This is a genomic window from Nocardioides sp. Arc9.136, assembly GCF_030506255.1.
Taxonomy (GTDB): Bacteria; Actinomycetota; Actinomycetes; order Propionibacteriales; family Nocardioidaceae; genus Nocardioides.
The window spans coordinates 1,750,655-1,808,325 of record NZ_CP113431.1 but is presented as its reverse complement, the minus strand read 5'-3'; the positions used below and the strand labels follow the sequence as shown (position 1 = coordinate 1,808,325).

General features: G+C 74.4%; 49 protein-coding genes and 1 pseudogene (2 of these 50 running past the window's edge). 22 read left to right on the top strand and 28 right to left on the bottom strand.

What is annotated here, in order from left to right; all coding sequences use genetic code 11:
• Positions 1–436: the end of a septation protein SepH gene (gene sepH / locus OSR43_RS08730; protein ID WP_302270913.1), read on the top strand. Its footprint begins 569 nt before the window's first position; only the last 436 of its 1,005 coding nucleotides appear in the window; its start codon lies beyond the left edge, outside the window; the stop codon is at positions 434–436.
• A 20-nt stretch (positions 437–456) separates the two neighbouring features.
• Positions 457–2,454, top strand: coding sequence for an SDR family oxidoreductase (locus OSR43_RS08725; protein WP_302270911.1), 1,998 nt, complete (start codon positions 457–459; stop codon positions 2,452–2,454).
• Here OSR43_RS08725 and OSR43_RS08720 read toward each other — a convergent pair.
• Positions 2,435–3,283 carry a sulfurtransferase gene (locus tag OSR43_RS08720; RefSeq protein ID WP_302270910.1) on the bottom strand — a complete coding sequence of 283 codons (849 nt, stop codon included), beginning with the start codon at positions 3,281–3,283 and terminating at the stop codon, positions 2,435–2,437. The genes OSR43_RS08725 and OSR43_RS08720 overlap by 20 nt on opposite strands.
• A gap of 41 nt (positions 3,284–3,324) precedes the next feature.
• On the opposite strand from OSR43_RS08720, the gene OSR43_RS08715 reads away from it, so the two are divergent.
• Together OSR43_RS08715 and OSR43_RS08710 are read left to right on the top strand one after the other, a co-directional pair.
• Complete coding sequence (locus OSR43_RS08715) at positions 3,325–3,978, top strand: thymidine kinase (RefSeq protein WP_302270909.1); 654 nt, start codon at positions 3,325–3,327, stop codon at positions 3,976–3,978.
• A gap of 75 nt (positions 3,979–4,053) precedes the next feature.
• A complete protein-coding gene (locus OSR43_RS08710; RefSeq protein ID WP_302270907.1) occupies positions 4,054–5,721 on the top strand; it encodes an AMP-binding protein in 1,668 nt (555 codons plus the stop codon).
• Positions 5,722–5,763: 42 nt separating this feature from the next.
• Here the strand turns inward: OSR43_RS08710 and OSR43_RS08705 are convergent, their stop codons facing one another.
• The 3 genes from OSR43_RS08705 to OSR43_RS08695 form a co-directional block, all read right to left on the bottom strand.
• Positions 5,764–6,903: an alkaline phosphatase family protein gene (locus OSR43_RS08705; protein ID WP_302270906.1), complete on the bottom strand. Its 1,140-nt coding sequence runs from the start codon at positions 6,901–6,903 to the stop codon at positions 5,764–5,766.
• Between the two features lie 11 nt (positions 6,904–6,914).
• The gene (locus OSR43_RS08700; RefSeq protein WP_302270904.1) at positions 6,915–7,499 is read right to left on the bottom strand and encodes a DUF5998 family protein; all 585 of its coding nucleotides are present in this window, start codon (positions 7,497–7,499) and stop codon (positions 6,915–6,917) included.
• Between the two features lie 74 nt (positions 7,500–7,573).
• On the bottom strand, positions 7,574–10,270 hold the full coding sequence (locus OSR43_RS08695; protein ID WP_302270903.1) for a bifunctional GNAT family N-acetyltransferase/acetate--CoA ligase family protein: 2,697 nt from the start codon (positions 10,268–10,270) through the stop codon (positions 7,574–7,576).
• 68 nt (positions 10,271–10,338) lie between these two features.
• Here OSR43_RS08695 and OSR43_RS08690 point away from each other — a divergent pair, with 68 nt between their 5' ends.
• From OSR43_RS08690 to OSR43_RS08675, 4 genes are read left to right on the top strand one after another with little or no spacing between them, the layout of a single operon-like run.
• Positions 10,339–12,831, top strand: a complete 2,493-nt coding sequence (locus OSR43_RS08690; protein WP_302270902.1) for a DNA topoisomerase (ATP-hydrolyzing) subunit A — start codon at positions 10,339–10,341, stop codon at positions 12,829–12,831.
• Between the two features lie 5 nt (positions 12,832–12,836).
• A complete protein-coding gene (locus tag OSR43_RS08685; protein WP_302270901.1) occupies positions 12,837–13,580 on the top strand; it encodes an LppX_LprAFG lipoprotein in 744 nt (247 codons plus the stop codon).
• 7 nt (positions 13,581–13,587) lie between these two features.
• Positions 13,588–15,357: an MFS transporter gene (locus OSR43_RS08680; protein ID WP_302270900.1), complete on the top strand. Its 1,770-nt coding sequence runs from the start codon at positions 13,588–13,590 to the stop codon at positions 15,355–15,357.
• A 22-nt stretch (positions 15,358–15,379) separates the two neighbouring features.
• Positions 15,380–15,880, top strand: a complete 501-nt coding sequence (locus OSR43_RS08675) for a carbonic anhydrase (protein ID WP_302270899.1) — start codon at positions 15,380–15,382, stop codon at positions 15,878–15,880.
• Positions 15,881–15,966: 86 nt separating this feature from the next.
• Here OSR43_RS08675 and OSR43_RS08670 read toward each other — a convergent pair whose 3' ends face one another.
• From OSR43_RS08670 to OSR43_RS08660, 3 genes are read right to left on the bottom strand one after another with little or no spacing between them, the layout of a single operon-like run.
• Positions 15,967–17,688, bottom strand: coding sequence for a glycoside hydrolase family 3 protein (locus OSR43_RS08670; protein ID WP_302270898.1), 1,722 nt, complete (start codon positions 17,686–17,688; stop codon positions 15,967–15,969).
• 59 nt (positions 17,689–17,747) lie between these two features.
• Positions 17,748–17,972 carry a hypothetical protein gene (locus OSR43_RS08665; protein WP_302270897.1) on the bottom strand — a complete coding sequence of 75 codons (225 nt, stop codon included), beginning with the start codon at positions 17,970–17,972 and terminating at the stop codon, positions 17,748–17,750.
• 29 nt (positions 17,973–18,001) lie between these two features.
• Positions 18,002–20,068 carry a type IIA DNA topoisomerase subunit B gene (locus tag OSR43_RS08660; RefSeq protein WP_302271642.1) on the bottom strand — a complete coding sequence of 689 codons (2,067 nt, stop codon included), beginning with the start codon at positions 20,066–20,068 and terminating at the stop codon, positions 18,002–18,004.
• A 442-nt stretch (positions 20,069–20,510) separates the two neighbouring features.
• Between OSR43_RS08660 and OSR43_RS08655 the strand changes: the two genes are divergently transcribed.
• From OSR43_RS08655 to OSR43_RS08645, 3 genes are all read left to right on the top strand, one after another.
• Positions 20,511–20,738: a hypothetical protein gene (locus OSR43_RS08655; protein ID WP_302270896.1), complete on the top strand. Its 228-nt coding sequence runs from the start codon at positions 20,511–20,513 to the stop codon at positions 20,736–20,738.
• A gap of 103 nt (positions 20,739–20,841) precedes the next feature.
• Positions 20,842–21,318: a DUF456 domain-containing protein gene (locus tag OSR43_RS08650; protein WP_302270895.1), complete on the top strand. Its 477-nt coding sequence runs from the start codon at positions 20,842–20,844 to the stop codon at positions 21,316–21,318.
• 10 nt (positions 21,319–21,328) lie between these two features.
• Positions 21,329–22,168 (top strand): EamA family transporter, encoded by an 840-nt coding sequence (locus OSR43_RS08645; protein WP_302270894.1) that lies wholly within the window; start codon positions 21,329–21,331, stop codon positions 22,166–22,168.
• An 83-nt stretch (positions 22,169–22,251) separates the two neighbouring features.
• Here OSR43_RS08645 and OSR43_RS08640 read toward each other — a convergent pair.
• From OSR43_RS08640 to OSR43_RS08630, 3 genes and pseudogenes are all read right to left on the bottom strand, one after another.
• Positions 22,252–23,322 (bottom strand): annotated as a pseudogene (locus OSR43_RS08640) (RNA polymerase sigma factor); the annotation flags it as partial.
• A gap of 692 nt (positions 23,323–24,014) precedes the next feature.
• Positions 24,015–24,581: an HhH-GPD-type base excision DNA repair protein gene (locus OSR43_RS08635; RefSeq protein ID WP_302270892.1), complete on the bottom strand. Its 567-nt coding sequence runs from the start codon at positions 24,579–24,581 to the stop codon at positions 24,015–24,017.
• Positions 24,582–24,668: 87 nt separating this feature from the next.
• Positions 24,669–25,013 carry a cupin domain-containing protein gene (locus OSR43_RS08630; protein WP_302270891.1) on the bottom strand — a complete coding sequence of 115 codons (345 nt, stop codon included), beginning with the start codon at positions 25,011–25,013 and terminating at the stop codon, positions 24,669–24,671.
• A gap of 119 nt (positions 25,014–25,132) precedes the next feature.
• Here OSR43_RS08630 and OSR43_RS08625 point away from each other — a divergent pair, with 119 nt between their 5' ends.
• A complete protein-coding gene (locus tag OSR43_RS08625) occupies positions 25,133–26,698 on the top strand; it encodes a peptide chain release factor 3 (protein WP_302270890.1) in 1,566 nt (521 codons plus the stop codon).
• Positions 26,699–26,825: 127 nt separating this feature from the next.
• Here the strand turns inward: OSR43_RS08625 and OSR43_RS08620 are convergent, their stop codons facing one another.
• Complete coding sequence (locus tag OSR43_RS08620) at positions 26,826–27,230, bottom strand: universal stress protein (RefSeq protein WP_302270888.1); 405 nt, start codon at positions 27,228–27,230, stop codon at positions 26,826–26,828.
• A 109-nt stretch (positions 27,231–27,339) separates the two neighbouring features.
• Between OSR43_RS08620 and OSR43_RS08615 the strand changes: the two genes are divergently transcribed.
• Positions 27,340–27,759 carry a hypothetical protein gene (locus tag OSR43_RS08615; RefSeq protein ID WP_302270887.1) on the top strand — a complete coding sequence of 140 codons (420 nt, stop codon included), beginning with the start codon at positions 27,340–27,342 and terminating at the stop codon, positions 27,757–27,759.
• A 33-nt stretch (positions 27,760–27,792) separates the two neighbouring features.
• On the opposite strand, the gene OSR43_RS08610 is transcribed toward OSR43_RS08615, so the two are convergent.
• From OSR43_RS08610 to OSR43_RS08600, 3 genes are all read right to left on the bottom strand, one after another.
• Entirely contained in the window at positions 27,793–29,256 is a 1,464-nt protein-coding gene (locus OSR43_RS08610; RefSeq protein WP_302270886.1) for a glutamate--cysteine ligase, read from the bottom strand.
• A gap of 3 nt (positions 29,257–29,259) precedes the next feature.
• Positions 29,260–30,438, bottom strand: a complete 1,179-nt coding sequence (locus tag OSR43_RS08605) for a glutamate--cysteine ligase (protein WP_302270885.1) — start codon at positions 30,436–30,438, stop codon at positions 29,260–29,262.
• Between the two features lie 80 nt (positions 30,439–30,518).
• Positions 30,519–31,481 (bottom strand): DUF4192 domain-containing protein, encoded by a 963-nt coding sequence (locus tag OSR43_RS08600; protein WP_302270884.1) that lies wholly within the window; start codon positions 31,479–31,481, stop codon positions 30,519–30,521.
• 207 nt (positions 31,482–31,688) lie between these two features.
• On the opposite strand from OSR43_RS08600, the gene OSR43_RS08595 reads away from it, so the two are divergent.
• Positions 31,689–33,005 carry a DNA polymerase IV gene (locus OSR43_RS08595; RefSeq protein WP_302270883.1) on the top strand — a complete coding sequence of 439 codons (1,317 nt, stop codon included), beginning with the start codon at positions 31,689–31,691 and terminating at the stop codon, positions 33,003–33,005.
• On the opposite strand, the gene OSR43_RS08590 is transcribed toward OSR43_RS08595, so the two are convergent.
• Genes OSR43_RS08590 through OSR43_RS08580 form a run of 3 tightly spaced genes read right to left on the bottom strand, consistent with a single transcriptional unit; the run spans position 32,962 to position 35,127 of the window.
• Entirely contained in the window at positions 32,962–33,834 is an 873-nt protein-coding gene (locus OSR43_RS08590) for a biotin-dependent carboxyltransferase family protein (protein WP_302270882.1), read from the bottom strand. The genes OSR43_RS08595 and OSR43_RS08590 overlap by 44 nt on opposite strands.
• Positions 33,831–34,433, bottom strand: coding sequence for an allophanate hydrolase subunit 1 (locus OSR43_RS08585; protein WP_302270881.1), 603 nt, complete (start codon positions 34,431–34,433; stop codon positions 33,831–33,833). Before OSR43_RS08585 ends, OSR43_RS08590 begins: the two co-directional genes overlap by 4 nt.
• Position 34,434: 1 nt before the next feature.
• Complete coding sequence (locus OSR43_RS08580) at positions 34,435–35,127, bottom strand: 5-oxoprolinase subunit PxpA (RefSeq protein ID WP_302270880.1); 693 nt, start codon at positions 35,125–35,127, stop codon at positions 34,435–34,437.
• A 24-nt stretch (positions 35,128–35,151) separates the two neighbouring features.
• Here OSR43_RS08580 and OSR43_RS08575 point away from each other — a divergent pair, with 24 nt between their 5' ends.
• Positions 35,152–37,347 carry a S9 family peptidase gene (locus OSR43_RS08575; RefSeq protein ID WP_302270878.1) on the top strand — a complete coding sequence of 732 codons (2,196 nt, stop codon included), beginning with the start codon at positions 35,152–35,154 and terminating at the stop codon, positions 37,345–37,347.
• Positions 37,348–37,589: 242 nt separating this feature from the next.
• Complete coding sequence (locus tag OSR43_RS08570; protein ID WP_302270876.1) at positions 37,590–38,546, top strand: RNA polymerase sigma factor RpoD/SigA; 957 nt, start codon at positions 37,590–37,592, stop codon at positions 38,544–38,546.
• 34 nt (positions 38,547–38,580) lie between these two features.
• On the opposite strand, the gene OSR43_RS08565 is transcribed toward OSR43_RS08570, so the two are convergent.
• The 9 genes from OSR43_RS08565 to OSR43_RS08525 all read right to left on the bottom strand — a co-directional run bounded on the left by OSR43_RS08565 (position 38,581) and on the right by OSR43_RS08525 (position 47,434).
• Positions 38,581–39,876: a glycoside hydrolase family 3 N-terminal domain-containing protein gene (locus tag OSR43_RS08565; RefSeq protein ID WP_302270875.1), complete on the bottom strand. Its 1,296-nt coding sequence runs from the start codon at positions 39,874–39,876 to the stop codon at positions 38,581–38,583.
• Positions 39,873–40,466, bottom strand: a complete 594-nt coding sequence (gene coaE / locus OSR43_RS08560; protein ID WP_302270874.1) for a dephospho-CoA kinase — start codon at positions 40,464–40,466, stop codon at positions 39,873–39,875. The genes OSR43_RS08565 and coaE overlap by 4 nt, the downstream gene beginning before the upstream one ends.
• Positions 40,467–40,534: 68 nt before the next feature.
• A complete protein-coding gene (locus OSR43_RS08555) occupies positions 40,535–41,632 on the bottom strand; it encodes a zinc-binding alcohol dehydrogenase (RefSeq protein WP_302270873.1) in 1,098 nt (365 codons plus the stop codon).
• Entirely contained in the window at positions 41,629–42,633 is a 1,005-nt protein-coding gene (locus OSR43_RS08550) for a Gfo/Idh/MocA family protein (RefSeq protein WP_302270872.1), read from the bottom strand. The genes OSR43_RS08555 and OSR43_RS08550 overlap by 4 nt, the downstream gene beginning before the upstream one ends.
• Complete coding sequence (locus OSR43_RS08545) at positions 42,630–43,772, bottom strand: glycosyltransferase (protein ID WP_302270871.1); 1,143 nt, start codon at positions 43,770–43,772, stop codon at positions 42,630–42,632. The genes OSR43_RS08550 and OSR43_RS08545 overlap by 4 nt, the downstream gene beginning before the upstream one ends.
• Positions 43,769–44,749 (bottom strand): glucosyl-3-phosphoglycerate synthase, encoded by a 981-nt coding sequence (locus OSR43_RS08540; RefSeq protein WP_302270870.1) that lies wholly within the window; start codon positions 44,747–44,749, stop codon positions 43,769–43,771. The genes OSR43_RS08545 and OSR43_RS08540 overlap by 4 nt, the downstream gene beginning before the upstream one ends.
• Positions 44,750–45,433: a 2'-5' RNA ligase family protein gene (locus OSR43_RS08535; RefSeq protein WP_302270869.1), complete on the bottom strand. Its 684-nt coding sequence runs from the start codon at positions 45,431–45,433 to the stop codon at positions 44,750–44,752. It lies immediately after the preceding gene.
• 152 nt (positions 45,434–45,585) lie between these two features.
• Positions 45,586–46,443 carry a sulfotransferase gene (locus OSR43_RS08530; protein WP_302270868.1) on the bottom strand — a complete coding sequence of 286 codons (858 nt, stop codon included), beginning with the start codon at positions 46,441–46,443 and terminating at the stop codon, positions 45,586–45,588.
• A gap of 7 nt (positions 46,444–46,450) precedes the next feature.
• Complete coding sequence (locus OSR43_RS08525; RefSeq protein ID WP_302270866.1) at positions 46,451–47,434, bottom strand: GlxA family transcriptional regulator; 984 nt, start codon at positions 47,432–47,434, stop codon at positions 46,451–46,453.
• Between the two features lie 94 nt (positions 47,435–47,528).
• Here OSR43_RS08525 and OSR43_RS08520 point away from each other — a divergent pair, with 94 nt between their 5' ends.
• A complete protein-coding gene (locus OSR43_RS08520) occupies positions 47,529–47,675 on the top strand; it encodes a hypothetical protein (protein ID WP_302270865.1) in 147 nt (48 codons plus the stop codon).
• A gap of 99 nt (positions 47,676–47,774) precedes the next feature.
• On the opposite strand, the gene rpsA is transcribed toward OSR43_RS08520, so the two are convergent.
• Positions 47,775–49,247, bottom strand: a complete 1,473-nt coding sequence (rpsA, locus tag OSR43_RS08515) for a 30S ribosomal protein S1 (protein WP_302270864.1) — start codon at positions 49,245–49,247, stop codon at positions 47,775–47,777.
• A gap of 443 nt (positions 49,248–49,690) precedes the next feature.
• Between rpsA and OSR43_RS08510 the strand changes: the two genes are divergently transcribed.
• The 3 genes from OSR43_RS08510 (at position 49,691) to OSR43_RS08500 (ending at position 54,059) form a co-directional block, all read left to right on the top strand.
• On the top strand, positions 49,691–52,363 hold the full coding sequence (locus tag OSR43_RS08510) for a hypothetical protein (protein WP_302270863.1): 2,673 nt from the start codon (positions 49,691–49,693) through the stop codon (positions 52,361–52,363).
• Between the two features lie 104 nt (positions 52,364–52,467).
• Positions 52,468–53,217: a hypothetical protein gene (locus OSR43_RS08505; RefSeq protein ID WP_302270862.1), complete on the top strand. Its 750-nt coding sequence runs from the start codon at positions 52,468–52,470 to the stop codon at positions 53,215–53,217.
• The gene (locus OSR43_RS08500; protein WP_302270861.1) at positions 53,214–54,059 is read left to right on the top strand and encodes a class I SAM-dependent methyltransferase; all 846 of its coding nucleotides are present in this window, start codon (positions 53,214–53,216) and stop codon (positions 54,057–54,059) included. Before OSR43_RS08505 ends, OSR43_RS08500 begins: the two co-directional genes overlap by 4 nt.
• Before the next feature lie 48 nt (positions 54,060–54,107).
• Here OSR43_RS08500 and OSR43_RS08495 read toward each other — a convergent pair whose 3' ends face one another.
• A complete protein-coding gene (locus OSR43_RS08495) occupies positions 54,108–55,004 on the bottom strand; it encodes a DUF3068 domain-containing protein (protein ID WP_302270860.1) in 897 nt (298 codons plus the stop codon).
• A 126-nt stretch (positions 55,005–55,130) separates the two neighbouring features.
• On the opposite strand from OSR43_RS08495, the gene OSR43_RS08490 reads away from it, so the two are divergent.
• Both OSR43_RS08490 and OSR43_RS08485 read left to right on the top strand, forming a co-directional pair.
• On the top strand, positions 55,131–56,981 hold the full coding sequence (locus OSR43_RS08490) for a hypothetical protein (protein ID WP_302270859.1): 1,851 nt from the start codon (positions 55,131–55,133) through the stop codon (positions 56,979–56,981).
• On the top strand, positions 56,978–57,671 hold the 5' portion of the coding sequence (locus OSR43_RS08485) for an acyltransferase (RefSeq protein ID WP_302270858.1). Its footprint extends 536 nt past the window's final position; 694 of the gene's 1,230 nt are visible here — the first part of the coding sequence; its start codon is at positions 56,978–56,980; its stop codon lies beyond the right edge, outside the window. The genes OSR43_RS08490 and OSR43_RS08485 overlap by 4 nt, the downstream gene beginning before the upstream one ends.

The following is a 57,671-nucleotide window of genomic DNA, read 5'->3' as shown; positions in this document are numbered from 1 at the left end:
CCTGCCCGAGCCCGAGCCGGCGCGCGACGACCTCCAGCAGGCCCGCCAGCGCCGGCTCACCACCGTCGACCTCGTGGACCAGGAGCTGCCGCTCGGCGGCGAGCCGGGCGACGAGCTGGGCGACGACGCCATCCAGCTGGTCAACGACGACCAGCCGGTCGAGGCGTTCCTGGACACCGCCCCCGCCACCGAGCCGGGCGCCGCCGAGCAGGAGCGCGCGCTGGCCGAGGAGGCCGCCGACGCGGCCGCGCTCGACCGCGGGTCCGCCGACGCCGAGGCACCGACCACGGAGCAGCCAGCCGTGCGCGACGAGCCCGAGCCGGACCCCGAGCCCGCCGAGCAGCCGCCGCCACGGCGAGCGGTCCGCAAGAAGGGCGGCCGCGCCTCGGTCCCCAGCTGGGACGAGATCATGTTCGGCGGCGGCAAGCAGGAGTGATCCGGGAGTAGCCTCCCGCCATGTCGTACTTCGTGACCGGCGCCACAGGCTTCATCGGCCGCCGGCTGGTCCAGGAGCTGCTGGACCACCGCGAGGGCGACGTGCACGTGCTGTGCCGGGCGGCCTCGCTGCCCCGGCTGGAGGCACTGCGCCAACGCTGGCGCAGCGACCGGGTCGTCCCCGTGGTCGGGGACCTCACCGAGCCACGGCTCGGCGTCGACCCGACGTGGGTGAGCGAGCACGCCGGGAGCGTCGAGCACTTCTTCCACCTCGCCGCGGTCTACGACATGACCGCCGACGACGCCGCCAACGAGGCGATGAACGTCGAGGGCACCCGGCACGCCCTCGAGCTCGCCGAGGCGCTCGGCGCGGGCCGCCTGCACCACGTCAGCTCGGTGGCGGTGGCCGGCGACTTCGTGGGCCGCTTCGACGAGACGATGTTCGACGAGGGCCAGCGGCTGCCCTCGGCGTACCACCGCACCAAGCACGAGGCCGAGCGGATCGTCCGGGCCGAGGCGGCGGTCCCCTGGCGGGTCTACCGGCCCGCGATCGTCGTCGGGGACTCCGCGACCGGCGAGATGGACAAGGTCGACGGGCCCTACTACTTCTTCCCGCTCCTCAAGACCCTGCGCGACACGCTGCCCGCCTGGCTGCCGATGGTCGGCCTCGACCTCGGCGCGACCAACGTGGTGCCGGTCGACTACGTGGCCTCCGCGCTGGACCACCTCGCCCACCTGCCCGGGCACGACGGCGAGGCCTTCCACCTGGTCGACCCCGAGCCGCGACCGGTGCTCGAGGCCGTCAACGCCTTCTGCGCCGCCGCGGGGGCTCCCCGCTTCGTGACCTCGGTCGACGGACCCGGGCTGCTCCCGCGCGTGCTGCGACCGGCCGCGCTGCTCTCCGGCGTCGTGGGCAACCCCGCCGTGCAGCGGCTCCTGGACCCGGTGACCAGCCGGGTGGGCATCCCGGCCGAGGTGCTCGCCCACACCTCGTTCACGGCCGTCCTCGACTCCCGGCGCACCGAGCGAGCGCTCGCGGGCTCGGGGATCAGCGTGCCCGACCTCGAGGGGTACGCCCGCACCCTGTGGACCTACTGGGAGGACCACCTGGACACCTCCACGGCGCGCGACCCGCGCATCCGGGACGCGCTGCGGGGCAAGCACGTCGTGATCACCGGCGCCTCGTCCGGGATCGGCCAGGTGACCGCGCTCAAGGTGGCCCAGGCCGGCGGCGTCCCCGTCCTGGTCGCACGTGGCAAGGACAAGCTGGAGGACCTGAGGTCGGTCATCGAGCTGCGCGGGGGCACCGCCCACGTGCACCCCTGCGACCTCTCCGACCTCGACGCGATCGACGACCTCTGCGCGGCCCTGCTGAGCGACCTGCCGTCGGTCGACGTCGTCGTCAACAACGCCGGCCGCTCGATCCGACGCTCGCTGAGGCTGTCCGAGGACCGGTTCCACGACTTCGAGCGCACGATGCAGCTCAACTACTTCGGCGCGATCCGCCTGGTGACCGGGCTGCTCCCGGCGATGCGGCAGCAGCAGGACGGCCACGTCGTCAACGTCAGCTCGATCGGGGTGCAGACGAACCCGCCGCGCTTCTCGGCGTACGTCGCCTCCAAGTCGGCCCTGGACTCCTGGAGCGACGTGGTGGCCAGCGAGCTGGTCGGCGACGGCATCACCTTCACCACCATCCACATGCCGCTGGTCCGGACGCCGATGATCGCGCCGACCAGGCTCTACGACCGGTTCCCCGCGATCTCCCCCGCCCAGGCCGCCGACCTCGTGCTGGAGGCGATCGTCGAGCGGCCGCACCGGATCGGCACGCTGCTCGGCACCGCCGGCGCGATCGCCCACACCGTGGCGCCGCGGACGACGTTCCGCGTGCTGAACCTCGCCTACCAGGTGTTCCCGGACTCGACCGCCGCCGCGGCCGGCACCGGGGGTGACGGGTGCGCGGCGACGCGCGGGTCCGAGCAGATGGTGCTGGCCCGGGTGCTCAAGGGCGTCCACTGGTAGCGCCGGTCGCCACCGGACGCCCCGGCTCGGCCACCCACTCGCTCCAGCTCCCCGGCCACAGCGCGGCCCGCACACCGGCCACCTCCATCGTCAGCACGTCGTGCGCCGCGGTCACGCCCGAGCCGCAGTACGCCGCCACGTCGGCCCCCGGCGTGGCGCCGACCGCTGCGTAGACCTCGCGCAGCGATGTCGCGTCGCGGAAGCGCCCGTCGGCGGCGAGGTTGCTCGACGTCGGGACGTTGACCGCGCCGGGCACGTGGCCGGCGACCGGGTCGACGGGCTCGACGTCGCCCCGGTACCGCTCCGGCGCCCGGGCGTCCACGAGCACCTCGACGCCGGGCACCCCCTCGACGTCGACCACCGGCATGCCGCCGGGCCGTGCGGTGAAGTCGCCGGCCGGCACCGTCGTCGGGCCCTGCTCGACCGGCCCGCCGGCGGCGAGCCAGGCCGGCCAGGCGCCGTCGAGCACGCGCACGTCCGTGTGGCCGTGGAAGCGCAGCAGCCACCACGCCCGCGCCGCCGCGTGCCCGGACCAGTCGTCGAGGACGACGACCGGGCGGCCGTCGGACACCCCGGCCGCCCGCATCGCCCGCTGCAGGTCCTCGGTCCGCGGCAGCGGGTGGCGGCCCCGCGGGCCGGCCGGCCCGGCGAGGTCGCGGTCGAGGTCGACGTACGCCGCACCCGGGACGTGACCGCGCCGGAACTCCTCGGCACCGGGCGGTCCGCCGAGCCGGTAGCGGACGTCGAGCACCGTGACCCCCGCGACTTCCTCGGCGAGGAGCACCTGCAGCGCCTGGGCAGTGATGAGCGGTCCGGTCACGGGACCCATCCTGCCGCGTGCCGGCCCACGACACGTGGGAGGATCCGCCGGTGGCGGAACTGCACTTCTTCACCGGGACGATGGACTCCGGCAAGTCGACCCTGGCGCTCCAGACGAACCACAACCACGCGGCCCGCGGCCGCGCCGGCCGGATCTTCACCACCCACGACCGGGCCGGCGAGGCACTGATCTCCAGCCGGCTCGGGCTGACCCACGACGCGATCGAGGTCGGCCCGGACTTCGACTTCTGGCGCTACGTCGTGGAGTCGCTGACCCACGGCGGCCGGATCGACTACCTGATCTGCGACGAGGCGCAGTTCTACACGCGCGAGCAGGTCGACCAGCTCGCCAAGGTCGTCGACGAGTTGCAGATCGACGTCTTCGCCTTCGGCATCCTCACCGACTTCCGGACCGCGCTGTTCCCCGGGTCACAGCGCCTGGTCGAGATCGCCGACCGGATGAACGTGCTCCAGGTCGAGGCGCTGTGCTGGTGCGGCAAGCGCGCCACGCACAACGCGCGCACCGAGAACGGCGCGATGGTCGTCGAGGGCGAGGTCATCGTCGTCGGCGACGTGGACGAGGCGGGCGTCGTGCCGGCCGACGTCGCCTACGAGGTGCTGTGCCGCCAGCACCACCGCCGCCGCCTCACCGCGGCCCGGGCGAAGGCGGTCTCCCTGGCGCCCGAGCCGCTGCCCTTCGGGTAGCCCCCCTCGTCGCGTCGTCCCGGTCTGCGGGATCGGCCCTCGCGCCGGCCCATGCCCACCGGGTGCAATGCCGACGTGACCGACGCCACCATGCCCGTCCTGCCCCACGCCACGATGGCCGAGCTGTTCCTCGCCCGCGCGGGGGACGACGGCACCGGGCTGGTCTTCGAGGGCCGCCGGTGGACCTGGCGCGAGGTGCTGGCCGAGGCGGCCGTGCGGTCCGCGGTGCTCCAGGAGCTGCGCCCGGCCGACGCCCCCTGGCACGTCGGCGTGCTGCTCGAGAACACCCCGGAGTACCTCTTCCTCGTGGCCGGCGCCGCCCTCGCCGGCGCCACGGTCGTCGGCGTCAACCCGACCCGGCGCGGGGCCGAGCTCGCCTCCGACGTACGCCGGACCGACTGCGCGGTGATCCTCACCTCCGCCCCGCACGACGCGCTGCTCGAGGGCCTCGACCACGGCGCGGGGACGGTGCTCGACGTCGAGGGCGAGGAGTACGCCGCGCTGCTGGCGCGCCACGCCGGCGCCCCGGTCGAGGCGACGCCCGAGGGGCTCGACCCGCGCAGCGTGCTGCTGCTGCTCTTCACCTCCGGCTCCACCGGCGCGCCCAAGGCGGTCATCTGCTCGACCGGTCGCTGGGCGACGGTCTGCCAGCTGACCCCGATCCCGGTCGGGCCCGAGGACGTGGCGTACAACGCGATGCCGCTCTTCCACGGCAACGCGCTGATGGCCGCCTGGGGCCCGTGCATCAACCACGGCGCGGCGTTCGCCCTGCGGCGCCGGTTCTCGGCGTCCGGCTTCCTCGCCGACGTCCTCGAGACCGGCGCCACCTTCTTCAACTACGTCGGCCGCTCGCTGGCCTACGTGCTGGCCCAGCCCGAGAGCCCCGACGAGGGCCGCACGAAGCTGCGCTTCGGCTTCGGCACCGAGGCGTCGACGCGCGACCGCGAGGAGTTCCTCCGGCGCTACGGCGTGGCCGTCTCGGAGTCCTACGGCTCCTCGGAGGGCACGTGCTACATCATCCGGACCCCGGAGACGCCCGGCGCGGCCCTGGGCCTGCCCCAGGTCGGCTTCACCATCGACGTCGTCGGCGAGGACGGCCGGCCGTGCCCGCCGGCGCGCTTCTCCCCCGACGGTGAGCTGCTCAACGCCGCGGAGGCGACCGGCGAGATCGTCTCCCGCGGTGCCGCGGCGCGGTTCGAGGGCTACTACAAGAACCCCGAGGCGAGCGCCGAGAAGTTGCGCGACGGCGACTTCTGGACCGGTGACCTCGGCTACCGCGACGAGGACGGCTTCTTCTACTTCGCCGGCCGCACCGCCGACTGGCTGCGCGTGGACTCCGAGAACTTCGCGGCCGCGCCGGTCGAGCGGATCCTGTCCCGCTTCCCCGGCGTCGCCGTCGCGGCGGTCTACCCCGTCCCCGACCCGCGGACCGGCGACCTGGTGATGGCCACGCTGCAGGTCACCGACCCCGCCGCCGTGGACGGCTCCGACCTCGCGGCGTTCCTCGACGAGCAGGCCGACCTCGGCACCAAGTGGGCGCCCCGGCTCGTGCGGCTGACCAGCGACCTGCCGGTCACCGCGACCCGCAAGGTGGACAAGCCCTCCCTGCGCCGCCTGCTGTGGCGCGGTGAGGACCCGGTCTTCGAGCGCGTCGACGGCGCCTACCGGCCGCTCACGGCCGAGCGGGTCGCCGACCTCGAGGCGGAGTACGCCGAGCACGGTCGGCTCGCGCTGCTCGGCTGAGCGCCTCCCGGTCCGCCCCGGCGGCGCGAGTGCCCGCCGTGGTCAGTCGACCAGGACCGGGATCAGCATCTCCTCGGGCGTGAGCGACCCGTGCAGGCCCACGAGCGTCTTCTCGTAGGAGAAGTCGGTCGTCGAGAACACACCGTGGTCGCCGGTCGAGGCGACGACGACGTCGCCCAGCCGCGGCAGCACCGAGGCGTCCACCGGCCCGAACCACCCGCGCCGGACCGCCTGCTCGCGGGTGAGCACCTCCGCCCGCTCCCCCAGCACCGACGACCACGCCGCGGCCACGTCGTCGACCGCGCCGCGGTCGACGTAGAGGTGGCGGAAGCGCGCCTCGCCGCCGAGCAGCCGCACGCCGTCGCGGAGCTCGGGGTGGTCGTCGACGTCGAGGCGGTGCTCGGGCGGGCAGTCGACCATCCCGTGGTCGGCCACGACGACGAGCCGCACGTCGGCCGGGAGCACCTCGCGCAGCTGCTCGGCCTCGGAGTCGATGCTCGAGAGCTGCTGGAGCCACTGGCTGGAAGAGACGCCGTACCGGTGGCCCGTCCAGTCCAGGTCGCTGTCGTAGAGGTAGGTCAGCGACGGCCGCTCGACGCAGGCGGCGACCGCCGCCGCGACCCGCTCGCCCACCTTGTCGGCGGCGACGTACTCGGCACCGCGGGAGCCGGCCAGCGTCAGCCCGCTGCTGGCGAACTCCCGCTTGTTCACGACCCGGACCGAGACGCCGGCCGAGCCGAGCCGCGCGAACGCGGTCGGGTGCGGCTGCCACTCGAGCGGGTCGACGTCCTTGGACCAGGCCAGCGCGTTGAGCAGCCGGTCGGTGCCCGGCACCCGCGTGGTGAACCCGACCAGGCCGTGCACGCCCGGCACGAGGCCGGTGCCCAGCGAGGTGAGGCTGGTCGCGGTGGTCGACGGCACGCCGGCGGTGGCGGGCGCCTGCCCCAGCAGCGAGGAGAGGTACGGCGCGGCGTGGCCGTGCCGCTCCAGCAGCCGGTGCCCGAGGCCGTCGACCAGGAACAGCACGTACGACGAGGCCGGCGGCAGCTCGAGGCCGGTCGGGGTCGGCCCGCCGAGGTCGACGCCCAGCGCGACCGCGACGGCGGGCACGACGTCGGAGAGCGAGCGCTGGCCGTAGGCCGGCTCGTGGAAGTCCACCGGCGAGGGGCTCGAGGAGGACACGGTCGTCGGCGTCAGGCGTGGGTGGCGGCCGAGAGCGACTCGGCGAAGGACAGCAGCCCGTGGACCGCGTCGGCCCCGTCGGCGGCGGCGGAGACCCGCAGGGAGAAGTCGTCGGAGGACAGCACGCCGGTGTAGCCGTGGTCGGCCTCGCAGCTGGGGTCCGAGCAGCCGGCCGGCTCCAGGTCGATCCGGGCGACCCCGCCCCAGCCGATGGTCATGACGACCTCGGCGGGCCGCGAGGGACCGGAGGTCGGGTTGGCGATGTTGCGGGTGACGACCACGGACTTGACCGCCGAGAGGCTGACCGCCTCGGTCGAGGTCGAGGTGTAGGGCTCCGGCAGCAGGTCGTCGCCGGGGTGCTCGTCGGTGTGCGCGAGCACCAGCCGGCTGGGGGTCAGCACCACGACGCTGAGGTGGCGACGTACCTCGTCACGCTCGAAGGTCGGCTCGTGGTGGACGAAGAACGACAGGACCTGCTCGCCCGCGACCGCCGCCGCCACGCCGTCCCCGACGACCTCGGGGTAGTAGCCGGTGCGGTCGATGGCGTGCCGGAGCTCGGTGGCCCGGTCCCGGTCGTCGGTGGTGCGGCTGCGCATGCGCGCAGTGTGTCACGCACCTCCCCCACCGGCTCAGTCCGGCCGGGACCGGTCCGCCCGCGCCCGGGCCCGCCTCAGCTCGGGAGCGTGTCCCCCGGCAGCGACGGCAGCCGGCGCACGAACCAGTCCGAGCGCGGGTCGGTCACCGGCTCGACCCGCCCGGCCGCGGTCAGCACGCTGGCGCCGTGCGCACCGGCCAGGACCAGGGAGAGCTCGAGGGAGCGCACCTGGGGCAGGTCGTTCTGCAGCTGGGAGACCCGCAGGATCAGCCGCTCGACCTCGGCCACGTCGACCACCTCGCTGCCGCGGTAGCCGAAGAGCATCGGCGCGGCCTTGATCTCGCGCACCATCGCCGCCGCGTCGCGCTCGCTGAGCGGCGGGATCCGGTAGGAGCGGTCGGTCAGCAGGTCGGTGATCGGACCCGAGATGCCGAAGGACACGACCGGGCCGAAGAGCGGGTCCTCGATCGAGCGGATCGAGACCGGCACGCCGGGCTGCGCCACCTTCTGGACCACGAAGCCCGCGCCGGCGGGGTCGCCGATGACCGAGGACAGCGAGTCCCAGGCGTCGGTCATCTCCTCGGGATCGTCGATGTTGCGCCAGACGTGGGCCAGGTCCGGCCGCTCGCGGAGGTGGTCGGCGGTCGCCTTGAGCACCACGTCCCACCCGAGCGACTCCCCGGCCGCGCGGGCCTCCTCGAGACTGGCGACGCGGTGCACCGGCCACAGCTCCACGCCGTACGCCGCGAGCAGCTCGGCCAGGGTCTCCTGGCTCAGCTCGACGCCCTCGGGGTGCTGGGTGAGCACCCGGTTGACGACGGCCTTCGCGGTGCGCGGGTCGACCGTGTCGCCGACGCGGGGCGGGGCGTCGGGGGTGCGCAGCCACACGGCGTACTCCACGACGCGGGCGAGCGCGCGCACGGCGTACTCCACGGCGGGGTACGACGGCACCGAGCCGCGACCGGCGGTCGAGCCGGCCACGTCGGGCACGCGCAGCAGCTCGGGCACGCCCTCGGCGCCGAGGAAGGAGGAGACCAGCGGCTTGTCGGACTGCTCGCCGACGGCCGCCAGGACGTTCGCGACGTCCTCGCCGGAGACGTTGAGCGGCGGGATGTAGACCGCGACGACCGAGTCGATCTCGGGGTCGTCGATGGCGGCGTCGAGGGCGTCCTCGAAGTCCTCGGCCGTCGCCTCGGCGCCGAGCGCGACGGACTTGTTGACCACCAGGCCCACGGCCGCGGCGGCGTCGGCGGCGAGCAGGCCGAGCGCGTCGGAGTTGCCCACGATCGCGACCCGGCGCCCGCGCGGCAGCGGCTGGTGGGCCAGCAGCTGGGCGACGTCGAACATCTCCTCGAGCGTGTCGACCTGGATCACCCCGGCCTGGCGGAACATCGCGTCGACCGCCTGCGGAGGGGCGGAGATCCGGCGCACCGCGTGGCCCATCGGCACGCCCTGGGTGGTGCGCCCCGAGCGCACCGCGATGATCGGCTTGCGCAGCGAGACCCGGCGCGCGATGCGGGAGAACTTGCGCGGGTTGCCGATGGACTCCAGGTAGAGCAGGACGACCTCGGTGGAGTCGTCCTCCTCCCAGTACTGCAGCAGGTCGTTGCCCGAGACGTCGGCGCGGTTGCCCGCGCTGACGAAGGTGGACAGGCCGAGGCCGCGGTTCTGGACCTTCTCCAGGATCGCGGAGCCGAGCGCGCCGGACTGGCAGAAGAACCCGGCACGACCGCGCGGCGGCATCACCGAGGACAGCGAGGCGTTGATCGAGACGGAGGGGTCGGTGTTGATGATCCCCAGGCAGTTCGGGCCGATCAGGCGCAGGCCGTAGGAGCGGGAGAGCCCCACCAGCCGGCGCTGGCGCTGGCGGCCCTCCTCGCCGGTCTCGGCGAAGCCCGAGGAGATCACGACGAGGCCGTGGACGCCCTTCGCGGCGCAGTCGAGCACGACGTCCTGCACCGACTCCGCCGGCACCGCCACGATCGCCACGTCGACCTCGTCGGGGATGTCGCCGACGGTCTTGTACGCCGGCATGCCCGAGACCGCGGCGGCGGTCGGGTTCACGACGTACACCCGCCCGGTGAAGTCGCCGGTGACCAGGTGGCGCACGAGCGCCTGGCCGATGGTGTCCTGCCGCCGGGAGGCGCCGATGACGGCGACCGAGCGGGGGTTGAAGAACCGCTCGATCGAGGCGGCCTCGGCCTTGTGCTCCCGGCCCTGCATCAGCCCGATCGCGGTGTCGGTGGGGGTGATCGGGAACTCCAGGACCAGCACGCCGTCCTCGTACTCGCTGGCCACGTGGTAGCCGGCGTCGCGGAAGGTCTGGATCATCCGGGTGTTGTCGGGCAGCACCTCGGCGACGAACCGCTCCACCCCGCGCTCGCGGCCGGCCTGGGCGAGGTGCTCGAGCAGCAGCTGGGCGATGCCCCGGCCCTGGTGCCTGTCCTCGACGAGGAAGGCGACCTCCGCCTCGCCGGGCCGGACGACGTCGTAGCGACCGACGGCGATCATCTGCCCGCTGAGGGTGAGCACGAACGCCACGCGGTCGCGGTGGTCGACCTGGGTGAACCGCTTGACGTCGCGGTCGGAGAGGCGCGGCATCGGCGAGAAGAACCGGTAGTACTTCGAGGTGTCGGAGACCCGGGCGTAGAACTCCACCAGCAGGTCGGCGTCCGCAGGGCCGATCGGCCGGATGTGGGCGGTGCGTCCGTCCCGGAGCAGGACGTCGGCCTCCCAGTGCCGGGGGGCGGTGGGGACGTCCTGCTCGGTCACGGGAGGAATCTAGCCGGTCCCGGTGTGCCCCCGACCCCCGCGACCACCCCGCCGGGGAGAATGTCGCCATGGCACGACGTACGACTCCCCCGCCGCCCGAGGACTTCGAGGAGCACATCCTCGACACCGACATCAAGCAGGAGATGGAGTCGTCGTTCCTGGAGTACGCCTACTCCGTCATCTACTCCCGGGCGCTCCCCGACGCACGCGACGGCCTCAAGCCGGTCCAGCGCCGGATCCTCTACACGATGAACGACATGGGCCTGCGCCCCGACCGCGGCCACGTCAAGAGCGCGCGCGTCGTCGGCGAGGTCATGGGCCGGCTGCACCCCCACGGCGACGGCGCCATCTACGACGCGATGGTGCGGATGGCGCAGCCGTGGTCGATGCGGCTGCCGTTCATCGACGGCCACGGCAACTTCGGCTCGCCCGACGACTCCCCCGCCGCGATGCGCTACACCGAGGCCCGGATGGCGCCGGCCGCGGTCGCGATGACCGCCTCGATCGACGAGGACACCGTCGACTTCCGGCCCAACTACGACAGCCGCGAGCTCGAGCCGTCGGTGCTGCCTGCGGCCATCCCGAACCTCGTGGTCAACGGCACCACCGGGATCGCGGTGGGCATGGCGACCAACTGCGCCCCGCACAACCTGGTCGAGGTGGTCCAGGCGCTGCGCCACCTGGTCAAGGACCCCCGCGCGAGCCTCGACGACCTGATGCGGTTCATCCCCGGGCCGGACCTGCCCACCGGCGGCAAGATCGTCGGCCTTGACGGCATCCGCGACGCCTACGAGACCGGCCGCGGCACGTTCAAGATGCGCGCCAGCGCCCGCATCGAGAACATCACCAACCGCCGCAAGGGCATCGTCGTCACCGAGCTCCCCTACGGCGTGGGCACCGAGAAGGTCATCGAGCGGATCAAGACCCTCGTGCAGGTCAAGAAGCTGCAGGGCATCTCGGACATGAAGGACCTCACCGACCGCGAGCACGGCCTGCGGCTGGTGATCGAGATCAAGAACGGCTTCGTCCCCGAGGCGCTGCTCGAGCAGCTCTACCGGCTCACGCCGATGGAGGACAGCTTCGGCATCAACAACGTCGCCCTGGTCGACGGCCAGCCCCGCACGCTGGGCCTCAAGGAGATGCTCGAGGTCTTCCTCGCGCACCGCTACGACGTGGTCCGCCGCCGCTCGACCTTCCGACGCGGCAAGGCCGCCGACCGGCTGCACCTGGTCGAGGGACTCCTCGTCGCGATCCTCGACATCGACGAGGTCATCCAGCTGATCCGCTCCAGCGACAACGCCGAGCAGGCGCGCGGGCGGCTGATGGACGTCTTCGAGCTGACCGAGCCGCAGGCGACGTACATCCTCGAGATGCAGCTGCGCCGGCTCACGAAGTTCTCCCGGATCGAGCTGGAGAAGGAGCAGTCCGAGCTGCAGCAGACCATCGACGAGCTCGACGCGATCCTCGGCGACGAGAAGCTGCTGCGGCAGGTGGTCTCCGACGAGCTCGCCGAGGTCGCCACGACGTACGGCACGCCGCGCCGGACCGTGCTGCTGGAGTCCGCCGGCTCGCCGGTGAGCAGCGCCGTGCCGCTCGAGGTCGCCGACGACCCCTGCTTCGTCTACCTCTCCTCCTCCGGCCTGCTGGCGCGCACCGCGACCGACGAGCCCCCCGGCCAGGGCGGCGGCCGCGCCAACCACGACGTGGTCGTCTCCGCGGTCCGCGGCACCGCCCGCGGCGAGGTCGGCGGGCTGACCAGCACCGGCCGGCTGGTGCGCATCGGCGTGCTGGAGCTGCCCCAGCTGCCCGGCACCGCGAACGACCCGCACCTCGCGGGCGGCCTGCCCGTCAGCGAGATCCTCGCCCTCGAGCCGGGCGAGCGGCTGCTCGCGCTGTGCACGCTCGGCACCGACGGACCGGGCCTCGCGCTGGGCACCAGGCAGGGCGTGGTCAAGCGGGTCAACCCCGAGGTCCTCAACCGGGACGACTGGGAGGTCGTCCGGCTCGCCGACGGCGACGAGGTCGTCGGCGCGGTCGAGCTCGTCACCGGCGAGGAGACCCTCTGCTTCGTGACCACCGACGCCCAGCTGCTCCACTTCGGGGCCGACGGCGTCCGTCCGCAGGGCCGGACCGGCGGCGGCATCGCCGGCGTCCGGCTGACCGCCGGCGCCTCCGTGCTGTGGTTCGGCGCGGTCGACCCCGCCGCCCCCGAGGGGTCGGTCGTGGTGACCGCCTCCGGCTCCTCGACCGCGCTGCCCGGCACCGAGCCGGGCGCCGTGAAGGTGACGCCCTTCGAGGAGTACCCGCCCAAGGGCCGGGCCACGGGCGGCGTGCGCTGCCACCGGTTCCTCAAGGGCGAGGACGCGCTCGTCTTCGCCTGGGTGGGCACCGCACCGGCGCGCGCCGCCGCCGACAGCGGCGCCCCGGTCGAGCTGCCCGAGGCGACCGGCCGCCGCGACGGCTCGGGCATCCCCGGGACGCAGCCGATCGCGGCCTGCGCGGGCCCCGTGTCCGCGCGGTTCTCCGGGACCGGGGCGCCCACCCCCGGTGTGGAAGGCTGATCGGCATGCTCCGCTCCGTCGTCGGTCCTGTCCGTCCTGCCCGCACGCTGGCCGCGCTCGGCCTCGCCGCGACCCTCTCCACCGCCCTGCTGACCGGCTGCTCCGGCGACGACGACGGTGGCTCGGGCCCCGCCGCGGACGACCAGACGCCGGAGGAGGTCCTGGCGGCGGCGAAGACGGCCTTCGACGAGACCTCCGGGCTCTCGATCCGGCTCAGCACCGACGACCTCCCCGAGGGCGTCACCGGCATCGTCGACGCCGCCGGCACCGGCACCCACGCCCCGGCCTTCGAGGGGTCGCTGACGGTGCGCATCTTCGGCCAGGAGGCCGAGGTCCCGGTCGTGGCGGTCGACGACAAGGTCTTCGCCCAGCTGCCGCTGACCAACGGCTGGCAGGACATCGACCCCACCGAGTACGGCGCGCCGGACCCCGCCGACCTGATGAGCCCCGAGCGCGGCTTCTCGGCCCTGCTGCCGGCGACGACCGGCGTCGAGGAGGGCGAGTCGGTGCGCGGCGGGGAGAAGAACGACCAGGTCCTCACCGAGTACACCGGCACCGTCCCCGACACGGCCGTCGCCAACGTCATCCCGGGCGCCTCGGGCGACTTCGACGCGACGTACACCGTCGACGACGACGGCCTGCTGACCTCGGCGGTGCTGACCGGCGTCTTCTACGCCGACTCGCCCTCGATGACCTACACGATCGACTTCGCCGACTACGGCACCGAGCAGGACATCACCGCCCCGTGAGCGCCCGGTGAGCGCCCCGGCGAGCCGGCTCGGGTCGCCGCGCCTGCTGCTCGCCCTGGCAGCGGTCGCGGTGGCCTTCGCGGCCGCCGACACCTACGTGGTCGTGCTCGCGCTGCCGGACATGATGGCCGGCGCCGGCGTCTCGGTGGAGCAGCTGCAGAAGGCCGCCCCGATCATCTCCGGCTTCCTGCTGGGGTACGTCGCGATGCTGCCGCTGATCGGGCGGATCGCCGACCTCCGTGGCCGCACGCCGGTGCTCGTGGCCGCGCTGGTCGTCTTCGCGCTCGGCTCGCTGGTCACCGCGGCGGCGTACGACCTGCCCAGCATGGTGACCGGCCGCTTCCTCCAGGGCGTCGGTGGCGGCGGCCTGGTGCCGGCGACCCTCGCCCTGGTCGCGGACCTCTACCCCGCCGAGCGCCGCGGCGTCCCGCTGGGGCTGGTCTCGGCGGTCCAGGAGGTCGGCAGCGTGCTCGGCCCGCTGCTCGGCGCCCTGGTGCTCGCGGTCGCCGACTGGCGCGCGATCTTCCTGCTCAACCTCGCCGTCGGCCTGGTGCTCGCCGCCGCGATCCGCGCGCTCGGCCGGGACGGCGCCTCGCCACCCGGCCACCGCGGCCTGCCCGACCTCGTCGGGATGCTGCTCGCGCTGGTGGCCCTGGCGGCCGGCGGGCTGGTCTTCGTGCGGCCCAGCCAGCTGCTGCGCGACCTGACCTGGGGCGAGATGTTCGTGCCGTACGTCGGCGACGGCCGCTGGCTCACCCCGGTGGGCCTGGTGGCGATCGTGGCGGCGCTGCTGCTCCTCGTGCGGTGCGCGACCGCCCGCCGCCCGCTGGTCGACCTCCGCGGCTGGTGGCGCAGCGCCCGCGACGCCGACCTGACCGGTGCCCTGCTGCTGGCCGTCGCGCTGGGCGGGGTGATCCTCGCCTTCGCCACCGCCGACCCGAAGGTCCAGGTCTTCTCCGACCAGGGCCTCTGGTACCTCCTCGGCGCGGCCGTCGGCGCCGCCGCCTTCGTGGTCCACGTCCGTCGGTCCGACGCGCCGATCGTGCCGGCCGGTGCGCTGCGGCGTACCCCGGCCTGGGGCGCGGTGCTGGTCAGCTTCTTCGTCGGCGCCGCGCTCATCGCCGCCCTCATCGACATCCCCCTGTTCGCCCGCACCACGATCCACCGCGACTCCCAGCTGATGGCGGCCCTGGTGCTGCTGCGCTTCCTGGTCGCGCTGCCCGTCGGTGCGGTCGTCGGCGGCTGGCTCACCCGTCGCGTGGGGGCCGGCGTGATCACCGCGGTCGGCATGGCGCTGGCCGCGCTCGGGTTCGCGCTGATGACGCAGTGGGGCGTCGACAGCCTCGAGCACCTCACCTCCGACCTCACCCTCGTCGTGTGCGGCTTCGGGTTCGGGCTCGCGCTGGCGCCGGTCAACGCCGCGGTCCTGGCCAGCACCGACGACGACGTGCACGGCGTGGCCAGCGCGATGGTGGTCGTCGCGCGGATGGTCGGCATGCTCGTCGGCATCTCCGCGCTCACCGCGCTGGGCCTGCGCCGCTACTACGACCACCTCGAGGACAACCCGCTCCCCTCGGCGCGCGAGGTGTGCGGGGACCGCACGCGCTGCCAGGAGTACTCCGACCTGATCGCGGCCGCCGGGATCCCCCAGGAGCACGCGGTCTTCGGCGGCGCCGCGGTGGCCGCGGTGCTCGCCGGGCTGCTCGCGCTGGTGGTCTTCCGCGGCGCCGCCACGCGGGCCGTCTCGCCGGTCGAGGCCCTCCGCACGGGCGTCTGAGCGGTTCGGTAGGTTCCGGTCCGTGGCTGACTCGGACTTCGACGACCTGCTCGCCGCGAACCAGCGCTTCGCGGAGACCTTCGACCTCGCCGGCTTCGACGGCGTCGCCCATGCGGGGGTCGCGATCGTGACCTGCATGGACTCGCGCATCGACCCGCTCGGCATGCTCGGCCTCAAGCCGGGCGACGCGAAGATCTTCCGCAACCCGGGCGGTCGGGTGACCCCCCAGGCGCTGGAGGCGCTCGTCCTGGGCGTGCACCTGCTCAACGTCGACCGGATCCTCGTGGTCCCCCACACCCGCTGCGCGGTCGCCTCGAACACCGAGGAGGAACTGCGCGAGCGCGTCGCCGCCTCGGCCGGCCAGGACGCCGCCTGGCAGCCGTTCAACGTGGTCACCGACCAGCAGGCCGCGCTCGCCGACGACGTGCACAAGGTGCGCAGCCACCCGCTGGTGCCCGAGTCGGTCAAGATCGGCGGCTTCATCTACGACGTCGACAGCGGGCTGCTCGAGCGCGTCGTCTGAGGCCGCGGCGCTCGAAGCGGCTGCAACGCGACGTTCGCCGCTGTGTCGGCACGCTGCAGCGTGCCGACACAGCAGCGGACCTGTCGTTACAGCCGGCACCCCCGCCGCTCGACCCCGACCACCGGCACCGGGAGCCGCCCGGGAGCGGAGGCCTCACCGCGGAGCACGTCGACGAGGGCGCCCATGGCGCCCGGCGTCTCGCCGTACGTCGCGATGCGGACGCCCGCGGCGGAGGTGCCGAGCACCCAGGGACGGTCGGTCGCGACGACGATCCCGTCGTCCGGCGCGGTGCCGCCCGGACCGACGAGGTGGACCGGAGTGCCGTGCACGACCATGCGCGGCTCGATCCGCCGCCAGGCCGCCAGGCGCCGGCGGTCGCGCTTGCGGTCGCCCGTGCGCTGCGGCCGCGGCGGCTTCACGTACGTCACGTGGCCGAGCTCCGTGCCGGCCGCCGAGGCGGCCGTGCGGAACGCCGCCACCGCGCCGTCGTCGCCGAGCGGCACGACCGGTCCGTCGACCAGAGCCCCGGAGCAGGGTCCCGCGGCGACCGTGACGGCCTCCGCGGACAGCTCGCGGGAGGCGGCCGCCGCCGAGCCCGGCGCGGCGGGGCGGCCCCGGTCGGCGGTGTGCTCGAGCAGCGCGACCATGCGGGTCGCCGCCTGCTCGAGGCGCCGGCGAGGGAGCCGGCCCTCACGCACCGCCGCCATGATGGCCGCGCGGGCGGCCGCGGGATCGCTCGGCATCAGCACCACGTCCCCGCCCGCGGCGAGGAAGCGGACCGCCGGCTGCCGCACCGACCGGACCGCGGCCATCTCCAGCGCGTCGCTCACGACGAGGCCGTCGAAGCCGAGCCGCTCGCGCAGGAGGCCGTGGACGACCGGTCGCGACACCGTGGCCGGCACGCCGCGGTCGAGCGCCTGCACCGCGATGTGGCCGACCATCACCGCCGGCAGGCCCGCCGCCACGGCCGCCCGGAACGGCACGAGGTCGGTGCGCAGGAGCTCGCGCAGCGAGCGGTCCTGGACCGGGAGCCCCACGTGGCTGTCGGTCGTCAGCGAGCCGTGCCCGGGGAAGTGCTTGACCACCGGCACGACGCCGGCGGCCCACATGCCCCGGGCCGCGGCGACCGAGTGCTCCGCGGCCACGGCCGGGTCCGCGCCGGCGGACCGCGAGCCGATCACGGGGTCGCTCACGCCGCCGGTGACGTCGGCGTCGGGCGCCAGGTCGACGTCGATCCCGAGCCCGCGCAGCTCGCGCGCCGCCGCCAGGTAGGCACGACGGGTGAGCCGCTCGTCGTCGGCCGCCCCCGCCGACATGAAGGCGGGGTACGCCGTCACCGCACCGCGCACGCGCTGCACCAGCCCGCCCTCCTGGTCGACGGCCGTCATCAGCGGCCACCGGCGCCCGGCACCACGCTCGAGGGCCCGCAGCGCCTGGCGCAGCTGGTCGGGCCCGGCGACGTTCTCGTCGAAGACCACCACGCCGCCCAGGTGCAGCCGGCGCACCAACCGGGTCGGCGCGGCCGTGCCGGCGTACCGCGCCACGATCACCTGGCCGGCGAGCGCCGGGAGCGGCAGCCTGCCCACCTGTCGCGCGGCGCGGTCCAGCTCGGCGCGGGTGGGACCCCAGCCGGGGGCCAGGCCGAGCCGCTGGGACGGGCTGGGCGCCGGAGCCTGCTCGGCGGACGTGGCGTCGCCCGCGGGGCCGCCCTGCGACGTACCGTCGTCACTCGTGCAGCCCGCCGTCAGCGCGAGCGTCGCCAGCGCGGCGACCAGGGCACGGGCGGGACGTCGTCGGTGGCGGAGCACCCGCCCATGCTGCCAGCCGGGACCGTTCGTCCCCGGATCGCCGACCCCGACGCCCGCGGTCAGCCCGCGCTGGGCTCGTGCTCGGCGCGGACCTGGGACTCCACGACCAGCACGACCAGCGAGTTGCCCACCAGGAGCAGGCCGAGCACCGCCAGCACCCACACCGCGCTCGCGTGCGTCCCCTCCGGACCGCCGGCGACGTGGCAGACCAGTGCGACGACGAGGGTGAGGATCCCGGAGAGCAGCAGCGAGGCGCCGAGGGCGCGCGCGAGTCGGTGGTTCATGCCGACGACCTACCCAGCCGACGCCCGGCTCACGCGTCCAGCGCCTCCACGTCCACGTCGTAGGCGCCCTGGACGATGAACTCCTTGCGGGGCGCGACGTCAGAGCCCATCAGCAGCTCGAAGACGTTCGCCGCCACGTCGGCGTCGTCGACGGTGATCCGGCGCAGCGTGCGGCGGCGCGGGTCCATGGTGGTCTCGGCCAGCTGGTCGGCGTCCATCTCACCGAGGCCCTTGTAGCGCTGGACCGGGTCCTTCCACTTCACGTTCTTCTTCTTCAGCTCCGCCAGCGTCCGCTGCAGCTGGTCGTCGGAGTAGGTGTAGACGTACTTGTCCTGGCCCTTGCGCGGGTTGGAGATCTCAATGCGGTGCAGCGGCGGGACGGCCGAGTAGACCCGGCCCTCGCGGATCAGGTCCGGCATGTACTTGAAGAACAGCGTCGCCAGCAGGCAGCGGATGTGTGCGCCGTCGGAGTCCGCGTCGGCCATGAAGATGATCCGGCCGTAGCGGCGGGCGTCGAGGTCGAACGTGCGGCCCGAGCCGGCGCCGACGACCTGGATGATCGAGGCGCACTCGGCGTTCTTGAGCATGTCGCCGACCGAGGCCTTCTGGACGTTGAGGATCTTGCCGCGGATCGGCAGCAGCGCCTGGAACTCAGAGTTCCGCGCCAGCTTGGCCGTGCCGAGCGCGGAGTCCCCCTCGACGATGAACAGCTCGGTGCGGTCGTTGTCGGTGGCCCGGCAGTCGGCCAGCTTGGAGGGCAGCGCCGAGGACTCCAGGGCGTTCTTGCGCCGCTGGGTCTCCTTGTGCTGGCGCGCGGCGATCCGGGTCTTGGCGGCGCCGGCCACCTTCTCCATGACCAGCTTGGCCTGCGCCTTCTCCTGGCGCTTGGTGGAGGTGAGGAAGTCCTTCAGCTCGGCGGCCACCACGCGTCGTACGACGGTGCGCGCGGCCGGCGTGCCCAGGATCTCCTTGGTCTGCCCCTCGAACTGCGGCTCGGCCAGGCGCACGGTGACCACCGCGGTCATGCCCTCGAGCACATCGTCCTTGGTGACGTCGTCGTCGTTGACCTTGAGCACCTTCGCGGCCTTCATCGCGTCGTTGAAGGTGCGGGTGACGGCCTGCTCGAAGCCGCTGACGTGGGTGCCGCCCTTGGGGGTGGCGATGACGTTGACGAAGGACCGCAGCTCGGAGTCGTAACCGGTCCCCCACCGCACCGCCACGTCGACGCCGAGCTCGCGCTCGACCTCCTGCGGGGTCATGTGGCCCTTGTCGTCGAGCAGCGGCACCGTCTCGGTGAACGTGCCCGACCCCTGCAGCCGCAGGATGTCGGTGACCGGCTCGTCGGCGGCCAGGAAGTCGGTGAACTCGGTGATGCCGCCGTCGTGGCGGAACTTCTCCTCGACCAGCTCGGGTCCCCGCAGGTCGCGGATGACCAGCTCGAGCCCCGGCACGATGAACGAGGTCTGCCGGGCGCGGGTGACGAGCTCGTCGTAGACGAAGCCGGCGTCCTTGGTGAAGATCTGCCGGTCCGGCCAGAACCGGATCCGGGTGCCGCTGCGCCCCTTCGCGACCCGGCCGCCCTTGCGGGTCAGCCCGGACCGCGGCTCGAAGTCGGCCGCCGGGTCGTCGTCGGCGGCGAACACGCCGGGCACGCCGCGGCGGAAAGAGATCCCCTGGGCCGCCGGCGACCGCTCGACGTCGATGTCCATCCGGGTCGACAGCGCGTTGACCACCGACAGGCCGACTCCGTGCAGGCCTCCGGTGGCGACGTACGACCCGCCGCCGAACTTGCCGCCCGCGTGCAGCTTGGTCGCGACGACCTCGACACCGGGCAGCCCGGTCTTGGGCTCCTTGTCCGTGGGGATGCCCCGGCCGTCGTCGTGGACCTCGGCGGAGCCGTCGGCGTGCAGCGTGACCTCGACCCGGGCCGCGTGGCCGCCGAGGGCCTCGTCGACGCCGTTGTCGATGATCTCCCACAGGCAGTGCATGAGCCCGCGGGTGTCGGTCGAGCCGATGTACATCCCCGGGCGCTTGCGCACCGCCTCGAGGCCCTCGAGGACCAGGAGGTGCGCTGCGTTGTAGGTGTTGTCGGCGATCGTGGGGCTCCTGCGGTACGGCGGGTCCGACGGCCGGCCCGGACCGGTTGCGGCGTCCAGGGAAATCCGTCGGTGGTCTGGTCTCCGAATCTACCCACGACACGCCGCACGCCCGAGGAGCCACGCCCGGTCCCCGCGCCACTACGGTGAGCCGCAGCACAGCAGCACCACCGCAGGACGTCACGATGCGGACACGATCCACGCCACGTCGGGTGGTTCCGGCACCGGGGCGACCAGCACCGCGTCACACTTCGTAGGACCAGTCGTTATCCCCTGAACGGGTGAACGTGGGCCGGACACCGCCGTCCGGAGCATGGAAACCCCGGGATCGGGCAACACTGTCCGTGATGAGATCGACGTGTCGGGCACCACGTGGCCGCGGGAATCCTTGGCCCCGCCTCTACGTTGAGCAAGACACCGAGACACAAGAAATGAGGCCGATGTGACCACCACCGTTGCACCCAGCGCCCCGCTGACGGCTGCGGACCGCTGCGACCGCTGCGGAGCCCAGGCCTACCTCCGTGTGGAGCTCCAGACCGGCGGAGAGCTGCTGTTCTGCGCCCACCACGCACGCGAGCACGGCGACAAGCTCAAGGAGATCGCGGCGAACGTCGTCGACGAGACCCACAAGCTCTCCGGCACTCCAGCCACCACCACCGACGAGGGCTGACCAGACCAGCTCCCAGACTTCGACGGCCCCGGACCCATGTCCGGGGCCGTCCGTCATTTGCCCTCCTGCCACGCCTGCGGACCCCGCGTGCGAGGGTGGGCCGGTGAGCCTGGTGGAGGTCCTCGTCGCGATCGCGATCGCGGTCGGCGTGGCCGGCGTGGTCGTCCCCGTCCTGCCCGGGACGCTGCTCGTCCTGGCGGCGGTGCTGGTCTGGACGCTCGAGGTCGGCGGCACGACCGCCTGGACGGTCTTCGCCGTGGTCACGGTCCTGCTCGCGCTCGGCACGGTCGTCAAGTACGCCGTGCCCGGGCGCCGGCTCAAGGACGCCGGCATCCCCACCTCGACGCTGTGGGCGGGTGGTGCCCTGGGTGTCGTCGGGTTCTTCGTCGTCCCGGTCGTCGGGCTGCTCGTCGGGTTCGTCCTCGGCGTGTACCTCGCCGAGCACCGCCGGGTGGGCGGGACCGCCGCCTGGCCGTCGACCAGGCACGCGCTGCGCGCCGCCGGCCTGAGCATCCTGATCGAGCTGGCGGCCGCGCTCACCGCCTCTGCGGCGTGGGTCGTGGGCGTGGTCCTCACGTGAGGCGGGGCTGATGGGAGCGCTGCTCGCCCTCGGCGCGGCGCTCGCCTACGGCCTCGGCGACTTCGTGGGCGGCTTCGCCTCCCAGCGGGTGACCGCGTGGTCGGTCGCGCTCACCGCCCAGGCCGGCGGCGCGGTCGCCGTCCTCCTGGTCTCCACGACCGTCGACGGCTCCCCCACCGGCACCGACCTCGCCTGGGCGGTGCTCGGCGGCGTCGGCAACGGCCTGGGCACCGCCTTCCTCTACCGCGGGCTCTCCTCGGGCCGGATGGGCGTCGTCGCGCCCGTCTCCGGCGTCGCGGCCACACTGCTGCCGGTCGCCGTCGGCGTCCTCGGAGGCGAGCGACCCGGTGCCCTGGTCTGGCTCGGCGTCCTCGCCGCCCTGCCGGCGATCTGGCTGGTCGCCCGGCGACCACGGACCACCACCGCCGGAGCGCCGACCGGACGCGCCGGCGTGCTCGACGGCGTGCTCGCCGGGCTGGGCTTCGGCACGCTCTTCGCCGCGCTCGCGGAGGTGCCCGAGGAGGCCGGCCTGCTGCCGCTGGCGCTCAACCAGGTGGTCGCCGGGCTGGCCATCGTCACGGTGGCGGTCGTCGTCCGTGCCCCCTGGGTGCCGCGCCAGCGCGGGGCTGCCCTGGGGGTGGTCAGCGGGGTGCTCGGCGCGACCGCCACCGGTGCCTTCATGCTGGCCACCCGGGAGGGCTACCTCACGGTCGCGGCCGTCCTCACCTCGCTGTACCCGGCGGTGACCGTCGTCCTCGCCGCGGCCGTCCTGCGCGAGACGATCCACCGAAGCCAGGCGGTGGGGCTCGCCCTCTGCGCGGCCGCGGTGGCCCTGGTCGCCAGCGGCTGACCGAGGTCGCGCGGGAAGCGGCGAGCCCCGCACCTCCGAGGAGGTACGGGGCTCGCTGCGGGTGGCCGGCTCGCGCCGTCCGGTCAGTCCAGGTAGTCGCGCAGGACCTGCGAGCGCGACGGGTGGCGCAGCTTCGACATGGTCTTGGACTCGATCTGGCGGATCCGCTCGCGGGTCACGCCGTAGACCTTGCCGATCTCGTCGAGGGTCTTGGGCTGGCCGTCGGTCAGGCCGAAGCGCATGCTCACCACGCCCGCCTCGCGCTCGGAGAGCGTGTCGAGGACGGCGTGCAGCTGCTCCTGGAGCAGCGTGAACGACACCGCGTCGGCCGGGACGATGGCCTCGGAGTCCTCGATGAGGTCACCGAACTCGCTGTCGCCGTCCTCGCCGAGCGGGGTGTGCAGCGAGATGGGCTCGCGGCCGTACTTCTGGACCTCGATGACCTTCTCGGGGGTCATGTCGAGCTCCTTGGCCAGCTCCTCCGGGGTGGGCTCGCGGCCCAGGTCCTGGAGCATCTGGCGCTGGACGCGGGCCAGCTTGTTGATGACCTCGACCATGTGCACCGGGATGCGGATGGTGCGGGCCTGGTCCGCCATGGCGCGGGTGATCGCCTGGCGGATCCACCACGTGGCGTACGTGGAGAACTTGTAGCCCTTGGTGTAGTCGAACTTCTCGACCGCACGGATCAGGCCGAGGTTGCCCTCCTGGATCAGGTCCAGGAAGAGCATGCCGCGACCGGTGTACCGCTTGGCCAGGGAGACGACGAGGCGCAGGTTGGCCTCGAGCAGGTGGTTCTTGGCGCGGCGGCCGTCCTCGGCGATCCACTCGAGCTCCTCGAGGAGCTTCGGGGTGATCTTGCCGCCCTTGGCCAGCTTCTCCTCCGAGAACAGGCCGGCCTCGATCCGCTTGGCGAGCTCGACCTCCATCTCGGCGTTGAGCAGCGGGACCTTGCCGATCTGCTTCAGGTAGTCCTTCACCGGGTCGGCCGTCGCGCCGGCGACCATGACCTGCTGGGCCGGCTCGTCGGTCTCGTCCGCGGACGAGACGACGAAGCTGGAGGTGGCCGTGGCCTCCTCCTCGTCGGCCTTGATCGTCGGGTCCTGGGCGACGTCCTTCTCGAACTGCTCGTCCGGGACGTCAGGGAGGATCTTCTTGCCGTCGGGGCCGATGACGGTCGGCGCCTCGGCGACCGGTGCGGCCGGAGCCGCCGCGGCGGCCGCGGCCTTCTTCGCCGGAGCGGCCGCGCCGGTGGTGGCGGCGGCCTTCTTGGCCGGCGCCTTCTTGGCGGTCTTGGCCGTGGTGGTCTTGCGGGCGGTCGTCGCGGCGACGGCGCGCTGGGCGCTGGCGCTCACGTCGACCGAGATGCCCAGGGAGCTCAGGTGCGCCAGCAGCGACTTGAGGTGGCGCGGCTCGACGGCCGCGTCCTCACTGGCCTGGCGGACATCCTCCGGGCTCAGGCTGCCCGACGGCTTACCCCGCTCGATGAGGGCCACGACGGCTGGGTGCGAGAGCACCTCGGCAGGGATCTTGCGCGCGGTCGAGGACACGAACACCTCTCGTCAACTGACTGTGGAGCAACGGCGGGGCGACTCTCGGGCGCAGCAGAGCCCGCACACGTCAAGAGCCGCGGTTTCATTCTGCCACGGGGTGGGTGACGGCACGGCATCAGCGTCCTGTTCCGCAGCACGACGGGGCGCACTGGTCCAGAACACACGGCGTCGGCCGGATGAACGAGCGGCCACGCGCTCGTGCCGGACCGCCCCATGGAGTGGTCCTGCCCCCGATGACCGCCGGCCAATCCTGGTCCGGCCGCGGACGGACGGCGACGGACGTCGGGGGCGCACGCTCAGGCCTGCTGCTTGGCGGCTGCCTTCTTCTGCTTCTTGAAGTCGCGCACCTTCTGCAGCGTCTCGCCGTCGACGACGTCCGCGACGGAGCGGTGGCCCTCCAGCGCGTAGTCACCGACCGCTTGCTCCCAGCCGTCGGGGCGCACCCCCAGCTGCTTGGCGAGCAGGGCGACGAAGATCTGCGCCTTCTGCTTGCCGAAGCCGGGCAGCTCCATGACCCGCTTGAGCAGCTCCCTGCCGGTCGTCGCCTCGGTCCACAGCCGCTCGGTGCGGCCGTCGTACCGCTCCTCGACCAGCGCGGCCAGCGCCTGGAGGCGGGCCGCCATGGAGCCCGGGAAGCGGTGGATCGCCGGCGGGGTCGAGCACAGCGCCGCGAACTCCTCGGGGTCGGCGGCGGCGATCCGGGCAGGGTCGAGCGTGCCGAAGCGGCCCAGGACCTTGGCGGGACCACGGAAGGCGTGCTCCATGGGGTACTGCTCGTCGAGCATCATCCCGACGAGCAGCGCGAAGGGGTCCTCGGTCAGGACGCGGTCGGCGGAGTCGTCACCGGTGATGTGGATGCTCATGGACCCAGGATGCCGGACCTTCCGGACGTGCCTGCCACCCCGGCCGTCGTGGCCACGAGGCCCGCTCGGCGAGCCGGGCCCCCGGGGTCAGCTCGGGGGCCGGGTGCCGACCGCGACGGTGAGCAGGACCGCGGAGTCCTCCACCGCCTCGAGGTCGTGGCGCGCCACCGGCACGACCGCGTGGTCGCCCGCGACGCCCTCCCACGTCTCGTCCCCTGCGTGCAGCCGCACCCGGCCGCGCAGGACCTGCAGGGTCGCCTCGCCGGGGCTCTCGTGCTCACCGAGGGACCGGCCCTCCGCCAGCGCGATGAGGGTCTGACGCAGCCGGTGCTCCTGCCCGCCGTAGAGGGTGTGCGAGCTCCGGCCGGCACCGGCCGCACGGGCCGCCGCGAGGTGCTCCTCGACGGCGCTGGTCAGGGATGTCGTCTGCATCGGTCGTCCTCCTGGGGGCGGGTGGTGCCGCCATCGTGCGCCCTCGAGGCGCCTGTGCACAGAGGCGGACGAGTCGCGCTGAAGCGGGAGTGCGCCGGGTCGGGCGTTAGGTTCGGTCGGTGCACGACAGCCGCCCCCGCCGTACCTTCGCCGTCATCAGCCACCCCGACGCGGGCAAGTCCACGCTGACCGAGGCGCTCGCCCTGCACGCGCGGGCCATCAACGAGGCCGGTGCCGTGCACGGCAAGGGCGACCGCCGGGCCACCGTGTCGGACTGGATGGCGATGGAGAAGGCGCGCGGCATCTCGATCACGTCGGCCGCGCTGCAGTTCGTCTACCGCGACCACGTCGTCAACCTGGTCGACACCCCCGGCCACAGCGACTTCTCCGAGGACACCTACCGCGTGCTGTCCGCGGTCGACTCCGCGGTGATGCTGGTCGACGCCGGCAAGGGGCTGGAGCCGCAGACCCTCAAGCTCTTCCGGGTGTGCGCGCTGCGCGGTATCCCCGTCATCACGGTCATCAACAAGTGGGACCGCCCCGGCCTGTCGGCGCTGGAGCTGATGGACCTCATCCAGGAGAAGATCGGGCTGCGGCCCACTCCCCTGACCTGGCCGGTCGGCGAGGCCGGGGACTTCCGCGGCGTCCTGGACCGGCGTACCGGCGAGTTCGTGAAGTACACCCGCACCGCCGGTGGTGCCACCCGCGCGCCCGAGAAGCGGATGCGTGCCGACGAGGTCGAGGAGAACGACGCGCCGGTCTGGGCGGATGCGGTCGAGGAGCACGAGCTGCTGGGCCTCGACGGCGCCGACCACGACCAGGAGCGCTTCCTCGCCGGGGCGACCACGCCGGTGATGTTCGCCTCGGCGCTGCAGAACTTCGGTGTCGCGCAGCTGCTGGACCTGCTGCTCGACCTCGCGCCGGAGCCTGGTGACACCCCGGGTGCGGACGGCACGGTCCGTGCGGTCGACGACGAGTTCAGCGCGTTCGTCTTCAAGGTGCAGTCGGGCATGAACGCCGCCCACCGCGACCGGCTCGCCTACGCCCGGGTCGTCTCCGGCACGTTCGAGCGCGGCATGGTCGTCACCCACGCCGCCACGGGACGCCCGTTCGCGACGAAGTTCGCCCAGGCGGTCTTCGGCCGGGAGACGACGTCAGTGGAGAACGCCGAGCCCGGCGACATCATCGGCCTGGTCAACGCCACCGCCCTGCGCGTGGGCGACACCATCTACGTCGGCGACCCGATCGAGTACCCGCCGGTCCCGACCTTCGCGCCCGAGCACTTCGTGACGGCCAGCGCCGGCGACATCGGCCGCTACAAGCAGTTCCGCCGCGGCATCGAGCAGCTCGACCAGGAGGGCGTGGTGCAGGTGCTCCGGTCGGACCTGCGCGGCGACCAGAACCCCGTCCTCGCCGCCGTCGGACCGATGCAGTTCGAGGTCGTCGAGGACCGGATGACCAACGAGTTCAACGCCCCGATCCGCTTCAGCCGGCTGGACTACCAGCTCGCGCGGCGCACCGACGCGGCCGGTGCCGCCGCGCTGGCGGGGATCCGCGGGGTCGAGGTCCTCCAGCGCAGCGACGGCACGCACCTGGCCCTCTTCGTCGACCAGTGGCGCGCCAAGGTCACCGCCCGGGACAACCCCGACGTCCTGCTCGAGGCCCTCCCGGCCGGCGGCAGCTGATCCCGCCGACCGACTACCCGAAGTGCGGGGTCGGTGGCGTCCGACCAGGTCGGCGTGGCGCACCGGCCACTTCTGGTCGTCCGTCGTCGCGGTCCCGGCGATCTCCGGACCGGCGACCGGGGCTGCGTCAGTCGCCGCCCTTGACCGCCAGCACCGGGCACTTGGCGTCGAGCAGGATGCGCTGGGCGTTGCTGCCCAGGATGAGCTTGCCGACCGGCGAGCGGCGGCGCAGGCCGATCACGATCAGCTCGGCGTCGTTCGCGTCCGCGATGCTGATCAGGTCCTCGGCGGGCTCGAAGCCGCGCACCAGGTGGCGCACCTCGTGCTCGACGCCGCTGCCCTCGAGGCGCGACTCGACGGCGGCGAGCTCGGACTCCGCGGCCTGCGCGGCCGCGCGGTCGAGGTCGGGCCCGCCCCGGTGCGAGTTCACGACGACCAGCTTCGCGCCGCGGAGCCTCGCCTCGGCGATCGCTGAGGCCAGCGCGGCCTCTCCCTCGGGCTTCGGCACGTAACCCACCACCACGGTTCCCATGCTCGGCACCGTAGCCCATCACCGGGCCTGTGGAGAGGCCCGGCGGGACCGATCGTCCCCGGGAGAGGCTGGTGCCGTGCAGCCGCCTCCACCCGACCAGGGTCCCGGGGTGCCCGACCCGGTCCCCCGCGACCTCGGGCGCCTCCTGCGTCGCGCCGTGCTCGACCACGCGCGGTCCGAACGACGACGGGTGCACCTGCCGCTCCTGCACGTCGGCGTCCCGGGCGGTGCCGAGCGCGTGCTCGCGGTGCGCCCCGAGGACCGGCTCGACCACGCGTTGCGGGCCGACGCCGTCGCCGCCATGCGGGCAGTCGTCTCCCGCGCCGGCGGTCCGCTCGAGCCGCTGGTGTGGCTCACCCGGACCGGTCCGCTGGAGCTGCAGGACGTCGACGCGCAGTGGCTGGCGGCCGCCCGGGCGGCGTACGCCGAGGCCGGCGCGCCGCTGGTCATGGTGGTCGCCGGCCGCAAGGGCTGGTGGGACCCCCGCTCCGGGGCCCGGCGCACCTGGCAGCGGCTCCGCGAGCGGTGAGTCGCCCGGACCACGACGGGGCCGCCCCGGCAGTCAGTCCCAGGTGTGCACGGGCTCGTTGCTGTGCATCCGCTCGCGGTACTCCAGCAGCGTCGCGCGCAGGGCGTCGTACCGCTCCTGGTCGCCGCGCCCGTGCATCCGCCGCGCGAACCACTCGGCGCCGTTGACGCCGGTCAGGCAGCGCTGCTCGATGATCCCGAGCAGCCGGTCGGACTCCTCCCCCGGCACGCCCCACGCCTCCAGGCCCGCCCGCGCCATCGGCAGCAGGCGGCGCAGCACCAGCTCGGTGGCGCGCACCTGGCCGACGCCGGGCCAGTAGACCTGCGTGTCGATGCCCTGCTGCGCCGCCGCGTGGAAGTTCTCCTCCGCCGCGCTGAACGACATCTGCGACCACAGCGGGCGCTCGCTCTCCGCGAGGTGGCGGACCAGGCCGAAGTAGAACGCGGCGTTGGCCATCGTGTCGGCGACCGTCGGGCCGGCGGCCAGCACCCGGTTCTCCACGCGCAGGTGGGGGACGCCGCCCGCGATGTCGTAGACCGGCCGGTTCCAGCGGTAGATCGTGCCGTTGTGCAGCCGCAGCTCTGACAGGTTCGGGGTGCCGCCGCCCTCGAGCACCGCGAGCGGGTCCTCCTCGTCGGTGATGGGCAGCAGCGCCGGGAAGTAGCGGACGTTCTCCTCGAACAGGTCGAACACCGAGGTCACCCAGCGCTCCCCGAACCAGACCCGCGGCCGCACGCCCTGGGCCTTGAGCTCCTCGCTGCGGGTGTCGGTCGCCTGCTCGAAGAGCGGGATCCGCGTCTCCCGCCACAGCTCCTTGCCCAGGAGGTACGGCGAGTTGGCGCCGACGGCGAGCTGCACGGCCGAGATCGCCTGGGAGGCGTTCCAGTACGACGCGAACTGGGCCGGTGAGGTCTGCACGTGGAACTGGGTGCTGGTGCACGCCGCCTCCGGCACGATCGAGTCGGTGGTGGTCACCAACCGCTCGGGCCCGCTGATGCCGATCGTGATGTCCTCCCCGCGCGCGTGGAGGATCTGCTCGCTCAGCAGCTTGTACCGCGGGTTGGGGCTGAGGCTCGCCGGGTCCATGTGGTCGCTGGTCAGGGTCGGGAGGATCCCGATCATCACCAGGTGGGCACCGACCGCGGCCGACTTCGCCTCGGCGTCGTTGAGGCTGCGGCGCAGGGTGTCCTCGAACGTCGTCAGGCCACCCTGGCGCAGCCGCGCCGGCGGCACGTTGATCTCGATGTTGAACTGGCCCAGCTCGGTCTGGAAGTCCGGGTCGGCGATCGCCTCGAGCGCCTCGGCGTTGCGCAGCGCCGGGTCGCCGAGCTCGTCGACGAGGTTGAGCTCGACCTCCAGCCCGGTCATCGGGTCGTCGGTGTCGAACCTCGAGTCGCGCAGCATCCGCGCGAACACGTCCAGGCAGCGCCGCACCTTCTCGCGGTGGCGCGTGCGGTCCGCGCGTGAGAACTCCTGTGCGTCGACCTCTTCACCCATGACTCACCCGTTCCCGGATCCTGGGTGTTCCCACACCTGCTCGCTGCGCCCGACCAGGTCGTCGACCACTCCGCGGACACCGACGAGCGTCCGGTCCTCCCCCGGGGCCGCCCGGTGCGCGGCCCGCTCGTACGCCGCGCGCTGCTGCGTCGCACCGCTCGCGCGCAGCACCCGCGCCACGCCCTCCTGCACCCGTTCGAGGTCACCGGCGCGCTCCAGCCACGGCAGCACCGTGGCCACCAGGGAGTCCAGGACCTCGCCGGCGGGCAGCGGCTCGGTGCCGCGGGGGTCGACCAGCCGGCCCGTGGTGCCGTACCGCGACGCGCGCCAGTGCGCAGCGCGCAGCAGCTCGGCCCGCGGGCGTGCCACCGGCGCGCCCGCGGCGTGCTCGTCGGCCGCCCAGGACACCAGGGCCCGCGCCAGCGCCGCCGCCAGCAGCGCGTCCTCGGGGTCGGTGCACACGTCGAAGACCCGCAGCTCCACGGTCGGGTGCTCCCGCGAGAGGCGGGCGTCGAAGTAGAGCATCCCCTCGTCGCGCGCCGCCCCCGTCGCGAGCAGGTCGCGGCAGGCGCGCTCGTAGCCCGCCAGCGAGCCGAACGCCTCGGTGGTGCCCGCGCTCGGCCACCGCGACCACACCTGCGCCCGCCACGAGGCGTAGCCGGTGTCGCGCCCGGCGGCGTACGGCGAGTTCGTGCTGATCGCGAGGAGCGCCGGCAGCCACGGTGCGACACGGTCGATCACCGCGACACCTTCCTCGGGGGACTCGATCCCCACGTGGACGTGCATGCCGCAGGTGCCCCCGGAGCGGGCGACGTCCCCGAACTGCTCGAGCATCGCGCGGTACCGGTCGTCCGGGCTGACCTGCGGCTCGAGCGGGCCGAACGGCACGATGCCGCTCGCGACCGCTGCGGCCCCGGCCGCGCGGGCGGCCTCCCCGGCCGACCGGCGCGCCGCGCAGAGCTGGCCGAGCGCGTCGTCGAGGACCGTCACCGGCTCGGTACGGGTCTCCACCTGGTGACGGAACAGCTCCTGGTCCAGGGTGTCGTCACCCGGGGCGCGGTCGCGGTGCGCCTTGAGGGCCGCGCGGGACCGGGGCGCCACCTGGCGGGTCTCCGGGTCGAGCAGCAGCAGCTCCTCCTCGATGCCCACGGTGCGGACCTGGTCGCGGGGGCTCGTCGTCACGGCGGAGCGGTACCCAGTCGGCGACGCGGACGGCGCGGCGAGCGACGAGCGGCGTGACGTCGTGCACGTCCGGTCCCGGGTCATCCCGCGTCGGCGTCGTCCCACACCGTCGGCGGGACGGCGTGGGTGAGCGCGTGGGCGAGGTACCCCGCCAGCCGGTAGCCGGGCGCCGCCTCCTCGCACCGGTCCAGGGCGCACCACGCCAGCGCGCCGTGGCCGGCGAGCCAGGCGGCGAAGGCCAGCAGTGCGGCCGGGGCGGCGAGGAGGCCCGGTGGCGTGCGGCGGACGACGTCGACCCAGAACCGCTCGTGGCGGTCGGCACCGTCGCGCCGCATCAGCTCCCAGGCGCCGTCGCGGACCGCCACGTCGAGCATGCCGACGACCAGCCTCGCGACGTCGGCGTCGCTCGGGCGGCTGCCGGCCCGGACGTGCCGGGCGACCAGGTCGACCGCCCACGCACGCTCGGCCGCCACCGGTGGTGCACCGCCGGGCAGCTGGGCCAACGCCTCGGTCACGGCGCGCACGGCCGGGGGGTCGGGTGCGACCGTCTCCGCCAGCGCCTCGCGCGAGCCGTGGGTGACGCGCCCCTCGAGGACGGCCTGGGCGGCGAACGGGTGGACCGAGACGTCGTAGGGCACCCCGTGCTCCGGCACGGCACCGCGCGGCCCGGAGGCGACGTACCACCGGCCCTCGTGCGCCCGGATCGCGTCGAGGACGTCGACCCCGCTGGTCGTCAGGCCGCGGACGAGCGCACGGGCGGCCCGCGCGGAGGACCGCTCGTCGCCGGAGTAGACCAGGACGACGGCCCTGCGCACGCCGTGGCGCCGGCACGGGCCGACGAGCTGCTCGACGAGCTCGTCGGTCCCGGCCGGGGTGGTCGGCAGCGCGACCCGCGCGTGGAAGGGGCGGTCGGCGCCGAAGGTCAGCAGCACGACGGAGTCCTGCGGGTGGAAGCCGAGGACGACGGGCACGACCGCGAGGAGGTCCTCGGGCGTGCGGGCGGTGTAGGTCGGGACGGCCGGAGCCGGGTGCGAGGTGGTCATGGCACGACGCTCCCCGCGACCGCCCACCGCGTCGGCGGCCGCCGGCGGGGGCTGTGGAGGACGGCTCCGGGCACCGGCGTGTGGACGACGAACGGGCACGAGCGGGCAGTCCGCGAGCAGCGGGGGGCCGGCCGGGGTCGGCGAGGCGGGCGACGGGGGTGCCCGGAGGTAGGTTCCCGCCCATGACCGGCCGGACGGGGCGCTGAGGTGCGCACGCAGTCCTCGGTCATGCACCTCGACCTCGACGCGTTCTTCGCGGCCGTCGAGCAGCGCGACAAGCCCTCCCTGCGCGGCAAGCCCGTCGTGGTCGGCGGGGTCGGCGGGCGAGGCGTGGTCTCCACCGCCTCCTACGAGGCCCGCGTGTACGGCGTGCGCTCGGCCATGTCGACCCGCGAGGCGCGGTCGCGGTGCCCGCACGCGGCGTTCCTGAGCGGCCGCTTCCACGCCTACCGCGAGGCCTCCCACGCGGTCATGTCGCTGCTGCGGTCGGTCTCGCCCCTGGTCGAGCCGTTGTCGCTCGACGAGGCGTTCGTCGACCTCGCCCGGGCCGGCCTGCCGGACCTCGAGGTGCCGACCGTCACCGCCTTCGCCGAGGAGCTGCGCGGCCGGGTCACCGAGGCGACGCACGGGCTCACCGCCTCGGTCGGCATCGGCACCAGCAAGTTCATCGCCAAGGTCGCCAGCGACCTCGACAAGCCCGACGGCCTGGTCGTGGTGGCTCCCGGGACGGAGCAGGAGCTGCTGCGGCCGATGAAGGTCACGATCATCCCCGGGGTGGGTCCGGCCACCGCCGAGCGGCTGCGCCGCGCCGGGATCCAGACCGTCGCCGAGCTGGAGTCGGTCGAGCTGGAGGAGCTGGTGCGCCTGGTGGGCAAGGCCCACGGCACCGGCCTGTTCCAGCTCGCCCGCGCCCTGGACGACCGCCCGGTCGTCGCGGAGCGCGAGGCCAAGTCGGTCAGCGTCGAGGGCACCTACGACACCGACCTGACCGACCGGCGGCTGATGGAGGGCCTGCTCACCCGGCAGGCCGGCGAGGTCGCCGGGCGGCTGCGCAAGCACGGCCTGTCGGGGCGGACGGTGACGATCAAGGTCCGGCTGCACGACTTCACGACGCTGAGCCGCTCCAGCACGCTGCCCTCCCCCACCGACAGCGCCGCGACCGTGGCGCGGCTGGCGCGCACCCTGCTGGCCGACCTCGACACCTCCGGCGGCGTGCGGCTGCTGGGCGTCGGCGTCTCGGGCCTGGCCGACTGGGTGCAGGAGGACCTGTTCGGCGAGACCGAGCCCGAGGAGGAGCTGCCCGAGATCGAGGTGCCGCACCACTCGCGGCGGACCTGGGCGCCGGGCATGGACGTCGTCCACGCCGAGATGGGCCGTGGATGGGTCTGGGGCGCGGGACGCGGCGTGGTGACGGTGCGCTTCGAGACCGCGGAGACGCCGGCCGGGCCGGTCCGGTCCTACCCCGACGACGACCCGGCGCTCAGCGCGTGGGTGCCGCCGCCCCTCCCCGACGAGCAGGGGTGAACCGGACCTCGTCGCCCGGTCGCAGCTGCGCGCAGCGCCAGAGGTCGGCGGGCTCGACGACGGCCACGACCGGGTAGCCGCCGGTGGTGGGGTGGTCGGCGAGGAAGACGATGGGCTGCCCGCTCGGCGGCACCTGGACCGCGCCGTGCACCATGCCCTCGCTGGCCAGCTCGCCGGTCCGCACCCGTTCCAGCGCCCGGCCCGCCAGCCGCAGCCCGACCCGGTCGGAGGCGCCCTCGACGCGGTACGCCGCGCCGCACAGCGCGGCGACCGGGTCGCCGGCGAACCAGTCGGCCCGGGGGCCGGGGTGCAGCCGCAGCGGGCCGGGAGCCGGTGGCCGGGGCGTGTCGTGGGGGGCCGGCTCGCCCGGCCCGCTCCCGACCGGCAGCACCGTGCCGTCCTCGACCCGCGGCGGGCCCACCCAGGCGAGCGTGTCGGTCGACCGGGAGCCGAGCACCGGCTCGACCGCGATCCCGCCGCCCACGGCGAGGTAGGAGCGCACGCCGCGCCACGGCGTACCCACCTCGAGGACGGCGCCCGCCCGCAGCCGCTCGGCCTGCGCGTGGGCGCGGGCGGCCCCGTCGACGGTGACCGGCCCCTCGGCCCCGGTCACCGCCACCCAGCAGTCCCGGTCCGCGCGGACCACGAGGCCGCCGAGCGTCACCTCCAGGACCGCGGCGTCGACCGCGTTCCCCACCAGCCGGTTGGCCAGCGCCGCGGCGGTTCCGTCGAGCGCCCCGGCGCGGGCGACGCCGAGGTGGGCCCAGCCGGGCCGGCCGCGGTCCTGGACGGTCGTGAGGTGGCCGGCCGCGAGCACCTGGAGGCTCATGCGGGGACGAACCGCACGCGCGTGCCGGGCGCGAGGAGGGCGGGCGGCTCCCGGCCGGCGTCCCACAGCGCCGTGCCGGTGCGGCCCAGCACCCGCCAGCCTCCCGGCGAGGTGGTCGGGTAGACCCCGCACCAGGTGCCGGCCAGCGCGACCGACCCCGCCGGCACGCGGGGGCGCGGGGAGTCCAACCGGGGCACCGCGAGCTCCTCGGGCAGGCCGGCGAGGTAGGCGAAGCCCGGGGCGAACCCGCAGAACGACGAGACGAAGGTCAGCGCCGCGTGCCGCTCGACGACGCCGGCGACCGACGTGCCCCAGTGCTCGGCGACGAGCTCCAGGTCCTCGCCGTCGTAGGTGACGGGAACCTCCACGAGGTCCCCCGCCGGGGGCTCCGCCGTCGGCGACCACTCCGCCAGCGCGCGCTCGAGCGCGGCGGGCTCGGTGCCGTCGAAGAGCACCGTCTCGGCGGCGGGGACCACCTCGACCGCCGGCACGCCCCGCCGTCGTGCCCAGGTCGCGAGGGCCAGCGCAGCGGCCGCGCCCTCCACCTCCACGAGCACCGCGGACGGGCCGACGCTGCGCATCCGCACCGGGCCGCTCACCTCACAGCCCCCGCAGCGACCAGCCGGCCGCCGACAGCGCGGCGCGCACGGCGTGCGCGTGGGCCACGGCACCCGGGGTGTCCCCGTGCAGGCACAGCGAGTCGACGCGGCCGGCCATCCCCACCGCCGCGGTGGAGATCGCCGTGGCGTCCTCGAGCACCGCTCCGGGCGCGCCACGGGGCACGAGCCGCCCGTCCGCGCCGTACGCCCGGTCGGGGAAGCCCTCGTGCCACACCGGGCGCCCCGCCGCGAGCGCCAGCTCCAGGAGGCGTCCCGGCATGCCGAGCACCGGCAGGTCCCCCGATCCGGCGAGGACGGCCGCGGCCTGCTCCTCGTCGGCGATCACGCGGTGGTAGAGCGCTCCGTGCGGCTTGACGTACCGCACCGACGTGCCGGCGGCCCGTGCGAGCTCCGCCAGCGTCCCGACCTGGTCGGCGACCTGCTCGCGCAGCACCTCGCGAGGTACGTCGCGAGCGACCCGGCCGAAGTTCTCACGGTCGTCGTAGGAGACCTGCGCCCCCACCGACACCCCGCGTGCCGCCGCCTCGGCGCACACCGCACGCATGATCGCCGGCGTCCCGGCATGGTAGCCGCAGGCGACGTTGGCGCTCGTGACCACCGCGAGGAGCGCGGCGTCGTCGGTCACCTCCTCGCCCAGGTCGGCGTTGAGGTCGACGGTCGCGCGGCTGCCCACGGGGCCGACGCTATCGTCGCGGCCATGCCGTCCCCCGCCGACCAGGCACCGTCCGTCCAGGCCTCCACCATCCAGGCCCCCACCGTCCAGGCTCCCACCGCCGAGCGCCGTCCGACCAGCCGGGAGATCCACGGGCACACCCGTGTCGACGACTACGAGTGGCTGCGGGACAAGGACTCCCCCGAGGTGCTCGCCCACCTCGAGGCCGAGAACGCCTGGACCCAGGACCGCACCGCCCACCTCGCCGACCTGCGCGGCGCGATCTTCGAGGAGATCAAGGGCCGCACCCGGGAGACCGACCTGTCGGTGCCGACCCGCAACCGCGGCCACTGGTACTACGGGCGCACCTTCGCCGGCAAGGAGTACGGCGCCACCTGCCGGGTGCCGGTCACCGACCCCGACGACTGGACCCCGCCCACCCCGGCCGAGGACTGCGCCCCCGACGAGCCGGCACTGCCGGGCGAGGAGGTGCTGCTCGACCTCGACGCGCTCGCGGAGGGCCACGAGTTCTTCTCCCTCGGCGGGTCCGCGATCAGCCCCGACGGCACCCTGCTGGCCTACTCCACCGACACCGTCGGCGACGAGCGGTACACCGTGCGGGTCAAGGACCTCGGCACCGGAGCGCTGCTCGACGACGAGATCACCGGCGTCATCGGCGGTGCCACCTGGGACCGCGAGGGCACCGAGCTCTACTACACGACCGTCGACGACTCCTGGCGCGCCGACAAGATCTGGCGCCACCGGCTCGGCACCGCGCAGGCCGACGACGAGCTGGTCCACCACGAGACCGACGGCCGGTTCTGGGTCGGCGTCGGCCGGACCCGCACCGACCGGTTCATCGTGGTCGCCGCCGGCTCGAAGGTCACCTCGGAGTACCGCTACCTCGACGCCGACCACCCCGAGCTGGGGCTGCAGGTCTTCGCCGAGCGCGTCGAGGGCGTGGAGTACTCCCTCGACCACGCCGTCATCGCCGGCGAGGACCGGTTCCTGGTGCTGCACAACGCGACCGGGCCCGACTTCGAGATCGGGACGGCCCCGGTCGAGCCGACCCCGATCGCCGAGCTCGCCCCGCTCGTCGCCCACGACCCGGCCGTCCGCCTCGAGGACGTCGACGCCTTCGCCGGCCACCTCGTGGTGCACCAGCGCAGCAACGGGCTCACCCAACTGCGCATCATCGAGCTCGGTCCGGACGGACCCGGCGAGGACTACCTCGTGGAGTTCGACAAGCCGCTCTACACCGTCGGCTCGGGCGGCAACCCCGGGTTCGCCCAGCCCACCGTGCGCATCGGCTGGACCACGATGGCCGTGCCGTCCTCGGTCTACGACTACGACGTGCGCACCCGGGAGCTGACGCTGCTCAAGCAGGCGCCGGTGCTCGGCGGCTACGACCCCGCCGACTACGAGGAGCACCGGCTCTGGGCGACCGCCGACGACGGCGAGCGGATCCCGATCTCGATCGTGTGCAAGCGCGGCGCCCGCGAGGACGAGACCATGGGCACCGCGCCGGTCCCCACGCTGCTCTACGGGTACGGCGCGTACGAGGCCTCGATCGACCCCTACTTCTCCGTCGCCCGGCTCTCGCTCCTCGACCGCGGCGCGGCGTTCGCGATCGCCCACGTGCGCGGCGGCGGCGAGATGGGCCGGCGCTGGTACGACGACGGCAAGCTGATGCGCAAGCAGAACACCTTCTCCGACTTCGTCGCCTGCGCCCGCCACCTCGTCGAGCGGGGCTGGACCACCCCGGAGACCCTGGTCGCCGAGGGCGCCAGCGCCGGCGGGCTGCTCATGGGGGCGGTCGCCAACCAGGCGCCGGAGATGTTCGGCGGGATCGTGGCCGGCGTGCCGTTCGTCGACGCGCTCACGACCATGCTGGACGCGACGCTCCCCCTGACCGTCACCGAGTACGACGAGTGGGGCAACCCCGAGGCCGACGCCGAGGTCTACGAGTACATGGCGTCGTACGCGCCGTACGACAACGTCGCGGAGCGGTCCTACCCGCCGATCCTCGCCGAGACCTCGCTCAACGACACCCGCGTGCTCTACGTCGAGCCGGCCAAGTGGGTGGCCCGCATCCGGGCGTCCAACCCCTCGGCCGACGTCCTGCTGCGCACCGAGATGTCCGCCGGGCACGGCGGCGTGTCCGGTCGGTACAAGGCCTGGCACGACCGGGCCTTCGCCCTCGCCTGGATCCTCGACCGGATGGGGCTCGCCGACCGCTGACCCGCTCGGCGGTCGCGTCCGTCGTCCACCCATCCGCACGCCCGGTCGGCACCGAACACCCGGTGACGAGAGGCCCTCCTGAGAAGTCGCTGAGAGTACCTCTGACGTGCAACTCGGGGCGTTCCCCGCTCGTCGTCCAAGGTGTAGGCACTCAGGTTTGGTCCGGGAATCGCCGGGACACCGGGTGCGTTGTAGACGGCGTGAGGACCTGGGCAGGCCCTCACAGTGAGGAGGGGCATCGCATGGCAACACGCACCGCACAGTCCGGGGCTCGGGAGATCGAAGGACGTGACAGCGTCGGTCTCTACCTGGACGAGATCGCCCGCAACGCCCTTCTCGACGCCGCCGCCGAGGTCGAGCTCTCCAAGGCCATCGAGGCCGGACTCTTCGCCGAGCAGCTGCTCGCCGAGGGCCGGGTCGGGCGCCGCAAGGGCGGCGCACCGATGTCGGCCTCCCGCGAGGAGCTCGAGTGGCTCGCCGAGGAGGGCCGCAAGGCCGTCGACCAGTTCATCACCGCCAACCTCCGCCTCGTCGTCTCCATCGCCCGCAAGTACGGCCGAGCCCAGATGCCGATGCTCGACCTGATCCAGGAGGGCAACACCGGCCTGATCCGTGCGGTCGAGAAGTTCGACTACACCAAGGGCTACAAGTTCTCCACGTACGCGACCTGGTGGGTGCGCCAGGCGATCACCCGGGGCATCGCCCAGCAGGCCCGCGTCGTCCGGCTCCCCGTGCACGTCGTCGAGGAGCTCAACCAGGTCGGTGGCGCCCGCCGCACCCTCGAGCGCCAGCTGGGTCGTGACCCGGAGCCGCACGAGATCGCGACGGAGCTCGGCATGGACGTCGACCGGGTCCTCGACCTGATGTCGTGGGGCCGCGAGCACGTCAGCCTCGACTCTCCCGTCGACGAGGACGGCGACACCTCGCTCGGTGACCTGATGGCCCAGGAGACCGCGCCGGGTCCCGACCTGACCGTGCTCGACACCGAGTCCCGGGACCGGCTCAACAGCCTGGTCGGCCACCTCGACGACCGTGCCGCGGACATCATCCGCTCGCGCTACGGCCTGACCGACGGCCGCCAGCACAAGCTGGCCGACATCGGCGCCAAGCACGGCATCTCCGCCGAGCGGGTCCGGCAGCTGGAGCGCGAGGCGCTGCAGAAGCTGCGCCGGATCGCCGACCCGGACCTGGCCGCCTGACGGCTGCCGGCCGCCGGCCCGGTCCAGCGCCGGTTCAGTACGACTCGTCGAGCTCGCGGGAGGCCTCTCCCGCGAGCTCGACGACGTCCGGGGGCACGTCGACCTCGCCGGCGAGCCGCTGCTGCCACAGCTGGAGGGCGACCACGGTCGCCGCCGCCTCCTCGGCACGCTCGCGGGTGACCTCGCCGGACTCGATGGCCTCGGTGACCACCGTGTGGGTGTGCCGCGTGTCGGGAGGCATCAGCAGCAGGTCGGCCCCGGCGTTGAGCGCGGTCACCGCCGGCTTCTCGCGGCCGACGACGGCCCCCATGCCCAGCGAGTCGGTGATGGTGACGCCCTCGAAGCCGACGTCCTCGCGCAGGAAGTCGTAGACCTCCTCCGACAGGCTCGACGGCACGCCGGGGTCGAGCGCCTCGACGTCGAGGTGGCCCACCATGACGGCCGGCGCCTGGGCCCGGACCGCCGCCTCGAACGGCGGCAGGTCGGTCGCCGCCAGCTCCTCCGCGGTCCGCCCGAGCACGGGCAGCGACTCGTGGCTGTCGGAAGTCACCGAGCCGTGGCCCGGGAAGTGCTTGGTCGTCGAGACGACGCCGGCCTCGTTGTAGCCGGTGACCGCGGCACGGACGGCCGCTGCGGCCAGGTCGGGGTCGGTGGAGGGCGAGCGCGTGCCGATGGTCGGGTCGGCCGCGCCGACGGTCACGTCGGCCACGGGGGCGAAGACCCAGGTGAAGCCGAGGTCGCGCAGCTCCAGCCCGGTCGCCTCGGCCGCGCGGCGTACCACCTCGCGACCGGGGCGGCCCTGCTCGACCGCCGCACCGGCGTGGGCGAAGGAGGGGAACTCGGTCGCGATGCCCCGCAGGTGGCTGACCACGCCGCCCTCCTGGTCGACACCGAGCACCGCGGGGATCCCGCGGCCGTCGGCGGCGACGGCCTCGCTGACGGCGGCGTTGAGCGCGCGGACCTGCTCGGCGTCCACGACGTTGCCGGCCGTGACGCAGAGGCCGGAGAGGTGCAGGTCGCGCACCAGGGCTGCCGCCTCGGTGGGGTCGGAGCCGTTGAACCGCCCGACGATCACCTGGCCCGCCAGCTGTGCGGCGTCCCAGCCGGAGACGATCCCGCGGGCCTCCTCGAGCTCTCCGGCGGTCGGCCCCCATCCGGTCGGCTCGTCGGGGTCGGCCGCGGTCGAGGTCGTGCCGGCGGTGCCCGGCGTGGCTGCCGGCCCGGCCTGGTCGCCTCCCGATCCGCTGCCCGACCCGCCGCCGTCGGCACCGGAGCACGCGCCGAGGGCCAGCACGGCGGAGACCGCGAGGGCGGGCAGGGCGCGCCTCACGAGGCCTCCCCGGTCAGCGCCGCGTGGACCTCGAGCACCCGGCGGCGCAGGTCCTCGAGGCTGCCGGTGTTCTCGATGACGTGGGTGGCGATCGCGAGGCGCTCCTCCCGGGTCGCCTGGGCGCGCACGCGGGCCTCGGCGTCCTCGCGGGTCATGCCGCGCTGGCCGAGCATCCGCTCGACCTGGGTCTCGACCGGGACGTCGACGACCACGACGGCGTCGAACGTCGGGGCGCGGCCCGACTCCGCCAGCAGCGGGATGTCGTGGACCACCAGGTCCTCGGGACCGGCGGCCTGCTCGAGCTCGACGATCCGCTCGAAGACCAGCGGGTGCACGATCGCCTCGAGCTCCTTGCGGCGGGCCTCGTCGGCGAAGACGACCGCGCCCAGCGCCGGCCGGTCCAGCGCGCCCTCGGCGGTCAGCACCTCCGGGCCGAACGCCTCGACCACCCGCTCCAGCCCCGGCGTCCCGGGCTCGACCACCTCGCGGGCGAGCAGGTCGCCGTCGATCACGATCGCACCCAGCTCGGCGAGGATCGCCGACACCGTGCTCTTGCCCGAGGCGATGCCGCCGGTGAGTCCCACGCGCATGGGCGCCAACGTACGTCACCGGGACGGCCCCGCCCGAACCCGCCCGGGCGTCTCCCGGAGGCCGCCGCTCAGCCGCGGCCGGTGGTGAAGACGGCCGAGAGGGCGTGCCGGCGACGCGCGGCCAGGTCGGCCAGGAGCTCCGGCGCGTCGGACAGCGGGAGGACGTCGGTGAGGAGGTGCTCGCGCAGCGGGCCGCCGCACCGGCGCAGGAACCCGACGGTGCAGGCCGAGAGCCGGAGGCGGTCCCAGGCGCCGCCGGTGCCCCGGGGCACCCGCCCGATCTGCGCGCACACCAGCCGCAGCCCGTTGTGGTGGTACTCCTCGCCGAGCCGGACGTCCGCGGTCGGCTCGGTGTAGAACGCCAGGTCGACGACCGTCCCCTGCGGCCGGGCGGCGCGCAGGGCGGTGGCGAGCGCGGCGGTCCGTCCGCGGCACTGCAGCACGAGGTCCGCGCCGTGGTCGGCCGGCCCGTGGCGCCACCGGGTCTTGGCCCAGACCGCCGGGTCGCCGTCCAGCGGGACCGGGACCAGGCCCAGCGCCGCGGCGACGTCGAGCCGGCGCGGGTCGGCGTCGGCGACCGCCACCTCCTCCGCGCCCAGGTCGGCGGCCATCACCGCGGTGAGCAGGCCGATCAGGCCGGCGCCGACGACGAGCACCCGGCGGCCGGCCACGCCGTCGCCCAGCCGGGCCGTGGAGGGTCCGACGGCGTCCGCCGCGGCGTGCAGCAGACCGTTCGCGCAGATCGGCCCGACGTGCGCGACGTACACCCCGAGCAGCGGGTCGAGGTCGTCCGGGAGGGGCACGACGTGCTCGCGGAGCGGGTCGGCGACGTGCGCGGTGGCGTGGCCGTACGCCGCCGCGACGAGGTCGCCCTCGCCGAACGCGGCGGTCCGCGAGCGGGCCACCCGGCCGACCTCCATGTAGCCCAGGCGGCGCACGGGGTACGCCGGGGCGCCGCCAGGACGCTCGCGGAACAGCCCGAGCTCCACGTCGTGGTCGCGGTGCAGCCCCGGGTGGTCGCCCTTGACGAAGGTGAGCTCGGTGCCGGCCGACAACCCGGTCGCCACCGTCTCCAGGAGCAGCCCGCCCTCCGGCACCTCGGGCAGGTCCTCCTCGACGAGCACGACGCGCCCCGGTGCCTCGACGACGAGGTTGTGCCGTCTCACGACGCCGTTCCCCCCGCTCCGGCGGACGGGGCGTCCAGGCGGACGGGCCCGCCGGTGCGCGCCGACTCGCTGACGGCCCAGGCGAGCCGGTGGCTGCGCACCGCCTCGGCGTACGGCGCGCGCGTGGCCGCCCGCTCGCCGCGGACCGCCTCGAGGAACTCCCGGTCGACCGCCACCCGGGGGTCCTCCGACCACGCCTCGGGCCGCCGCCCGCTCCCCTCGTCCCAGCACACGCCCGCGTCGTCGACCTCCGCCCACCAGCCGGGGCCGCACAGCTGCAGGGAGGCCTGCCGCTTGGCGGCGAGCAGCGACGTCGCCGTGAAGGACGCCACGGCGCCCGAGTGGAACCGCACCAGGGCAGCGGTCGCGTCGTCGACCGGGTCGTCGACCGGGTCCGGCTGCCGGTCCGGAGCCGTCGGTGCGCGACGCACGCCCACGGCGTGCACCTCGGCCGCCTCGCCGAGCAGCGAGCGGGCGAGGTCGAGCACGTGGGTGAGCTGCTCGACCACCTGCCCGCCGGACAACCGGGCCGATCCCCACCAGGCGACCGGCGGCCGCTTGTCGAGCCAGGAGCCGACCGCGAGCAGCGGCGGTGCGGCGGCGGCGCGCTCGCGGAGCGGGTCGAGGGTGTCCAGGCAGCGCCAGTGGTACCCGGTGCCGGACACCACCCCCGCGCGCTCGACCAGCCCCGCGACCTCCTCGGCGACCGCCGGGTCCAGGCCCACCGGCTTCTCGACGAACAGCGGGAGGCCGCGGGCCAGCACCGCTCGCTCCGCGGGGCCGTGGGCGAACGGCGGCACGCAGACGTACGCCGCGTCGGGACGTCCGTCGTCGAGCGCCTGCTCCACGTCGGTCGTCGCGGTGGCCCCGCAGGCCGCGGCCAGCCGCCCGGCGGCGGCCTCGTCGGGGTCGACCACCCCGACGACACGGGCGCCCAGCCCGGTGAGCACCTCGACGTGCCGGCGTGCCACCGACCCCGCCCCGACCACGACGATCCTCATCCGGCGGCCTCCAGGAGCGCGTCGTACAGGTCCAGGTAGCTCCGGGCCATGGCCTCCGGCGTCCAGCGGGCCGCTGCGGCGCGGCAGTCCTCGGCGCGGATCCGGCCCACGTCGCGCAGGCAGGCGGCGAGGCCGGCCTCGGTGTCGGCGAGGAAGCCGGTGACGCCGTGCTCGACGAGCGTCGGCAGCACGCCCAGCGGCGTCCCCACGACCGGGACGCCCCGGCCGAGGGCCTCGACGACGGCCGTGGCCCCCGGCTCGGCCCAGCGGATCGGGGTGAGCAGCGCGCGGGCGGAGCGGAGCAGCCGCTCCTTCTCCTCCCCGCCGACGCAGCCCACCCAGCGCACCTGCTCGCCGTCGACGTGGGGAGCGACCTCCTCGCACCAGTAGCGGACGTCGGGGTGGGCGAGAAGCCGCTCCTCGCCCGCGGCGAGGCGCTCGCGCAGCTCGCCGGGCTCCCCGATCCCGGCGACCGGCCCGGCCAGCACGAGCGGCACGCCCGCGGCGCGGGCCACCCGCACCGCCACGTCCTGCCCCTTGTCGGCGGTGATCCGGGCGAGCACCAGCGCGTGCTCCCCGGGCGCTCCCCCGCTGCCGCCCGCCGCTCCCGCCGGGGTCGGGACCGCCAGCGGGACCACGCCCATCGCCTGCGCCCGGAGGTTCTCCGGCGCGCGCTCGAGCTGCGAGCGGGAGACCGCGGCGAACCGCACGCGGCCGCCGCCGTCGAAGCGCTCGTAGAAGTCCGCGTGCTTGCGCAGGTCCCAGTGGAGGGTCTGCAGGGCCGGTGGTGCGCTGCGCCCCATCGCTGCCAGCACCGCCGGACCCACGACCTCGAGGTGGTCGTGGACGACGTCGACGTCCGTGCGCCGGCGGAGCTCCGCGGCCACCTCGTGCATGTGGGCGTGCGCGATCCCCGAGACCTGGTTGTACGGCGCGGCGACCGACTCGAACCGGGGGCCCGCCAGCGGGCACAGGAGCTCGTCGACCTCCAGCTCGCTGGTCCCCACGGTCGCCAGCACCACGCGCACCCCGAGCCGGCGGAGCTCGGGCACCAGGGTGGCGACGACGTTCTCGATGCCGCCGTAGCCTCCCGGGGGCACCGGCAGCCACGGGCCCGCGTTGACGAGGACGGTGGTCACGGCCGGCCCGTCGCGCGGCCGGGGTCGGACGACACGGCGAGCCGGGCCATCGGCGGGCGCTCGCTCACCGCCACGCACGAGGTCGTGGGGACGAACTCGTCCTCCACCCGCGCGAACTGGGTGATCAGCGGGGTCGGCGGGTCGTGGACGACGACGTGCCCGTACCGCTCGAGGCGGGACAGCAGCGCGAGGTAGACCTGGCAGGCCATCCGGCCCAGCGCGGCGTCGCCGGAGTTGCGGTGCCGCCGGAGGCCGAGGTCGACCTGGGCGATCGCGTCGATCCCGACCTCGTGCAGGACGTCGACGAGCATCGCGATCTCGACCCCGTAGCCGGAGACGAACGGCAGCCGCTCGAGCAGGGTCCGGCGGCCGGCGTACTCCCCCGCCAGCGGCTGCACGATGCCGGCCAGCTCGGGGAGGTGCATGTCCAGCAGCGGCCGGGCGAGGATCTCGGTGACCCGGCCGCCGCCGGCGGGCAGCACCTCGCCGCCGGTGTGCAGCGGCCGGTCGTAGAAGCCCTTGACGAACTCCACGCGCGGGTCGTCGAGCAGCGGCCCGAGCAGCCCGACCGCGAACTGGGCGTCGAACTCGCACAGGTCGGCGTCGACGAAGGCCACCACGTCGCCGGTCGTGACGTGGAGCGACTTCCACAGCGCCTCGCCCTTGCCCGGCCGGTCGCCGAGCTCGGGGAGGACCTGGTCCTGGCGCACCACGGTCGCCCCGGCGGCGCGCGCGACCTCGCTCGTGGCGTCGTCGGACCCCGAGTCGACGACGAGCACCTCGTCGACGAGGTGGACCCGCTCCACGAGCTCCTCGAGGAGCCGCTCGACGATCGCACCGACGGTCGCCGCCTCGTTCCGCGCCGGGAGGACGATGCTCACGGTGGTCGCGCCCTTGCGGTCGGCCAGCCGGTGCCGGTCGTGGTCGGCGCTCGTGCTCGTGCGGTGGGCGAACCACGCCTGCACGTCGGGGCGCACTCAACCCACCGCCCCCGAGGGGACCGGCACCCGGTGCAGCGGGACCTCGCGGCGCACGGACCACTGGTAGTGCCGGTCGCGCCTGGTGACGGCGACCAGGCTGAGCCGGTCGACCTGCGCCTGCCCGGCGACCTCCGGCAGCCGACGGGCGAGCGAGTCGAGCTCGGCACCGGTGACCGCCCGGTTGGCGTAGCCCAGGCTGAGGTGCGGCCGGAAGCGGTGGCGGTGCACGAGTGGCCGGCCCGGTCCGAGGACCAGCTCGGTGGCGTCCCGCACGGTCTGCTGGAGCGCGCCGACGGCCGCGGACGGCCCCACGCGCAGCGCGACCGCGCTGGCGAACCGCTCGTAGGGCCCGCAGTCGAGGTGCAGGGCGCCCGGAGGGGACCCACCCGCGGCCGCGGCCACGGCCTCGGCGACCGACGCGCCCACCCGGTCGACCACGGAGGGGTCCAGCTCGTCCTCGAAGCCGACGTCGCACACGGTGACGTGCCACCAGGCCGGTGGGACGACGTCGAGCCACGGCGTGCGGCGCAGCTCGGCCAGCACGGGCTCGCAGGCCTCGGCCAGGCCGGCCGGTCCCACCGCGAGGTACCAGTAGAGGCAGGGGCGCTCCCGGACCCACTCGGGCCGCCACGCCCAGTGCTCGCGCAGGCCGTCCATGTCCATCTGTCGACGATCGCTCACCGCAACCCTCCCAGCGACGACCGTCCAGGTCGGCCTGCCCTGGGACTCCAGCGTCCCCGTCCCGAGTCGTCGCTCGTCGGGGCAGTACCCGGTGTGACAGGGGTCATAACTGCCGCTCGAGCAGCGCGGGTGGTCCCGTCCGGGCGGTCGCCTCAGCGGAAGCGTGCGCTCGGCCAGAGCCGCTCGAGGTCGACGTCGGGGAACCGCCGGGCCACGGCGTCGTACACCGGGGCGTACGTCGCCGCCACCTCCCGCACCGTCGCCTCCGGCAGCACTGCGTCGGTCGGGGTGGCGTTGACCCGCTTCCCGACCTGCGCGGGGTGGGCGTCGATGCGGAGGAAGCCGCACAGCTCCTCGACGGCCTCGGGCCGGAACAGGCGCTCGTAGAGCTCGAGGTGCACCAGGCCCGGCGCGAAGGCGGCATCGAGCCGGTCCAGGGTCAGGTCGTAGCGCGAGCGGAGCCGGTGGTAGTCCTGGCGGTGCACCTCGAGCGTGCGCTCCTCCGCCGTCCGCCCCTCCGTGCCCCGGCCGCGGTCGTAGGACATCCGCACCGAGGACCACACCCGGTCGACCGGGTCCCGCATCAGGAACACCGCGACGCAGCGCACCCCGCGCTCCTCGAAGGACCGGCGCACCGAGGCCAGCCGCTCCTCCCCCAGCAGCGCGTACGACGGGGTGACGTCGGCCGTCAGCCGGGTCCCCGGCGCCCGGAGCAGGCCGGCGAAGTAGTCGGGGTAGGCGCCGGGATCGGTGTAGAACGACGCCCGCAGCAGGCGTCCCTCGTCGTACGGCTCGCCGGCCTCCCGGGCGAGCCGGGCCCGCTCAGCCTGCCGCAGCACCCGCTCCCGGACGTAGGAGGAGTGGGGCAGGTCGAGCCCGTCGAAGACGTGGTACTCCTTGCGGAACCCGGGGTCGAACTGTGGGGACGCCTGGAGGTAGTCGTGCAGCCAGCTGGTGCCGCCCTTCTGCGCCCCGACACCGAGCAGGAAGGTCCCCGGGTCGTCCGTCACGCGGCCATCATGCCGGGGCCGGAACCGCGAACTGCCGCCGGTACCGCTGGGGGCTGACCCCGCGCACCCGGGTGAAGTGGTGCCGCAGCGTGGCGGCGTTGCCGAAGCCCACCTCGCCCGCGATCCACTCGACGGGGCGGTCGGTCTCCTCGAGCAGCTGCTCGGCGCGCAGCACCCGCTGACGGGTCACCCAGGCGTGCGGGGTGGCCCCCGTCTCGGCCCGGAACCTCCGGGCGAAGGTCCGTGGCGACATCAGGGCGCGCCGCGCGAGCGTCTCGACGTCGAGGTCGGACCCGAGGTTGGCGACGATCCAGGTGAGCAGGGGACCCAGCGTCTCGGCGTCGCAGTCGGGCACCGCCCGCGCGATGAACTGGGCCTGTCCCCCGTCGCGGTGCGGCGGGACGACCATCCGGCGGGCCGCGCTGGCGGCCGTCGCGGCGCCGAACGTCTCGCGCAGCAGGTGCAGGGCCGCGTCCAGCCCGGCGGCCGACCCGGCCCCGGTGATCACCGAGCCGTCGTGGACGTAGAGCACGTCGCCGTCGACCTGCGCCCGCGGGAACCGCTCGGCGAGCCGGTCCGCGTGGCGCCAGTGGGTCGTGCAACGCCGGCCGTCGAGGAGCCCCGCCTCGCCGAGCACGAAGGCACCGGTGCAGTGCGCGAAGACCGTCGCTCCCCGATCGTGCGCCGCGCGCACGGCCGCCGCGACCTCCGGCGAGGGCTCCAGGTAGTCCCGCTTGGGGCAGACGCAGACGAGGTCGGCCGCCGCGACCACGTCGAGCCCGTGCTCGACGTGCAGGTCGAAGCCGGAGGCGCCGCGCACCCGCCCGGGCCGGGTCGTGGCGACCTTGAAGTCGAAGACCGGGTTGTCGTCCTCGGGGTGGTACGGCTCGGCCCACACCTCGCACATCGACCCGAGGCCGAACGGCTCGGCGCCGTCCTGGACCAGGACCACGACGTTCCTCATGGCGTTGCCCACGTGCGTGCTCTCCACCGGCACAGCATGCACCCGGACATGGCAGGAAATCAATGCACCCTGGCGTCTCTGCCACTCGTGGCGGGATCTTGGCAAGAGCAGGATTCCTGCCATGACCTTCCTGATGCTGCTCCTGCTGGTCGCCACCGCCCTGGCCGTCGCGACCGTCCTCCGCACCCGACACGACGGCCGCGGGCCGTCCCGGCCGCCCGCCTCCCACGTCGAGGACCCGCGGTTCCGCGCCCCCGGCGTCTGGTGACCGGCCCGCCACCCAGCCGTCCGGACACGACGAAGGCCCGGCCACCGTGAGGTGGCCGGGCCTTCGTGCGTCTGGTGCTGCTACCTGCTGGTCAGCGGGTCACTGACCGCCGGTCAGCTTCTCGCGGAGCGCCTGCAGCGCCTCGTCCGAGGCGAGCGAGCCGCCCTCGGTGGAGGCGGTGTCGTCGGTGCCACCGCTGGAGTACGAGGTGGCCTCGCCGGCCTCGACCTCGGCCTTGGCGGCCTCCTGCTGCTGCTTGACGTGGGCCTCCCAGCGGGCGTGCGCCTTGGCGTACTGCTCCTCCCAGGTCGCGCGCTGCTCGTCGAAGCCCTCGAGCCACTCGCCGGTCTCGGGGTCGAAGCCCTCGGGGTAGACGTAGTTGCCCTGCTCGTCGTACGTCGCGGTCATGCCGTACAGCGTCGGGTCGAACTCCTCGACGTCGGCGGCCGTGGCGGTCTCGTTGGCCTGCTTGAGCGACAGCGAGATCCGGCGACGCTCGAGGTCGATGTCGATGATCTTGACCATGACGTCGTCGTTGACCTGGACGACCTGCTCGGGGATCTCCACGTGGCGCTCGGCCAGCTCGGAGATGTGCACCAGGCCCTCGATGCCCTCCTCGACGCGGACGAACGAGCCGAAGGGCACCAGCTTGGTGACCTTGCCCGGCACGATCTGGCCGATCTGGTGGGTGCGGGCGAAGTGCTGCCACGGGTCCTCCTGCGTCGCCTTCAGCGACAGGGAGACACGCTCGCGGTCCATGTCCACGTCGAGGACCTCGACTGTGACCTCGTCGCCCACGGCGACGACCTCGGACGGGTGGTCGATGTGCTTCCAGGACAGCTCGGAGACGTGGACGAGGCCGTCGACGCCGCCGAGGTCCACGAACGCACCGAAGTTGACGATCGAGGAGACGACGCCCTTGCGGATCTGGCCCTTCTGCAGCTGGGTCAGGAAGCCGTGGCGGACCTCGGACTGGGTCTGCTCGAGCCAGGCACGGCGCGACAGGACCACGTTGTTGCGGTTCTTGTCGAGCTCGATGATCTTGGCCTCGAGGGTCTGGCCCACGTAGGGCTGCAGGTCGCGGACGCGACGCATCTCCACCAGCGAGGCGGGCAGGAAGCCGCGCAGGCCGATGTCCAGGATCAGGCCGCCCTTGACGACCTCGATGACGGTGCCCTCGACGACGCCGTCCTCCTCCTTGACCTGCTCGATGGTGCCCCAGGCGCGCTCGTACTGGGCGCGCTTCTTGGACAGGATCAGGCGGCCTTCCTTGTCCTCCTTCTGGAGGACGAGGGCCTCGACCTTGTCGCCGACCTCGACGACCTCGGAGGGGTCGACGTCGTGCTTGATCGACAGCTCGCGCGAGGGGATGACGCCCTCGGTCTTGTAGCCGATGTCGAGCAGGACCTCGTCGCGGTCCACCTTGACGATGGTGCCGTCGACGATGTCACCGTCGTTGAAGTACTTGATGGTCGCGTCGATCGCGGCGAGGAAGTCCTCTTCGGACCCGATGTCGTTGACCGCGACCTGAGGCGCGTCGTAGTCCGGAAGAGTGGAGATGGTGCTCGTCATGTAGAGACAGATCCTTGGGTGGGCAGATGTCGTGCGGGCGCGCGCGGGAGGTCGTTTTCACTACCGGTGGTGTCGTGCCCGGCACGCTGCGGAGCAGCGGGTGGGCTGATAGCGAGCGAGGGTCCGCTCCGTCCGGGACGCAGGCAGACCTCTGGCGCGTGGCCAGCCTACGCCGCGGCGCGAGGCGGAGCCAACTCCTACGGCGACCCCCGCAGGTACCCACCGCCGCCGGCACCGGTCAGGGTCCTCGCAGGACCGGCGCATAGCGGGGTCCGCGCCGGGTACGACACCAGCAGCGACGTGCCACCCCGCCCCTGACGTGGTCCTCTCCCCCAGGCGCCGGTCCGCCCCCTCGCTCGGCGCCCCCGTCGTGCCGTGCCGCTCCGGCGCGGTCCCCCGGCGTGCGGGCGCCGTCCCCCCGACCCCCGCCACAGGAGACCCCCATGCCTCCCATGCCCCCCGAGCGACCCCTGCCACGACCGGTCCGCACCGGCCGGTCGTCCCCGGCCGCCCTCTCCCTGACCGCCCTCTCCCTCACCGCCCTCTCCCTGACCGCCCTCCCGGCACCGGGCGCGGCGGCCGCCCCCGAGCCCGTGCCCACGACCGTCACCTCCTCGGTGACCGGCGAGGTCCTGCACGTCGACGCCCTGGACCTCGGCGGGGTGGTCACCGCCGCCGAGGTCGGCCTGGGGCCGGTCCGCGGCACGGTCGGTGCCGGCAGCCCCCGGGTCACCGCCCGGGCCGCCAACCTCGACGCCGCCCTGCTGGGCCAGGCACTGCCCGGCATCCTCGCCGAGGCCGAGCAGTCCGCCCCGCCGGACGCCGGGGCGCCGGACACCGCGTCGATCGTGCCGACCAGCTCGTTGCCCGGCGTCCTCTCCCTCGGGGTCTCCCAGGCCTCCGCCCGGGCGCGGATCGGCACCGGCGGCCAGTGCCTCCCGAGCGTCCCCGACGTCTCGAGGTCCTCGGTCAGCACCGCCGACGCCACGGTCCTCGACGTGCCCGGCGTCGGAGCACTCGTCGAGGTCCCCGGCACCGTCAGCGCCTCGCAGTCCACCCGTTTCGTAGCCAACGGCGAGGCGAACGGCGGCCGCGACGTCGTCGCGGAGGTCGTCGGCTCGGCCGCCGACCTGCGCCTCCTCGGCGGCAACCTGGTCGTCCGGGTCGCCTCCGCCCCGCGCCTGACCGCCACCGTCACCGGCGACGCCGGCGCGTCGACGGTCGACTACGAGCGCCCCGTCGTCACCGTCGCCGCTGCGGGCCGGGCGGCCGAGCCGCTCGCGCCGGGCGTCCCCCAGGACTTCGCCGTCCCGGGCAACCCGCTGCTGCGCCTCGAGCTCTCCCTCGGCGGCCAGACGGAGACCGTCGCCGCCGACGGCACCCGCGCGGTCGGCGACGCCAGCCTGCTGCACGTCGAGCTGGAGCTGCTGCCGGTGCTCGGCGACGGCGTCGTCGTGGCCGCCGTCGACCTCTTCCCGATGCACGTCGAGGCCACGGCGCCCGCCGGGGGACTGGCCTGCGGCACCGAGACCGGATCGGCCGACTCCGACTCCGACGGGCTCACCGACGCCCAGGAGACCAGCGGCAGCGAGAACCCCTTCTCCTCCCCCGGCAACCCGACCGGTGCGACCGACCCGCGGAAGGCCGACACCGACGGCGACGGCCTCGGCGACGGTCGGGAGGTGCAGGTCGGCACCGACCCGAACCGGGCGGACACCGACGGCGACGGGCTCTCCGACGGCGCCGAGGTGGTCACCCACCGCAGCGACCCGCTGGTCGGGGACACCGACCGGGACGGCCTGGGCGACGGACGAGAGGTCAAGGACACGCGGACGAGCCCGACCGACGCGGACAGCGACGACGGCGGCGTCGACGACGGCACCGAGGTGGGACGCGGCACCGACCCGAACAACCGGGCCGACGACCGCCCGGCCGCCGACGCCGACGGCGACGGGCTGACCGACGTCCAGGAGACCTCCGGCTCGGCCAACGGCCTCTACGGCGGTCGCCCCACCAACCCGGCCGTGGCCGACAGCGACGGCGACGGCCTCGGGGACGGGCGCGAGGTCCAGCTCGGCACGAACCCGAACGACGCCGACACCGACGACGACGGCCTCACCGACGGCGCCGAGGTCACCACCCACCGCACCGACCCGCGGGACGTCGACACCGACAACGGCGGTGCCAGCGACGGCCGCGAGGTCGCCAACGGCACCGACCCGCGCGACGTGCCGGCCGACGACTTCCGGACCGCTCCGCCCGCGGGGCAGACCGACCGGGACGGCGACGGCCTCTCCGACACCCAGGAGGCCAGCGGGTCGGCCAACGGCGGGTTCGGCGGGAAGGCGACCGACCCCGCCGACGCCGACACCGACAACGACGGCCTCGGCGACGGCCAGGAGGTCACCGGGTCCGCGAACGCCTCGGGCGGCCGCGCGACCGACCCGAACGACGCCGACACCGACGACGGCGGCGTCATCGACGGGGTCGAGGTGCGCAACGGCACCGACCCGCGCGACCCGCGCGACGACCTCGCCGGGTCCCCCACCGACGGCGCCGGCGGCACCGACGTGGACGGCGACGGCCTGACCGCCGTCGAGGAGGCCGCGGCGGGGACCGACCCCACGGACCCCGACACCGACGGTGACGGCCTGACCGACGGCCGGGAGGTCGAGCAGACCCGGACCGACCCGCGGGACAAGGACACCGACGACGACGGGCTGAACGACGGCCGCGAGGTCAAGCAGACCCGGACCGACCCGCGCCGGAAGGACACCGACCGTGACGGCCTCAAGGACGGCGCGGAGGTCAAGAAGCACCGGACCGACCCGCGCCGGAAGGACACCGACCGGGACGGGCTGACCGACAAGCAGGAGGTCACGGGGTCGGCCAACCGTCGCTACGACCGGTGCCCGACCAACCCGAAGCGGGCCGACAGCGACCGCGACGGCCTCAAGGACGGCGCGGAGGTGAAGCGGTACCGGACGAACCCGTGCGACCGCGACACCGACGACGGCGGCCAGAACGACGGCAAGGAGGTCCGCGCGGGCAGCGACCCGCTCGACCAGGGCTCCTGGCCGAGCAACCCCCGGCAGACCGGTCGCACGAGCGGCTGACGGGCACCGACCGCACCATGGCGGGGCGGGGGCGGGCGCGGACCACGGGGTCCGCGCCCGCGTCGCCGTCCCGGGTGCCCGCCGCGCGGCGCTACGGTCGGTGCATGCCCCTCCTGCCCACCCTCGTCGGCGCCGCGACCCTCCCGGTCCGGCTGGCCGCCGCAGCCACGCAGACCACCCTCCAGCTCGGTCGTCTCGCCTCGGCCGACGGCCCGGTCCGTCGCCCGGGCGGGTACGCCGACCTGCTGATGCGGGTCATCGGCGAGCACGGGTACGCCGAGCAGCTCACCCGCCTGGTCGCCGACGAGGACGGGCCGCTGCGCCTGGCCGGCGCGCTGGCCGACCTGCTGGCGCCGGACCGCCCGCTGGGCCGGGTGCTGCAGGCCGACGGCGTCCTGGACCGGCTGCTCGCCGAGGACGGGCCGGCGGTCCGCCTGCTCGCCGACGGCGGCGCCCTGGAGCGGCTGCTCGCCGACGGCGGCGTGCTCGACCAGCTCGCGGCGCAGGACGGCGTGCTCGACCGGCTGGTCGCCGCCGGCGGCGCCCTGGACCGCCTCACCTCCGAGGGCGGGGTCCTGGACCGGGTCCTCGCCCCCGGCGGGCTGGCCGACCGGGTGCTCACCGAGGACGGGTTCGTGGAGAAGCTCGTCGCCGACGGCGGCACGCTCGACCAGCTCGTGGCGCTCGGGGAGACCCTGGAGTCGATCCAGCCGCGGCTGCAGGAGCTGGCCTCGCTGATCCCCTCCCTGGCCGACTCCGCCGACTCCCTCGGGCGAGCCGTCGGCCCGCTCGGCGAGCTGGCCGGCCGGTTCCCGCTGAACCGGCGCCGCGCGCTCGGCGCGGGGCCGTCGTGAGCGGGTCGCCGGACGCACCCGACTCCCGCCACCACCCGCCGATGCCGCCCGTGCGCGTGGAGCGCCGCGCGGTCGACGAGGCCGAGTCCAGGCGTGCCAACGGCCCCGACTGGGACCGCTACGCCGACGAGTACCAGGCCACCCACGGGGAGTTCCTCGGCGACGTCGGGTTCGTGTGGGGACCGGAGGGCTTCACCGAGGCCGAGGCCGGCGTCCTCGGCGACGTCGCGGACCGCGACGTGCTCGAGGTGGGCTCCGGCGCCGGCCAGTGCTCGCGCTGGGTCCGGGCCCGGGGTGGTCGGGCGGTCGGCCTGGACCTCTCCCTGCGGCAGCTGCAGCACTCGCGCCGCATCGACGAGGAGACCGGCGTCGTCGTGCCCTCCGTCCGCGCCACCGCCACGGCGCTGCCGTTCCGCGACGCGTCGTTCGACGTCGTCTTCTCCTCCTTCGGTGCGCTGCAGTTCGTCAGCGACCTCGAGGTGGCGGTGGCCGAGACGGCCCGGGTGCTGGGGCCCGGAGGCAGGTACGCCTTCTCCATCACCCACCCGACGCGGTGGATGTTCGCCGACGACCCGAGCGAGGCCGGCCTGGTGGCGAGCCAGTCCTACTGGGACCGCACGCCGTACGTCGAGGTCGACGACGCCTCCGGGGAGGTCTCCTACGTCGAGCACCACCGCACGCTCGGCGACTGGGTCGCGGTGCTGTCCGGCGCGGGGTTCGTCATCACCGACCTGCTCGAGCCGGAGTGGCCCGAGGGCCATGACCGGGTCTGGGGCGGCTGGTCGCAGGTCCGGGGACGACTCACCCCCGGGACTGCCGTGTTCGGCGCGACCCGGGGGTGAGCGAGGGGCTGGTGCTGCGGGCGGTGCGACCGCCTCGAGGCGCTGGCCTCAGGCGGGCTGCGGCGCGACGTGCGCCTTGGTCGCCCGGCGCGGGCGACCGACGAGCAGCAGCAGCGCGCCGAGCAGCAGGGCGACGGCGCCGCCGATGAAGCCGATGCGCGGGATGGTGCTGGTGATCAGGTCGAGGTTCGCGGCGTTGTCCTTGGCCTCGCTGACGCTGGTGGCGAGCTGGTCGTCGGTGAAGGCGACGTTCAGGTCGAGGACCTGGGTGCCGTCGGCCAGGTAGCGCTGCTGGGACTGCTCCTGGTTGACCACCGCTCCGGTCTTGGGCTCGACGTAGATGTCGACGGCCTGGCTGTAGGTACCCGACGTGCCCTCGGCGATCTCGATCTCCTCGTCGGCGACGGCGGAGGAGAAGTGGTAGACGGGCAGGCCGTCCATCTCGGTCGCCTCGACGTACTCCATGTCCACGGTGCGCCCGAGCGTGCCGTCCCAGTAGGGGTAGTCCTTCTTCTCGGTGTCGAAGGGGAACTTGTTGACGATCCCCTCGTACGGCGTGGAGCCCTCCGGCAGGTTCTCGTGGTCGCGGGCGAGCGCGGTCACGCGGTCGGTCGCGAAGGTGCCGACCGTGGCCGAGACCAGCCGCGGGTCCTCGCCGTCGACGCAGTCGGGAGCGTCGCCGTCGGCGTTGCTCACCACGCAGGAGGTGTTGACCCAGACCGTCGTCCGGTCGGTGGAGGCCTCGCTGTCGGCCTTGGTGATGCTGGTGACGTTCACCGGGAACGTCTCGCCCAGCTTGGTCGCCGTCCCGTCCAGCCGCGTCGTCTGGTCGACGTCGACCGGCGTCTTCTTCACCACGCCCGGCGCCCACAAGGTCGTCAGCACTCCGGCCACGACCAGGAAGCCGCCGACGGCGATGAGCACCCGTCCGATGATCTTTCGCACCGCATTCCCTCCCCAGGAAGTCTTCTGGCGCTGAACGTAACCTGCGTCACAGCGTTCGTGCACCAATTCGGCCAAATGCCGTCCGTACTTCCTCCGAACCGGGTGCGGCCGGGCAGACTGCGCCGCGTGCGTGGAGCGATGAGGCGGCTGACCAGGCCAGCGACGACCACCCGGCGACCGCCCGTCGACACCGGCCGGGCCGTCCTCGGCGCCGCGGTGGCGATGGTCCTCGCGCACGTCGGGTTCCGGACCTGGGCGCTCTCCGGCGGGTTCTTCTACGGCGACGACTACCAGCTGGTCGACGAGGCGCACGCCGAGGGCGGCCTCTCCGCCGGCCAGCTCGTCGAGCCGTACGCCGCGCAGTTCATGCCCTGGGGCCGCTTCCTCGCCTGGCTCGCCTCGACCACCGACCAGCTGAGCTGGCCGGTGCTGGCGACCACCAGCATCGCGATGCAGGCGGTCGCCAGCGCCTGCTGCCTGTGGATGCTGCTCACCCTCTTCGGCCGGCGCGCCGGGACCCTCGTGCCGCTCGCGCTCTACCTCACCACCTCGATGACGATGCCGGCGATGATGTGGTGGGCGGCGGCGCTCAACCAGGTGCCGATGCAGGCGGTGTTCTTCGCCGCCGTCGCCACCTGGGTGAACTACCTGCGCTCGCGTCGCCTGCGCTGGCTGGCGCTGACCCTCGTGGTCCTCGGTCTCGGCCTGTGCTGCTACGTCAAGACGCTGCTGGTCTTCCCGGTGCTGGCCTTCATCGCCCTCGCCTGGTTCGCCTCCGGCGGCCCCGTGCGTCGGCTGGTCGCCGTCGTGCGCGCCTACTGGCCGGCGGTCCTCGTCGGCCTCGCGGGCGGTGTCGCCTTCCTCGTCTACTACGTCGTCGAGGTGCCGCAGATCTCCTCGGGCGAGCGGCCCCAGGACCCCGGCGGCCTCGCGGACCGGATGCTCGGCGACTCCTTCACCACCGGCGTCCTCGGCGGGCCCTGGCACTGGAGCACCGACATCGCCCCCGTGGCCCGCGCGACGCCGCCGGACTGGGCGGTCCACCTGGCGTGGACCGCGATCGCGCTGCTCGTGGTCGGCATCGCGCTGCGCCGGGAGCGCACGCTGCGCGCCTGGGCGCTGCTCGCGCTGTACCTCGGCACCGACTACGTCCTGCTGCTGACCACCCGCGCCCAGGTCGTCGGGTCGGTCAGCGGCACCGAGTACCGCTACCTGACCGACGCCGCCTGCGCGACGGTGCTGTGCCTGGGGCTGGCGACGATGGGGCTGGTCGGCGCCGAGCAGCCGAGCCGGACCCGGGCGGAGCCGCTGCTGGCACGGGTCCCCGGGCCGCGCCTGGTGGCGGCCGCCACCGTGCTGGTCGCCGGCTCCGGCGTGGCGAGCTCGGTGGCCTACGCCCGGGTCTGGCACGACCAGCACCCCGGCAAGGCCATGCTCGGCGGGGCGGTGCGGGAGCTGGCGGACGTCGGCTCCATCGACCTGGCCAACGACTCGCTCGCGTCCGACGTGAGCGGCGCCTTCGGCCCGCCGTACAACCAGCTCGACGTGCTCCTGCCCATGCTGACCCCGGCGGCCCGCTTCCCCGACGCCAGCGAGCGGCTGCACCTCGTGCAGACCGACGGGGAGGTCGTCCCGGCCGACCTGGACGAGGTCGTCGAGGCGGAGCCCGGACCGGTCGCCGGCTGCGGCTGGCGGGTCCGCGGGGCGGGTACCGACGTCGTGCTCGAGGGACCGGCGATCGGTGTCCCGTGGTGGGTGCGGATCGACTACCTCGCCTCGGCCGACACCGGTCTGCGGGTCGGGGCCGGCGGCGGCTCCACCACCGCCGACCTCGTGCGCGGGCTGGGCACGGTCTACGTCCGCGTCGAGGCCGACGACCAGTTCGAGGAGATCACGCTGGACGGCCTCGACCCGGGTGTCACGCTGTGCGTGGACGAGCTCGCGGTCGGCGACCTCGAGCCGGAGGAGGACGAATGACCACCGTCGCGGCGGCACCCGTCGAGCTGGACACCCACGTCGCGCCGCGCTTCCCCGCGCTGGACGCCCTCCGGGCGGTCGGCGCCCTCGCGGTGCTCACCACGCACGTCGCGTTCTGGTCCGGCGACTACGGCCAGCACGGCTTCTGGGGCACCCTCCTCTCCCGGCTCGACGCGGGGGTGGCGGTCTTCTTCGTGCTTTCCGGCTTCCTGCTCTCCCGGCCCTACCTCGCGCGCGCGGCCACCGGCCTCCCCCGCCCCTCGACCCGCTCCTACCTCTGGCGACGGCTGCTGCGGATCGCCCCGGTCTACGTCGTGACCGCCGTGCTCGCGCTGGCGCTCCTGCGCGAGAACGACGGCCTGGGGGTCGGTGACTGGGTCAGCACGCTGTTCCTCGCCAACACCTTCGTCGACCCGCTCCCGCCGGCCGGCCTCACGCACATGTGGAGCCTGGCGGTCGAGGTGTGCTTCTACCTGCTGCTCCCCCTGCTGATGCTGGTCGCCACCGGCCGCGGAGCCTCCGGCCGGCTCTCCCCCGCCCGGGTCGTGGCGCTGCTGGTGCTCATGGCGGCCGTGACGGTCTGGTGGCACCTGGACGGGGGCGACCGGGTGGGCGACCGGGTCGACGGCGCGACCGGGCAGTGGCTGCCGGGCTACCTCACCTGGTTCGCCGCCGGGATCGGCCTCGCGC

Excerpts from the sequence above, each read along its gene's own strand:
- OSR43_RS08630 (WP_302270891.1), bottom strand. The coding sequence starts at position 25,013 with ATGCAGACGACATCCCTGACCAGCGCCGTCGAGGAGCACCTCGCGGCG.
- OSR43_RS08610 (WP_302270886.1), bottom strand. The coding sequence starts at position 29,256 with ATGGGTGAAGAGGTCGACGCACAGGAGTTCTCACGCGCGGACCGCACG.
- OSR43_RS08725 (WP_302270911.1), top strand. The coding sequence starts at position 457 with ATGTCGTACTTCGTGACCGGCGCCACAGGCTTCATCGGCCGCCGGCTG.
- OSR43_RS08520 (WP_302270865.1), top strand. The coding sequence starts at position 47,529 with ATGACCTTCCTGATGCTGCTCCTGCTGGTCGCCACCGCCCTGGCCGTC.
- OSR43_RS08590 (WP_302270882.1), bottom strand. The coding sequence starts at position 33,834 with ATGAGCCTCCAGGTGCTCGCGGCCGGCCACCTCACGACCGTCCAGGAC.
- OSR43_RS08665 (WP_302270897.1), bottom strand. The coding sequence starts at position 17,972 with ATGAACCACCGACTCGCGCGCGCCCTCGGCGCCTCGCTGCTGCTCTCC.
- OSR43_RS08690 (WP_302270902.1), top strand. The coding sequence starts at position 10,339 with ATGGCACGACGTACGACTCCCCCGCCGCCCGAGGACTTCGAGGAGCAC.
- OSR43_RS08635 (WP_302270892.1), bottom strand. The coding sequence starts at position 24,581 with ATGAGCATCCACATCACCGGTGACGACTCCGCCGACCGCGTCCTGACC.
- OSR43_RS08700 (WP_302270904.1), bottom strand. The coding sequence starts at position 7,499 with ATGCGCAGCCGCACCACCGACGACCGGGACCGGGCCACCGAGCTCCGG.
- coaE (WP_302270874.1), bottom strand. The coding sequence starts at position 40,466 with ATGCGCGTGGGACTCACCGGCGGCATCGCCTCGGGCAAGAGCACGGTG.
- OSR43_RS08570 (WP_302270876.1), top strand. The coding sequence starts at position 37,590 with ATGGCAACACGCACCGCACAGTCCGGGGCTCGGGAGATCGAAGGACGT.
- OSR43_RS08720 (WP_302270910.1), bottom strand. The coding sequence starts at position 3,283 with ATGGGTCCCGTGACCGGACCGCTCATCACTGCCCAGGCGCTGCAGGTG.
- OSR43_RS08600 (WP_302270884.1), bottom strand. The coding sequence starts at position 31,481 with ATGACCACCTCGCACCCGGCTCCGGCCGTCCCGACCTACACCGCCCGC.
- OSR43_RS08620 (WP_302270888.1), bottom strand. The coding sequence starts at position 27,230 with ATGGGAACCGTGGTGGTGGGTTACGTGCCGAAGCCCGAGGGAGAGGCC.
- OSR43_RS08575 (WP_302270878.1), top strand. The coding sequence starts at position 35,152 with ATGCCGTCCCCCGCCGACCAGGCACCGTCCGTCCAGGCCTCCACCATC.
- rpsA (WP_302270864.1), bottom strand. The coding sequence starts at position 49,247 with ATGACGAGCACCATCTCCACTCTTCCGGACTACGACGCGCCTCAGGTC.
- OSR43_RS08645 (WP_302270894.1), top strand. The coding sequence starts at position 21,329 with ATGGGAGCGCTGCTCGCCCTCGGCGCGGCGCTCGCCTACGGCCTCGGC.
- OSR43_RS08505 (WP_302270862.1), top strand. The coding sequence starts at position 52,468 with ATGCCCCTCCTGCCCACCCTCGTCGGCGCCGCGACCCTCCCGGTCCGG.
- OSR43_RS08685 (WP_302270901.1), top strand. The coding sequence starts at position 12,837 with ATGCTCCGCTCCGTCGTCGGTCCTGTCCGTCCTGCCCGCACGCTGGCC.
- OSR43_RS08550 (WP_302270872.1), bottom strand. The coding sequence starts at position 42,633 with ATGAGGATCGTCGTGGTCGGGGCGGGGTCGGTGGCACGCCGGCACGTC.
- OSR43_RS08510 (WP_302270863.1), top strand. The coding sequence starts at position 49,691 with ATGCCTCCCATGCCCCCCGAGCGACCCCTGCCACGACCGGTCCGCACC.